48 protein-coding genes and 1 riboswitch (2 of these 49 cut by a window edge) are annotated in these 57261 nt (G+C 61.8%); of the genes, 26 read left to right on the top strand and 22 right to left on the bottom strand.

Annotated elements, in window-relative coordinates; genetic code table 11:
- On the bottom strand, positions 1-429 hold the start of the coding sequence (ahcY, locus tag PSAKL28_RS24400; RefSeq protein WP_038615348.1) for an adenosylhomocysteinase. The gene continues 981 nt to the left of window position 1, outside the view; only the first 429 of its 1410 coding nucleotides appear in the window; it begins with the start codon at positions 427-429; its stop codon lies off the left edge, out of view.
- Positions 430-450: 21 nt separating this feature from the next.
- Positions 451-555, bottom strand: a riboswitch (S-adenosyl-L-homocysteine riboswitch).
- 182 nt (positions 556-737) lie between these two features.
- On the opposite strand from ahcY, the gene PSAKL28_RS24395 reads away from it, so the two are divergent.
- Positions 738-1139 (top strand): acyl-CoA thioesterase, encoded by a 402-nt coding sequence (locus tag PSAKL28_RS24395; protein WP_038615346.1) that lies wholly within the window; start codon positions 738-740, stop codon positions 1137-1139.
- A 75-nt stretch (positions 1140-1214) separates the two neighbouring features.
- Here PSAKL28_RS24395 and PSAKL28_RS24390 read toward each other — a convergent pair whose 3' ends face one another.
- On the bottom strand, positions 1215-2450 hold the full coding sequence (locus PSAKL28_RS24390; RefSeq protein WP_038615344.1) for a cation:proton antiporter: 1236 nt from the start codon (positions 2448-2450) through the stop codon (positions 1215-1217).
- 223 nt (positions 2451-2673) lie between these two features.
- Between PSAKL28_RS24390 and PSAKL28_RS24385 the strand changes: the two genes are divergently transcribed.
- Together PSAKL28_RS24385 and PSAKL28_RS24380 are read left to right on the top strand one after the other, a co-directional pair.
- Positions 2674-3507 carry an EamA family transporter gene (locus tag PSAKL28_RS24385; RefSeq protein ID WP_038615342.1) on the top strand — a complete coding sequence of 278 codons (834 nt, stop codon included), beginning with the start codon at positions 2674-2676 and terminating at the stop codon, positions 3505-3507.
- Between the two features lie 25 nt (positions 3508-3532).
- Positions 3533-3919 carry an MAPEG family protein gene (locus tag PSAKL28_RS24380; protein ID WP_038615340.1) on the top strand — a complete coding sequence of 129 codons (387 nt, stop codon included), beginning with the start codon at positions 3533-3535 and terminating at the stop codon, positions 3917-3919.
- Between the two features lies 1 nt (position 3920).
- Here the strand turns inward: PSAKL28_RS24380 and mltA are convergent, their stop codons facing one another.
- On the bottom strand, positions 3921-5072 hold the full coding sequence (gene mltA, locus PSAKL28_RS24375) for a murein transglycosylase A (protein ID WP_038615338.1): 1152 nt from the start codon (positions 5070-5072) through the stop codon (positions 3921-3923).
- Positions 5073-5201: 129 nt separating this feature from the next.
- Here mltA and PSAKL28_RS24370 point away from each other — a divergent pair, with 129 nt between their 5' ends.
- Complete coding sequence (locus PSAKL28_RS24370) at positions 5202-5651, top strand: c-type cytochrome (protein ID WP_038615335.1); 450 nt, start codon at positions 5202-5204, stop codon at positions 5649-5651.
- Positions 5652-5725: 74 nt separating this feature from the next.
- Here the strand turns inward: PSAKL28_RS24370 and PSAKL28_RS24365 are convergent, their stop codons facing one another.
- From PSAKL28_RS24365 to PSAKL28_RS24350, 4 genes are all read right to left on the bottom strand, one after another.
- On the bottom strand, positions 5726-6112 hold the full coding sequence (locus PSAKL28_RS24365; protein ID WP_038615333.1) for a DUF1090 domain-containing protein: 387 nt from the start codon (positions 6110-6112) through the stop codon (positions 5726-5728).
- Positions 6113-6244: 132 nt separating this feature from the next.
- Positions 6245-7930 (bottom strand): NAD-dependent DNA ligase LigB, encoded by a 1686-nt coding sequence (gene ligB / locus PSAKL28_RS24360; protein WP_038615331.1) that lies wholly within the window; start codon positions 7928-7930, stop codon positions 6245-6247.
- A 141-nt stretch (positions 7931-8071) separates the two neighbouring features.
- Entirely contained in the window at positions 8072-9262 is a 1191-nt protein-coding gene (gene metK / locus PSAKL28_RS24355; RefSeq protein ID WP_038615329.1) for a methionine adenosyltransferase, read from the bottom strand.
- Between the two features lie 19 nt (positions 9263-9281).
- Entirely contained in the window at positions 9282-10277 is a 996-nt protein-coding gene (locus tag PSAKL28_RS24350; protein ID WP_038615327.1) for an ArsR/SmtB family transcription factor, read from the bottom strand.
- Positions 10278-10537: 260 nt separating this feature from the next.
- Here PSAKL28_RS24350 and tkt point away from each other — a divergent pair, with 260 nt between their 5' ends.
- The 9 genes from tkt (at position 10538) to PSAKL28_RS24305 (ending at position 19883) form a co-directional block, all read left to right on the top strand.
- Complete coding sequence (gene tkt / locus PSAKL28_RS24345; RefSeq protein WP_038615325.1) at positions 10538-12535, top strand: transketolase; 1998 nt, start codon at positions 10538-10540, stop codon at positions 12533-12535.
- 111 nt (positions 12536-12646) lie between these two features.
- Positions 12647-13714, top strand: a complete 1068-nt coding sequence (epd, locus tag PSAKL28_RS24340; RefSeq protein WP_038615323.1) for an erythrose-4-phosphate dehydrogenase — start codon at positions 12647-12649, stop codon at positions 13712-13714.
- A 12-nt stretch (positions 13715-13726) separates the two neighbouring features.
- Positions 13727-14890: a phosphoglycerate kinase gene (locus PSAKL28_RS24335; RefSeq protein WP_038615321.1), complete on the top strand. Its 1164-nt coding sequence runs from the start codon at positions 13727-13729 to the stop codon at positions 14888-14890.
- Complete coding sequence (locus PSAKL28_RS24330; protein ID WP_084589141.1) at positions 14890-15141, top strand: hypothetical protein; 252 nt, start codon at positions 14890-14892, stop codon at positions 15139-15141. The genes PSAKL28_RS24335 and PSAKL28_RS24330 overlap by 1 nt, the downstream gene beginning before the upstream one ends.
- Before the next feature lie 51 nt (positions 15142-15192).
- A complete protein-coding gene (locus PSAKL28_RS24325) occupies positions 15193-15525 on the top strand; it encodes an MliC family protein (RefSeq protein ID WP_038615317.1) in 333 nt (110 codons plus the stop codon).
- A gap of 102 nt (positions 15526-15627) precedes the next feature.
- Positions 15628-16692 (top strand): class II fructose-bisphosphate aldolase, encoded by a 1065-nt coding sequence (gene fba, locus PSAKL28_RS24320; RefSeq protein ID WP_038615315.1) that lies wholly within the window; start codon positions 15628-15630, stop codon positions 16690-16692.
- A 217-nt stretch (positions 16693-16909) separates the two neighbouring features.
- Positions 16910-19030, top strand: coding sequence for a putative bifunctional diguanylate cyclase/phosphodiesterase (locus tag PSAKL28_RS24315; protein ID WP_038615314.1), 2121 nt, complete (start codon positions 16910-16912; stop codon positions 19028-19030).
- Between the two features lie 38 nt (positions 19031-19068).
- Positions 19069-19569: a YgjP-like metallopeptidase domain-containing protein gene (locus PSAKL28_RS24310; protein WP_038615312.1), complete on the top strand. Its 501-nt coding sequence runs from the start codon at positions 19069-19071 to the stop codon at positions 19567-19569.
- A gap of 17 nt (positions 19570-19586) precedes the next feature.
- A complete protein-coding gene (locus PSAKL28_RS24305; RefSeq protein WP_038615310.1) occupies positions 19587-19883 on the top strand; it encodes a winged helix-turn-helix domain-containing protein in 297 nt (98 codons plus the stop codon).
- 68 nt (positions 19884-19951) lie between these two features.
- On the opposite strand, the gene PSAKL28_RS24300 is transcribed toward PSAKL28_RS24305, so the two are convergent.
- On the bottom strand, positions 19952-20404 hold the full coding sequence (locus tag PSAKL28_RS24300) for a GNAT family N-acetyltransferase (RefSeq protein WP_038615308.1): 453 nt from the start codon (positions 20402-20404) through the stop codon (positions 19952-19954).
- 240 nt (positions 20405-20644) lie between these two features.
- On the opposite strand from PSAKL28_RS24300, the gene PSAKL28_RS24295 reads away from it, so the two are divergent.
- Positions 20645-21382: a substrate-binding periplasmic protein gene (locus PSAKL28_RS24295; RefSeq protein ID WP_038615306.1), complete on the top strand. Its 738-nt coding sequence runs from the start codon at positions 20645-20647 to the stop codon at positions 21380-21382.
- Here the strand turns inward: PSAKL28_RS24295 and yccS are convergent, their stop codons facing one another.
- The 8 genes from yccS to putA form a co-directional block, all read right to left on the bottom strand.
- Positions 21383-23563 carry a YccS family putative transporter gene (gene yccS, locus PSAKL28_RS24290; protein ID WP_038615304.1) on the bottom strand — a complete coding sequence of 727 codons (2181 nt, stop codon included), beginning with the start codon at positions 23561-23563 and terminating at the stop codon, positions 21383-21385.
- Positions 23564-23681: 118 nt separating this feature from the next.
- On the bottom strand, positions 23682-24863 hold the full coding sequence (locus PSAKL28_RS24285; RefSeq protein WP_038615302.1) for a BaiN/RdsA family NAD(P)/FAD-dependent oxidoreductase: 1182 nt from the start codon (positions 24861-24863) through the stop codon (positions 23682-23684).
- A 107-nt stretch (positions 24864-24970) separates the two neighbouring features.
- Positions 24971-26308, bottom strand: coding sequence for an ATP-dependent RNA helicase DbpA (gene dbpA / locus PSAKL28_RS24280; protein WP_257011914.1), 1338 nt, complete (start codon positions 26306-26308; stop codon positions 24971-24973).
- A 105-nt stretch (positions 26309-26413) separates the two neighbouring features.
- The gene (gene mdtD / locus PSAKL28_RS24275; RefSeq protein ID WP_038615300.1) at positions 26414-27841 is read right to left on the bottom strand and encodes a multidrug transporter subunit MdtD; all 1428 of its coding nucleotides are present in this window, start codon (positions 27839-27841) and stop codon (positions 26414-26416) included.
- Between the two features lie 96 nt (positions 27842-27937).
- On the bottom strand, positions 27938-29269 hold the full coding sequence (locus tag PSAKL28_RS24270; protein ID WP_038615297.1) for a TldD/PmbA family protein: 1332 nt from the start codon (positions 29267-29269) through the stop codon (positions 27938-27940).
- Positions 29269-30711, bottom strand: coding sequence for a TldD/PmbA family protein (locus PSAKL28_RS24265; RefSeq protein WP_038615295.1), 1443 nt, complete (start codon positions 30709-30711; stop codon positions 29269-29271). Before PSAKL28_RS24265 ends, PSAKL28_RS24270 begins: the two co-directional genes overlap by 1 nt.
- Before the next feature lie 33 nt (positions 30712-30744).
- Positions 30745-32547 (bottom strand): acyl-CoA dehydrogenase, encoded by a 1803-nt coding sequence (locus PSAKL28_RS24260; protein WP_038615293.1) that lies wholly within the window; start codon positions 32545-32547, stop codon positions 30745-30747.
- Positions 32548-32745: 198 nt separating this feature from the next.
- Positions 32746-36699 (bottom strand): trifunctional transcriptional regulator/proline dehydrogenase/L-glutamate gamma-semialdehyde dehydrogenase, encoded by a 3954-nt coding sequence (putA, locus tag PSAKL28_RS24255; protein ID WP_038615291.1) that lies wholly within the window; start codon positions 36697-36699, stop codon positions 32746-32748.
- Positions 36700-37052: 353 nt separating this feature from the next.
- Here putA and putP point away from each other — a divergent pair, with 353 nt between their 5' ends.
- The 8 genes from putP (at position 37053) to PSAKL28_RS24215 (ending at position 46738) form a co-directional block, all read left to right on the top strand.
- Entirely contained in the window at positions 37053-38537 is a 1485-nt protein-coding gene (putP, locus tag PSAKL28_RS24250; RefSeq protein WP_038615289.1) for a sodium/proline symporter PutP, read from the top strand.
- Between the two features lie 192 nt (positions 38538-38729).
- Positions 38730-39566: a 23S rRNA (adenine(2030)-N(6))-methyltransferase RlmJ gene (locus PSAKL28_RS24245; protein WP_038615287.1), complete on the top strand. Its 837-nt coding sequence runs from the start codon at positions 38730-38732 to the stop codon at positions 39564-39566.
- Positions 39567-39728: 162 nt separating this feature from the next.
- The gene (locus PSAKL28_RS24240) at positions 39729-41486 is read left to right on the top strand and encodes a carbamoyltransferase family protein (RefSeq protein ID WP_038615285.1); all 1758 of its coding nucleotides are present in this window, start codon (positions 39729-39731) and stop codon (positions 41484-41486) included.
- Complete coding sequence (locus tag PSAKL28_RS24235; protein WP_038615283.1) at positions 41470-42600, top strand: glycosyltransferase; 1131 nt, start codon at positions 41470-41472, stop codon at positions 42598-42600. The genes PSAKL28_RS24240 and PSAKL28_RS24235 overlap by 17 nt, the downstream gene beginning before the upstream one ends.
- A complete protein-coding gene (locus PSAKL28_RS24230) occupies positions 42600-43496 on the top strand; it encodes an antimicrobial resistance protein Mig-14 (RefSeq protein ID WP_038615281.1) in 897 nt (298 codons plus the stop codon). Before PSAKL28_RS24235 ends, PSAKL28_RS24230 begins: the two co-directional genes overlap by 1 nt.
- Entirely contained in the window at positions 43493-44893 is a 1401-nt protein-coding gene (locus PSAKL28_RS24225) for a PIG-L deacetylase family protein (protein ID WP_038615279.1), read from the top strand. The genes PSAKL28_RS24230 and PSAKL28_RS24225 overlap by 4 nt, the downstream gene beginning before the upstream one ends.
- 48 nt (positions 44894-44941) lie before the next feature.
- Positions 44942-45898, top strand: coding sequence for a glycosyltransferase family protein (locus tag PSAKL28_RS24220; protein ID WP_038615277.1), 957 nt, complete (start codon positions 44942-44944; stop codon positions 45896-45898).
- Positions 45899-45964: 66 nt separating this feature from the next.
- On the top strand, positions 45965-46738 hold the full coding sequence (locus tag PSAKL28_RS24215; protein WP_038615274.1) for a glycosyltransferase family 2 protein: 774 nt from the start codon (positions 45965-45967) through the stop codon (positions 46736-46738).
- Between the two features lie 111 nt (positions 46739-46849).
- On the opposite strand, the gene PSAKL28_RS24210 is transcribed toward PSAKL28_RS24215, so the two are convergent.
- The gene (locus tag PSAKL28_RS24210) at positions 46850-47452 is read right to left on the bottom strand and encodes a BUD32 family EKC/KEOPS complex subunit (RefSeq protein ID WP_038615272.1); all 603 of its coding nucleotides are present in this window, start codon (positions 47450-47452) and stop codon (positions 46850-46852) included.
- A gap of 211 nt (positions 47453-47663) precedes the next feature.
- On the opposite strand from PSAKL28_RS24210, the gene msbA reads away from it, so the two are divergent.
- On the top strand, positions 47664-49478 hold the full coding sequence (gene msbA, locus PSAKL28_RS24205; protein WP_038615270.1) for a lipid A export permease/ATP-binding protein MsbA: 1815 nt from the start codon (positions 47664-47666) through the stop codon (positions 49476-49478).
- Between the two features lie 131 nt (positions 49479-49609).
- Entirely contained in the window at positions 49610-51031 is a 1422-nt protein-coding gene (gene hldE / locus PSAKL28_RS24200; RefSeq protein WP_038615267.1) for a bifunctional D-glycero-beta-D-manno-heptose-7-phosphate kinase/D-glycero-beta-D-manno-heptose 1-phosphate adenylyltransferase HldE, read from the top strand.
- Between the two features lie 86 nt (positions 51032-51117).
- On the opposite strand, the gene PSAKL28_RS24195 is transcribed toward hldE, so the two are convergent.
- The 4 genes from PSAKL28_RS24195 to PSAKL28_RS24180 are packed head-to-tail and all read right to left on the bottom strand — an operon-like array spanning position 51118 to position 54495.
- The gene (locus PSAKL28_RS24195; RefSeq protein WP_038615266.1) at positions 51118-52080 is read right to left on the bottom strand and encodes a hypothetical protein; all 963 of its coding nucleotides are present in this window, start codon (positions 52078-52080) and stop codon (positions 51118-51120) included.
- Between the two features lie 47 nt (positions 52081-52127).
- Positions 52128-52937 carry an aldo/keto reductase gene (locus PSAKL28_RS24190; RefSeq protein ID WP_038615265.1) on the bottom strand — a complete coding sequence of 270 codons (810 nt, stop codon included), beginning with the start codon at positions 52935-52937 and terminating at the stop codon, positions 52128-52130.
- Positions 52934-54109 carry an NAD(P)/FAD-dependent oxidoreductase gene (locus PSAKL28_RS24185; protein ID WP_038615264.1) on the bottom strand — a complete coding sequence of 392 codons (1176 nt, stop codon included), beginning with the start codon at positions 54107-54109 and terminating at the stop codon, positions 52934-52936. Before PSAKL28_RS24185 ends, PSAKL28_RS24190 begins: the two co-directional genes overlap by 4 nt.
- Positions 54110-54162: 53 nt before the next feature.
- On the bottom strand, positions 54163-54495 hold the full coding sequence (locus PSAKL28_RS24180) for a DMT family transporter (RefSeq protein WP_038615263.1): 333 nt from the start codon (positions 54493-54495) through the stop codon (positions 54163-54165).
- A gap of 87 nt (positions 54496-54582) precedes the next feature.
- Here PSAKL28_RS24180 and PSAKL28_RS24175 point away from each other — a divergent pair, with 87 nt between their 5' ends.
- Both PSAKL28_RS24175 and waaA read left to right on the top strand, forming a co-directional pair.
- Complete coding sequence (locus tag PSAKL28_RS24175) at positions 54583-55473, top strand: LysR family transcriptional regulator (protein WP_038615262.1); 891 nt, start codon at positions 54583-54585, stop codon at positions 55471-55473.
- A gap of 14 nt (positions 55474-55487) precedes the next feature.
- The gene (gene waaA / locus PSAKL28_RS24170; RefSeq protein ID WP_038615261.1) at positions 55488-56756 is read left to right on the top strand and encodes a lipid IV(A) 3-deoxy-D-manno-octulosonic acid transferase; all 1269 of its coding nucleotides are present in this window, start codon (positions 55488-55490) and stop codon (positions 56754-56756) included.
- Between the two features lie 75 nt (positions 56757-56831).
- Here waaA and PSAKL28_RS24165 read toward each other — a convergent pair whose 3' ends face one another.
- Positions 56832-57261 carry the 3' portion of a TolC family outer membrane protein gene (locus tag PSAKL28_RS24165; protein ID WP_038615260.1) on the bottom strand. Its footprint extends 1001 nt past the window's final position, so only the last 430 of its 1431 coding nucleotides appear in the window; the start codon falls outside the window, past its right edge; its stop codon occupies positions 56832-56834.

Here is a 57261-nt window from a genome sequence, read left to right as displayed (position 1 = left end):
CAGGTCACCGCCGTCGTCGAGGATCATGTTGGCATCCCATGGCGCGCCATCCTTGAGGATGGTTTGCTCCAGGCACCACTCGTACTCTTCTTCGGTTTCGCCTTTCCAGGCGAACACCGGGATACCGGCAGCGGCGATCGAGGCGGCGGCCTGGTCCTGGGTGGAGAAGATGTTGCAGGACGACCAGCGTACTTCGGCACCCAGGGCAACCAGGGTTTCGATCAGCACGGCAGTCTGGATGGTCATGTGAATGCAGCCGAGGATCTTGGCACCCTTGAGCGGTTGCTCTTGCAGGTACTTGCGGCGCAGGCCCATCAGTGCAGGCATTTCCGATTCGGCGATGATGGTTTCGCGACGGCCCCATGCAGCCAGGGAGATGTCAGCGACTTTGAAATCGGTAAAACCGGCAGGCGTGTTTACAGCGCTCATGAAGAGCCTCCATTCGTAGTGTGCGAATGGGCGCCGTTGTGCGTTTAGTGTCGGCAGGCAGGCCTGGCCAGACAACGCCCCATCCGAGCCTGACAGGTTGAACCTGCTGCAGCGCCCCTCGGACAGGTGGCGGGAACGGTATCAAGTGCAGATGACCGTTTTAAAGCGATGGCGATTATAGCCGCGCCTGCGCATCTGCCCAAGGTTTTCTGTCGATTAATCGAGACGATAGTCGATGTTAAATGGAGGAGGGGGGCCGCCTCTGCCATCATTACCCTCATCGAATGGCAAGACGCTCAGGAGTAGATATGAATTTTCACACCCGCAAATGGGTCAAGCCCGAAGATCTCAACCCTAACGGCACGCTGTTCGGCGGCAGCCTGCTGCGCTGGATTGATGAAGAAGCAGCGATCTATGCGATCGTCCAGTTGGGCAACCAGCGTGTGGTGACCAAGTACATCTCGGAGATCAACTTCGTCAGCGCCTCGCGCCAGGGCGACATCATTGAGCTGGGTATCACCGCCACCGAATTCGGCCGCACCTCGATCACCCTCAAGTGTGAAGTGCGCAACAAGATTACCCGCAAGAGCATCCTGACCGTTGACCGCATGGTCTTCGTCAACCTTGGTGAAGACGGCTTGCCGGCGGCGCATGGGCGGACTGAAATCAAGTATGTCCAGGATCAGTTCCCGGACTCTGCAGTCGAGTAAACGCATCGCGGGGCAAGCCCGCTACCACAGACTCAATGCAGACCGGTGGGAGCGGGCTTGCCCCGCGATAGGGCCTCAAGGTTGCTCGGTAACCCCGCGCACCACCCGCCCGATCGTCAACCCCTGCAACAGGATCGACGACAGCACCACGATGTAGGTGATGCTCAGCAACAGGTCGCGCTCGGTGCCCGGCGGCAGTGACAGCGCCAGGGCAACCGACACGCCACCGCGCAAGCCACCCCAGGTCAGTACCCGCACGGTGCCGCGCGGCACTGTGCGCCAGCGGCGCAGCATGAGGATCGCCGGGGCCACAGTCAGCAGGCGCGACAGCAGGATTGCCACGGCCAGCACGCCGGCCGCCGCCAGGTGCATCCAGGAGAACGGCAGCAGCAACAGCTCCAGGCCGATCAGGGCGAACAGCAGGGCGTTGAGCATGTCGTCGATCAGTTCCCAGAAGCCATCCATGTAGCGGCGGGTCATGTCGTTCATCGCCAGGTTGCGCCCCAGGTTGCCGATGATCAGCCCGGCCACCACCATCGCGATCGGTGCCGATACGTGCAACTCGTAGGCCATGGCCGAGCCACCGATGACCAGGGCCAGGGTCAGCATGACCTCGACCTGGTACTGCTCGATGCTTTTGATCATGCGGTAGGTCACGTAGCCGATCAGCCCGCCGAACAGTGCCCCGCCGATGGCTTCGCGGGCGAACAGGATGGCGGTGTCGGTCGCCGTCGGGGTTTCGCCCAGTTGGGCAATCCCCAGTAGCACGGTGAACACCACGACAGCGGTGCCGTCATTGAACAGCGATTCGCCGACAATCGTGGTTTTCAGCGGTTTCGAGGCATTGGCGGTCCGCAGGGCGCCGAGTACGGCGATGGGGTCGGTCGGCGAAATCAGCGCGCCGAACAGCAAGCAGTAGAGCAGGCTGACGTGCCAGCCGAACAGGGCAAAGATCCAATGGGCCAGGTAGCCAATGATCACAGTGGCGATCAGGACGCCGACAGTGGCCAGCAGGCCGATCGGCCAGCGGTAGCTGCGCAGGTCGGCGAGGTTGACGTGCAGGGCGCCGGCAAACAACAGGAACGACAGCATCCAGTGCATCAGCAAGTCGTTGAAGTCGATCTGGCTCATCAAGCCTTGCACACGTTCTTCCAGCCCCGGGTAGCCAATGACGCTCAGGCCTTGCAGCAACAGGGAGAAGAACAATGCGGTGACCATCACGCCGATGGTCGGCGGCAGGCCGATGAAGCGGTAGTTCAGATAAGTGAGGAGGGTCGTCAGACAGATAAACGCAGCAACAAGCTCAAGCATTCCAGGTCCTGTAATGGCTTTCGATTTGGCACCCGATCCCATCGGGCAGCCCTTGGATGGTCTGGCGATGGCTTGGGGACACAGTTTTTTGGCTGCATGCGTTGACCGCACAGTGCCGATTTCGTTTCCACGCTGCTCGAATGTGCGCGACGCGGCGCCGAGGGAAATGCTTAGATAGCGGCTGGCCATTGATGACCCGACCTGCACTGCCAAGGACCTTCGCGTGTTAGCCACTTCTCTGGTACTGGTTGCCGCACTGCTGCATGCAACCTGGAACACCCTGATCAAATTCAGCGGCGAGCGCTTGCTGGTCATCGCCAGCATGGACGCGGTGGCGTTGCTGTTTGCCCTGGTGATGGTTGCCTTCGTGCAGTTCCCGCCCGCCGAAGTCTGGCCGTGGTTGCTGGCTTCTGCACTATTCGAGCAGTTCTATCGTTTTCTGTTGATCCAGGCGTATCGGGTCGGCGACCTGGGGCTGGTCTATCCGTTGATGCGCGGCCTCTCACCCTTGGTCGTGCTGGCGCTGACACTGACCTTCGCCGGTGAGACCTTAAGCAGTCAGCAGATCATCGGCATTCTGTTGATCCCCTGTGGCATGGCCTGTCTGCTTTGGCAGGGCGGTGGCGGCGATCGTCTGCCCTGGTCGATGCTGCCGGTGGTGGCGCTCATCGGCCTGTGCATCGGTTGCTACACCTGGTTCGATGGCCAGGCGATCCGGCTCTGGTCGCAACCGTTGGACTATCTTGTCTGGTTGACGCTGCTCAGTGCCTGGCCGTTCCCGTTGCTGGCCAGTGTCGCCCGGCGCGCGCCCTTCATCCTGTTCTGGCGCCTGCAGTGGCGGCTCGGTTTGACGGTCGGTTTATGCGTGTTGCTCAGCTATGCCCTGGTGCTCTGGGCGATGCAGCTGGGGTCGGTAGCGGAAGCTGCGGCGTTGCGTGAAGTCAGCGTGATACTGGTGGTGCTGTTCGGCATGCGCTACCTCAAAGAACCTTTTGGCGGACCGAGGCTCTTAGCCTGTGCCCTGGTGCTGATCGGCATGCTGATCATGAAACTTTGATGTTCCAACCGACAAGGATTTAGCCATGACCGTTGCTTTCTGGTGTGTACTGATTGCGTTGATTCTGCCGATCCTGTGTACCAGCATCGCCAAGTTCGGCAGCGGTCGTTTCAATCTGCGGCAGAACCACGACCCGCGGGCGTTTCTCGACAAACTCGAAGGCTTGCCGCGGCGTGCCCATGCCGCCCAGTTGAACAGCTTTGAAGCGTTTCCGGCCTTTGCCGCAGCAGTGATCATCGCCGACGTCGTCGGCAATGCCGAGCAGGTGACCCAGGACGTTCTGGCGGTGCTGTTCATCACCAGCCGCCTGCTCTACATCATTTGCTACCTGGCCGACTGGGCCGCCTTGCGTTCGCTGGTCTGGTTCGTCGGCCTGGGTCTGATTGTCTCGTTCTTTGTGGTCTCGGCCTGACTCAGGGCACCTTGGGCACTTCGGGCAACGCCGTGCCCTTAGGCCACAGCAACCAGATCTGCCCCTGTTGCTTCATGTTGCCGGCGAGCTCGCCCGCTTCGGCACCGGTACCCCAGAACAGATCGGCGCGCACTTCGCCGGTGATCGCGCCGCCAGTGTCCTGAGCGGCAACCGGGCGTATCACTGGGGCACCGTCGGGACGGGTGGTGGAGAGCCACAGCAGACTACCCAGGGGAATCACCTTACGGTCGATGGCCACGCTATAGCCCGCTGTCAGCGGCACGTTGAGCGAACCGCGTGGACCTTCATTACTGTCCGGGCGGGTGCTGAAGAACACGTAACTGGGGTTGCTCGCCAGCAGTTCGGGAACCCGTGTCGGGTTGGCCTGGGCCCAGGCATGAATGCTGCCCATGGTGACCTCTTCTTTTTTCAGCTGCCCCTGTTCGACCAGCCAGCGACCCACTGGGCGATAGGGGTGGCCGTTCTGGTCGGCGTAGCCGACGCGCAGCTGGCGGCCGTTGTCGAGCTGGATCCGCCCGGAACCCTGGATCTGCAGGAATTGCAGGTCCATGGGGTCGGTGAGCCAGGCCAGCACGGGGGCCGGCACGCCTTGCTGATTGATCACTTCGGCGGTGTCGTAAGGCTTGAGGGTGCGGCCCTCAATGCGGCCGCGCAGGCGCTTGCCCTTGAGCTCCGGGTAGACGCTGTCCAGGGCCACCACGATCATGTCGTCCGGTACACCATAGACGGGGACATGCGCGCTGTCGGTCTGGGTCAGGCTACCGGGGTAGACCGGTTCGTAGTAACCGGTGATCAGGCCGTTGGCGTTATTTTCGCCCGAGCGCATGCTGTAGACGTCCAGCTGGGCCTGGAGAAAGTTGCGCACCTCGGTGCTGTCGCCAGGTACTTTGGCTGCTGCCGCGCAGGTATTGGCCCATATTGCGTCGCGCTTGAGGCGTTCGCAGGCGCTGCGCCAGGCTTCGAAGCCGGCCAGCAGATCACTGTCGCTGACCTGCGGCAGCTCTTTCCAGGTACTGCTGACGTAGGTGGCGAGCGCGTGAGGCTTGGGTTTTTCCGGACCGCCGCCGTTGCAGCCGGCGAGCAGCGCCAGTACCGAGAGTGACCATCCCAGATGGCGCAGGGAAAATTTCATGAACAGGGTTTCCTTGGCGGTTCGCCTGGGTTTCAGCTGTCCAGGCAACCCGTAGTTTTATTAAGGGTATTGGTCTTTGGCGATGAGGCGAGGATACTGGCCGCCTTTTTTCCGTGAGCCGACGTTACCATGATGCTCAAGCGCCTTTCTGTTGTAGTGCTGGTCTGCCTGACCCTGACCGCCTGTGGCGGTGTCGACCCCAACTCGCCGCTGGGCCAGCGCAAGACCATTTTCAAACAGATGCTCAAGACCAGTGAAGACCTGGGCGGCATGCTGCGTGGGCGGCTGGCCTTTGACGGGCAGAAGTTCGCCGACGGCGCGGTCAAGCTCGACAACTTGTCCCGCGAGCCGTGGAAGCATTTTCCGCAGGTTCGCGAGGACGATGAAACCAGCGCTCGTGCAGAGGTCTGGGAGAAACAGGCACGCTTCCAAGACCTGGCTCGCCAGCTGGAAGTGGCTACCGGTGAGTTGGTCGCTGTTACTCGCACCCAGCCGCTGAAGGCTACGGATCTGGCCGCGCCGACGGACAAGGTTGAAGCAGCATGCAAAGCTTGTCATACCGAATTTCGTAACCATTGAATACAGTATCGCGGGGCAAGCCCGCTCCTACCGGGCCGGTGGGAGCGGGCTTGCCCCGCGACTAGTCCAGCGACTTACTTATCGAGTTCGTCCAGCGCTTGCTGCAGTTCCTTTTTGGATTCAGCCAGCTTGTCTTTGCGCTTGTTGATCTTCTCAGCGTCGCCCTTCTTCATGGCCTTGTCCAGGTCCTTGGTGCGCTGTGTCACTTCGTGACGGGCGTCGAGCACTTTCTGTTCGCGCTCTTTCTTCAGGCCGGCATCGGCGCAGTGCTCGTTGACTTCACTCAGCGCTTTCTCAAGACCTGCTTTTTCGAAAGGGTTAATGGACTTGTCGATCTGCTGTTGAATATCCGCCTTCTTTGCAGCGCAACCCGTCAGGACTTGATCTGACTCGGCGGCCTGCAGCGAAGTCGCTGCAAGTCCGATAGCGGTCAGCAATACGAGTTGAGAGAAAAGTTTCATGGGAGCCTCCTTGGTCGGGGCAGGGCAGCAAAAAGTTGGGGGAATCCTGCCCTGATTTCCTGAATTAAGGAACCCTTGGTAGGTTTTTCAATTGCATTGGAGGAAAAATCCTACAGCTGCAGATGCTTGATTTTAGGGGGTGTTCTGGAATCCTTCGATGTCTTGAATCAACAGTTGCGCAGCCAGCGCCTGCACGTGCGGATGACTGAAGAAAGCCAGCAGTTGTTCGGCGCGCGTGGTGCCGATAGCGGATTCGCGAGACCACTGCTCGGCAGTCCTGGCCGCCAGTGAAGACCAGCCCGCGCTCAGGTCAGCGTCGCGTGGTGCGGGTATCCCCAAGGCGTACAGCCACTGCTGGAAGGGGCGGGAGCGAGCACTGTCGAAGCCTTGCAACAGCCGTTCGGCACTGGCTGCACTGAAACCGGGTAGCTGGCGCAGTTGGTCGTCGGTTACGGTCAGCCAGTCGGCCAGGCTGTTGACCAGGCCCGCCTGCACCAGGTTGCGCCAGGTCGCAACGCCCACTCGCGGTATATCCAGCCCCTGCTTGCCGCTTAGCCAGGCGAGTCGGGCGATGAACTGTTCTTCGCAACCGGGGCTGGCCTGCCAGCAGCTCAAGGCATGAAACTGCCCGATTGCCGGAGGCTCCACCGGCTGGCGATGAACGCTGCGATGCACCACCTGTTCCAGACGCGGGATGGTCAGCCCGGCCAGGCTGATCGCTACCTGGTCACCCGGGCGGATGTCCAGGGACTGCCAGCGTGGCAATGAGCCCAGGCTGACCTGGGTGATGCGCCGGTCATCGAGCATAACCGGCTTTAACTGCAGCACAGGCGTGACCTTGCCGGTGCGTCCGATCCGGAAACGCACCGCACGGACCTCGGCCAGTGCCTGGGCGAAGGGGTATTTCCAGGCGGCGATCCAATAGGGCGCGTTAGCCCGCCAGCGCTCGGCGGGTGGGCGGCTGTCCTGACGCAGGATTACGCCGTCGGTGGCGAAGGGCAGCGGCGAGCGGTACCAGTGCTGGCGCCAATGGGCCGCTTCGTCATGAGTGGTGATAGCAACGCTGTAGCGCTGGCTGTCGGCGAAACCCAACGCTGCCAGCCTGGTCAGGCGCTCGCTCTGGGTGCTCGGGCCTTCGGGCCAGTCCCAGACGAACAGACCGATTCCGCCACCCAGCTCGGTGTTCAACTGTTTGCGCGACATCAATCCGGCTACAGTGCCGCGAGCATTAAGCCCTCCAGCAGCCGATTGCACATGGTCGTCGAGGCGCCAGTACAGTTCGCCTTGCAAGGTGAGATCGAGTGGCTGGGAAAGTTGCCGGGTTATGCCATCGAGATAAGGAATATGCCGGCTCCAGTCATGCCCGTGAACACCATCTCCGCGGCTGAGCAGTTGCAGCAGCTGGCCCTGGCGAAACACCAGGGTGACAGCGACACCATCCACCTTGGGCTGAATCCAGATGTTCTGCTTGCCGTGTATCCATTGAGCGACTGCCTGATCGTCGGTCAGCTTGGCGACGCCAGTGTGCGCGACGGGATGGCTTATCGGCCCGCGGGCACTGGCGAGCGGATTGTCGGCGGTCTGCAGGTCGAAGCAACCTTGGAGATGTTTCAGGCGCTGCCGGCTCTGGTCGTAGATCTCGTCTGCCACCAGTGAGAGGCCCAGACGATGGTAGTGCTCATCCCACTTGACCAGGGTCTCACGCAACCGATCGGTCTCGCTGCGCGCCTGGTCGATTGGCCAGGCGGGGCATTCCTCGGCGCGGCTTGTGGATAAGTGCAGGGTAAGCAGGAGGTAAACGAGCAGTTTGAGCAACATGGCCAGCATCCTTGCTTGGCGATATGGAACCCCTAGCCTAGGCAATGGTTGCTCAGGGCGGCGTCGTCAGTTGTCAGTCGATATGTCATGAAAAAGCCCCAGCCGATCACTCGGCTGGGGCTTTTGCTTGCAGCCTCGGGCTTACAGACCAGCAGCAGCGCGCAGGGCGTCGACGCGGTCGGTGCGTTCCCAGGTAAAGGTGGTGAAGGTGTCGTCGCCGACAGTCTTCTGCTGCGGGATACGGCCGAAGTGACCGTAGGCGGCAGTTTCCTGGTACATCGGGTGCAGCAGGTCGAGCATGGTGGTGATCGCGTATGGACGCAGGTCGAAGCACTCACGCACCAGCTGGACGATCTTGTCGTCGGAGATCTTGCCGGTGCCGAAGGTGTTCAGCGAGATGGAGGTAGGCTGGGCTACGCCGATAGCGTAGGAAACCTGGATCTCGCAGCGCTCGGCCAGGCCTGCGGCGACGATGTTCTTGGCCACATAGCGACCGGCGTAAGCGGCGGAACGGTCAACCTTGGACGGGTCTTTGCCGGAGAACGCGCCGCCGCCGTGACGGGCCATGCCGCCGTAGCTGTCGACGATGATCTTGCGACCGGTCAGACCACAGTCACCTACCGGGCCGCCGATGATGAACTGGCCGGTCGGGTTGATGTGGAACTGGGTGTCTTTGTGCAGCAGTTCGGCAGGCAGGGTGTGCTTGACGATCAGCTCCATGACCGCTTCCTGCAGGTCTTTCTGCGAGACTTCAGGGTTGTGCTGGGTCGACAGGACCACGGCGTCGATGCCGACCACTTTGCCGCCTTCGTAACGGCAGGTGACCTGCGACTTGGCATCCGGACGCAGCCACGGCAGCAGGCCGGACTTGCGTGCTTCGGCCTGACGCTCGACCAGACGGTGCGAGAAGCAGATCGGTGCTGGCATCAGCACGTCGGTTTCGTTACTGGCATAACCGAACATCAGGCCCTGGTCGCCAGCGCCCTGATCTTCCGGCTTGCTGCGGTCAACGCCCTGGGCGATGTCTACCGATTGCTTGCCGATAATGTTCATCACGGCGCAGGTGGCGCCGTCGAAGCCGACGTCGGAGCTGTTGTAGCCGATGTCGACGATGACGTTACGGACGATCTCTTCCAGGTCGACCCAGGCCGAGGTGGTGACTTCACCTGCGATAATCGCTACACCGGTTTTCACCAGGGTTTCGCAGGCTACGCGTGCGTATTTGTCCTGGGTGATGATGGCGTCCAGCACGGCGTCCGAAATCTGGTCGGCGATTTTGTCCGGATGCCCTTCAGACACGGACTCGGAGGTGAAAAGGGAGTATTCGCTCATCTCGACGGGTTCCTAAAATTTACCGATGTTGAGTGTCGCCAGCCGGCCGCTGAAAATGGCGGACCTGGATCTGGAAACCATTACGTAAGCCCACATACAGGCTGTCCCCGGGAGCCAGTCCCGCAGCGCTGGCCCAACGGGCCAGGTCGTCCTGCTCAAAGCCCAGCCAGATATCGCCACAGGCCTCTCTGGCCCAGCTCTGATCGTGACTGCACAACTCTGTTACCAACAGGCTGCCGCCTGCTTTCACACGGTTGGCCAGCTGCCGCAGGGCTTCGGCCGGGGCGCTGAAATGGTGCAGGACCATGTTCAGCACTACGCAGTCGGCTTCCACATCCGTTGCACTGAGTGCATCGGCCAACTGCAGGTTCACATTAGCCAGGTCTTCGCGCTGACAGACCTGGCGTGCCAGCTCGAGCATGGTCGGGCTGTTGTCCAGTGCGGTGACCCGAACAAACCGTCGGGCCAGTTCGGGAAGAAATTCGCCATCGCCAGGGCCCACTTCAAGCGCGCAGGCGTCAGCGGCAAAGCTGAGTTTGTCGAGCAGCGCCAGGAGGCTTTCGCGGTACTGCGGCAGCCCGGCGATCAGGTCCTGCTGGGCACGGAACTTCTCTTCGACACGCAGGAAGAAGTCCTGGCTGGTGGCGGCCCGGCGTTGCTGGACCTGACCGATGCGCACCTGCACTTCATCCGCCAGGCTCAGGCCATCAACCTCTTCGAGCAGCGCCGCATGCAGCTTGCCACCCAGGCGCAGGCCATCGGGCAGGGCGCGACGATAGAAGATCGCATTGCCTTCGCGGCGGGTTGCCACCAGTCCGGCCTGGGCCAGCACCTTGAGGTGGTGGCTCATGCCCGACTGGCCGATGGCGAAGATCTGCGCCAGTTCCAGCACGCCGAAAGAGTCGCTGGCCAGTGCCCGTAATACGTTCAGACGCAGCGGGTCGCCGCTGGCTTTGCACAGGGCAGCCAGGTCTTCGCTTTGCTCGGGACGGATTGCGGGCACAGGTAGATTCATGGGACGGCAGTCTAGTCAGGCTATGGCAGCGTCGCAAGAGCAATATCAAAAAGTTTTGATATTGCACGATGAGCGGGGCAATTCGTCGCAGGACGACACGACCGATCCTGCTGTTTGCCCGGGTTAACGCCTGATTCTTCGCTCAATCACAGGAAAATCATGCTGCATCGACCATCCGTCATTGCCCCCGGGGGCGTGCCTGGGCGAAAATGGCCGCCTTTTTTCGTTTCGTAATTAATTCAAGCCCCAGGAGATAAGCGATGCCCAGCCGTCGTGAGCGTGCCAACGCCATTCGTGCCCTCAGCATGGATGCCGTGCAAAAGGCCAACAGCGGCCATCCAGGTGCCCCTATGGGCATGGCGGATATCGCCGAGGTTCTTTGGCGCGACTATCTGAAACACAGCCCGAGCAACCCGAACTTCGCTGACCGTGACCGCTTCGTGTTGTCCAACGGTCACGGCTCGATGCTGATCTATTCGCTGCTGCACCTGACCGGCTATGACGTCACCATCGACGACCTCAAGGCCTTCCGTCAGTTGCACAGCCGCACCCCGGGCCACCCGGAGTTCGGTTACACCCCAGGCGTCGAGACCACCACCGGTCCGCTCGGCCAGGGTCTGGCCAACGCTGTTGGTTTCGCCATTGCCGAAAAGGTCATGGGTGCTCAGTTCAACCGCCCGAGCCATAACATCGTCGACCACCATACCTATGTGTTCCTGGGTGACGGTTGCATGATGGAAGGCATTTCCCACGAAGTCGCTTCCCTGGCCGGTACCCTGGGCCTGGGCAAGCTGATCGCCTTCTACGATGACAACGGCATCTCCATCGACGGCGAAGTCGAAGGCTGGTTCACCGACGACACGCCGAAGCGTTTCGAAGCCTACAACTGGCAGGTGATCCGCAATGTCGACGGCCACGACGCCGACGAAATCCGCACCGCCATCGACACTGCACGCAAGAGCGCGCAGCCGACCCTGATCTGCTGCAAGACCATCATCGGTTTCGGTTCGCCGAACAAGCAGGGCAAGGAAGATTGCCACGGTGCTCCGCTGGGCAACGATGAAATCGCCCTGGCGCGCAAAGAACTGAACTGGAACCACGGTCCGTTCGAAATCCCGGCCGACATTTACGCCGAGTGGGACGCCAAGGAAGCCGGTAAAGCCGTTGAAGCCGAGTGGGACAAGCGCTTCGCCGCCTACGCCGCCGCCTTCCCGGAACTGGCCAGCGAACTCAAGCGTCGTCTGAGCGGTGAGCTGCCAGCAGACTTCTCCGAAAAGGCCACTGCCTACATCGCCGAAGTCGCGGCCAAAGGCGAAACCATCGCCAGCCGTAAAGCCAGCCAGAACACCCTGAATGCCTTCGGCCCACTGCTGCCGGAGTTCCTCGGCGGCTCGGCGGACCTGGCCGGTTCCAACCTGACCCTGTGGAAAGGTTGCAAGGGCGTCAGCGCTGAAGATGCCAGCGGCAACTACATGTACTACGGCGTGCGCGAATTCGGTATGACCGCCATCATGAACGGCATTGCCCTGCACGGCGGCCTGGTGCCTTACGGCGCGACCTTCCTGATGTTCATGGAATACGCCCGCAACGCCGTGCGCATGTCGGCGCTGATGAAGCAGCGTGTGATCCACGTCTACACCCACGACTCCATCGGTCTGGGCGAAGACGGCCCGACGCACCAGCCGATCGAGCAACTGACCAGCCTGCGCAGCACGCCGAACCTGGATACCTGGCGCCCAGCCGACGCCGTTGAATCGGCGGTGTCCTGGAAGCATGCGCTGGAGCGTAAGGACGGCCCTTCGGCGCTGATCTTCTCGCGTCAGAACCTGCAGCACCAAACCCGTGATGCTGGCCAGATCGCCGACATCAGCCGTGGTGGTTATGTATTGAAAGACTGCGCAGGCGAGCCTGAGCTGATTCTGATCGCCACCGGTTCCGAAGTCGGCCTGGCCGTTCAGGCGTTCGACAAGCTGACCGAGCAAGGCCGCAAAGTCCGCGTCGTTTCGATGCCGTGCACCAGCGTGTTCGATGCTCAGGACGCTGCCTACAAGCAGTCTGTACTGCCTCTGCAGGTCGGTGCACGTATCGCTATCGAAGCGGCCCATGCCGACTTCTGGTACAAGTACGTCGGCCTCGAAGGCCGTGTGATCGGTATGACCACCTATGGCGAGTCGGCCCCGGCGGCGGCTTTGTTCGAGGAGTTCGGCTTCACCCTGGAGAACATCCTGGGTACTGCTGAAGAGCTGCTGGAAGACTGATCCTGGCTGTGCTGGATTGATCGCGGGGCAAGCCCGCTCCTACAGGTATCTGATGTGGGAGCGGGCTTGCCCCGCGATTTGCAGATAACGCTTCTGTTCCGTGAGCATCCCATGCCCCAACCGCGTCCTTACAAAGTTGCACTCAACGGCTACGGCCGTATCGGTCGTTGCGTCTTGCGCGCACTCTTTGAACGGGGAGCGAAGGCGGGCTTCGAGATCGTCGCACTGAACGACCTGGCCGATCAGGCCAGTATCGAATACCTGACACGCTTCGACTCCACTCACGGGCGTTTTCCCGGTGAGGTGAAGGTCGATGGCGACTGTCTGCATATCAATGGCGACTGCGTAAAAGTCTTGCGCAGTGCCACCCCGGAAGGCATCGACTGGGCGGCGCTCGGCGTCGACCTGGTACTGGAGTGTTCCGGCGCCTACAACACCCGTGCCGACGCCCAGCGTTTCCTCGACGCCGGTGCACCGAGGGTGCTGTTCTCGCAACCGATGGCCAGCGAAGTGGACGTCGATGCAACGATTGTCTACGGCATCAACCAGGATTGCCTGGATGGCAGCGAGCGCCTGGTTTCCAACGCCTCCTGCACCACCAACTGCGGTGTGCCGCTGCTGCGCGTGCTCGACCAGGCCTTTGGCCTTGAGTACGTGTCGATCACCACGATTCACTCGGCGATGAACGATCAGCCGGTCATCGATGCCTATCACCACGAAGACCTGCGCCGTACCCGCTCGGCGTTCCAGTCGGTGATTCCGGTGTCCACCGGGCTGGCCCGCGGTATCGAGCGCCTGCTCCCGGAACTTGCCGGGCGAATTCAGGCCAAAGCCGTACGCGTGCCGACCGTCAACGTGTCGTGCCTGGACATCACCTTGCAGACCGCTCGCGACACCAGCGCGGCCGAGGTCAACCAGGTGTTGCGTGATGCGGCCCTGAGCGGACCGCTCAAGGGCTTGCTGGCCTACACTGAACTGCCGCACGCCAGTTGTGATTTCAACCATGACCCCCATTCGGCAATTGTCGATGCCAGTCAGACCCGCGTTTCCGGCCCCCGGCTGGTCAACCTGCTGGCCTGGTTCGACAACGAATGGGGGTTTGCCAACCGTATGCTCGACGTTGCCGATCATTTTCTGCACGTCGTCAATCAAACCCGCTCCACTTGTAAACAGCCCTGAAGGACTGCATTCATGACCGTGTTGAAGATGACCGACCTCGATCTGCAAGGTAAGCGCGTACTGATCCGCGAAGACCTCAACGTCCCTGTGAAGGACGGTGTGGTTGCCAGCGATGCGCGTATCCTGGCTTCGCTGCCGACCATCAAGCTGGCGCTGGAAAAAGGCGCGGCCGTGATGGTCTGCTCGCACCTGGGCCGCCCGACTGAAGGCGAGTTCTCGGCCGAGAACAGCCTCAAGCCGGTTGCCGACTACCTGAGCAAGGCCCTGGGCCGCGAAGTACCGCTGGTTGCCGAGTACCTCGACGGTGTCGAGATCAAGGCCGGCGACATCGTGCTGTTCGAGAACGTACGCTTCAACAAAGGCGAGAAGAAGAACGCCGACGAGCTGGCGCAGAAGTATGCTGCCCTGTGCGACGTGTTCGTGATGGACGCTTTCGGCACCGCTCACCGGGCCGAAGGCTCGACCCATGGCGTCGCCAAGTTCGCCAAAGTCGCTGCCGCAGGCCCGCTGCTGGCTGCCGAGCTGGACGCCCTGGGCAAGGCCCTGAAAGCCCCGGCCAAGCCAATGGCGGCCATCGTTGCCGGCTCCAAGGTGTCGACCAAGCTCGATGTCCTGAACAGCCTGAGCCAGATCTGCGACCTGCTGATCGTCGGTGGTGGTATTGCCAACACCTTCCTGGCCGCTGCTGGTCACCCCGTCGGCAAATCGCTGTACGAGCCGGACCTGATCGACACCGCCAAGGCCATCGCCGCCAAGGTCAACGTTCCGCTACCGGTGGACGTGGTGGTTGCCAAGGAGTTCGCTGAAAGCGCCGCCGCCACCGTCAAGCTGGTGGCTGATGTTGCCGAAGACGACATGATCCTCGACATCGGCCCGCAAACCGCGGCCAATTTCGCCGAGCTGCTGAAGTCGTCGAAAACCATCCTGTGGAACGGGCCGGTTGGTGTGTTCGAGTTCGACCAGTTCGGTAACGGCACCAAGGTGCTGGCCCAGGCGATCGCCGAAAGCGCTGCATTCTCCATCGCCGGTGGTGGCGATACCTTGGCGGCTATCGACAAATATGGCGTTGCCGAGCAAATCTCCTACATTTCTACCGGTGGCGGTGCATTCCTCGAGTTCGTCGAGGGCAAGGTCCTGCCAGCCGTGGAAGTACTGGAACAACGGGCCAAGGCCTGATCCGCTCAGCGCCTGGCAAAGGGAGCGACCTGATGGTCAAGCGATTGCCTGTGTTTGTCCTGGTCGGGATGCTCGGCGCTTGCTCGAGCACCCCGGGGCCTTCGGCCGATAAGCCCGGTGCGCCGAAAGGCGGCTGCTATCAGTCTGAATGGCAGGCGGAAACCGTCCCGGTGATCAACAAGCGGCTCGGCCCGGATGGCCTGGAAAAGTATGACGACGAACATCAGCGCCGGGCTCAGGGTTGCCCTTGATCGGTTGATGGCAACCTACCGGCCAGTTTGTGGTCTGCTAGAGGATATTGGATGAAAGGTGTCGTGGCCTTGATGGCCCTGGCAGTACTGGGCGGATGCGCAAGCTTCACGTCTTCACCGGCGTCGGCGCCGTCAGACAACTGGACGCGCTGGGTGTGTGACAGCCAGGCCGAAGTGCTCTGGCGCTTTGCCGACAGCAGTCAGCAAAGCCTGGACGTCCGTCTGGGTGGCGGTGATCAGGTTTACCGGCTCAACGCCGAACCGGGCGCCTCGGGCTCGTTGTACAGCGATGGCGTGCTGGCGTTTCACAGCAAAGGTGACGAAGGCCTGGTGTACTGGGTCGCCACCAACGATTTGATAGGGCGGGGCTGCAAGGCGCCGTGACTGGCCGGGCCGCGTGATGGCGGCCCACACTACTTGAATAGCAACCGCCACTGCGGCAGGCTTGCACGATTAAAACGACGCTTGTCGGGAGAGAGATACACAATGGCACTCATTAGCATGCGCCAGATGCTGGACCACGCCGCCGAGTTCGGTTACGGCGTACCAGCTTTCAACGTCAACAACCTCGAGCAGATGCGCGCCATCATGGAAGCCGCCGACAAGACCGACTCCCCGGTGATTGTCCAGGCTTCGGCCGGTGCTCGCAAATACGCTGGCGCGCCGTTCCTGCGCCACCTGATCCTGGCGGCCATCGAAGAATTCCCGCACATCCCGGTGTGCATGCACCAGGACCACGGTACCAGCCCTGACGTCTGCCAGCGTTCGATCCAGCTGGGCTTCAGCTCGGTGATGATGGACGGCTCGCTGGGCGAAGACGGCAAGACCCCGACCGACTACGAGTACAACGTCCGTGTCACCCAGCAGACCGTGGCCATGGCTCACGCCTGTGGCGTTTCCGTAGAAGGTGAGCTCGGCTGCCTGGGCTCGCTGGAAACCGGTATGGCCGGTGAAGAAGACGGTATCGGCGCTGAAGGCGTACTGGACCACAGCCAGATGCTGACTGACCCGGAAGAAGCCGCGGACTTCGTCAAGAAGACCCAGGTCGATGCCCTGGCGATCGCCATCGGCACCAGCCACGGTGCCTACAAGTTCACCAAGCCACCTACCGGTGATGTCCTGGCGATCGACCGTATCAAGGAAATCCACAAGCGCATTCCTAACACCCACCTGGTGATGCACGGTTCTTCCTCGGTTCCGCAAGATTGGCTGGCGATCATCAACCAGTACGGCGGCGACATCAAAGAAACCTACGGCGTGCCGGTTGAAGAAATCGTCGAAGGCATCAAGCACGGCGTGCGCAAGGTCAACATCGACACCGACCTGCGTCTGGCCTCCACCGGTGCCATGCGCCGCCTGATGGCGCAGAACCCGAGCGAGTTCGACCCGCGCAAGTTCTTCGGTGCCACCGTAACGGCCATGCGCGATGTGTGCATCGCCCGTTATGAAGCCTTCGGTACTGCCGGCCATGCTTCCAAGATCAAGCCGATCTCCCTGGAAGGCATGTTCCAGCGTTACCTCAAGGGTGAGCTGTCCGCCAAGGTCAACTAAGACCCGGGCTAGGAAAAACCCGCAGCGATGCGGGTTTTTTTATGCCCCTCGCGCCAAGTACAGGGTGGTATTGGCCTGAGTAGACAGACCGTTAGTCGGCTTACGGAACTTTCCACGGATGATGGCAATCTGATGACTTCAGATTTATGGCAGCCAGGTCTAGAGTTAGTTTCGGGTTTCGACCGAAATTCGATGTCAGTTTCACAAGAGAAGCAGCATGGATTGCGCGCAACCTCACACAAACGATGGCGGCTCGGTTTTGCTGGTCGTCGATGATTACCCTGAAAATCTGATCAGCATGCGTGCCCTGCTGGCCCGTCAGGACTGGCAAGTGCTCACAGCAAGCTCCGGAACGGAAGCCCTGAGCGCGTTGCTTGAGCACGAGGTCGACCTGGTGCTGCTGGATGTGCAGATGCCGGGCATGGATGGCTTCGAAGTCGCCCGCCTGATGCGCGGCAGCCAGCGTACGCGGCTTACCCCGATCATTTTCCTGACCGCCAATGAGCAGTCCCAGGCGGCTGTGCTCAAGGGTTATGCCAGTGGCGCGGTGGACTATCTGTTCAAGCCCTTCGACCCGCAGATCCTCAAGCCCAAGGTCCAGGCCTTGTTGGAGCAACAGCGCAACCGGCGTTCGCTGCAGCGCCTGAGCCATGACCTGGAGGCCGAGCGGGCATTCAACGCATCGGTGCTGGAAAACGCCGCCGAGGGCATCCTGGTGGTGGCCGAAGACGGCCTGATCCGCTTTGCCAACCCGGCCATTTCCAGTTTGCTGGATGCATCGTTCGAACATCTGCAGGGCAAGGGGGTGCTGGATTTCGTGCAGTCACCCGGGTCGGTTGTGTGGCGTGAGTCGGCGTTTTACCAAGCTTATCTGGCGCGGGACACCCTGCGTACTCACGATGCTGTCCTGCGTACGGCCGGGGGACATCCGATCCCGGTGGCCCTGTCGTGTGCGCCGTTACCCAGCGAGCAGCGGGCGTTGGTGATTACGGTGCTGGATATGTCGGTGGTGCGCAATCTGCATCAGCAACTCGAGTACCAGGCAATCACCGATCCGTTGACCGGTCTGCTCAATCGACGTGGTTTCTATCAGGCGGCTGAAAGTGCGTTGCTGCGCAACGAGCGCGCAGACCGGCCCCAGGCCTTGTTGTTCCTGGACCTGGACGGGTTCAAACGCATCAATGACTCACTGGGGCACGAAGCCGGTGACCGGGTGCTCAACTGGGTCGCCGAGCAGCTCAAGGATTGCCTGGGCTCCTGCGCGATTCTTGCGCGCATGGGTGGCGACGAATTCACCGCGCTGCTCGACGCCCTGGATTGCCCCGAACAAGCTGCGCGTTTTGCCGAAAAACTGATTGAGCGCATGTCGATCTACCAGGAAATCGACGGGCTGGAAGTAACGCTTGGGGTCAGCATCGGGATCGCCACTTATCCCGAGTGCGGGTCCAGTCTGGACGGGCTACTGCGGGCCGCGGATGCTGCGATGTATGCAGCCAAGCAGTCGGGCCGCCAGCAATATCGGTATTACGATCAGGACCTGAACGGTCGCGCACGATCACGGCTGATGCTTGAAGACAGTGTGCGCAGCGCAATCGAGCACAAGGAATTCAGCCTCGTCTATCAGCCCCAGGTGGCCTTGGCCGATGGCCGGTTGCGGGGCTTCGAGGCGCTGTTGCGTTGGCGTCATCCCAGTGTTGGGGACGTACCGCCGGGCCTGTTCATCCCGCTGCTGGAGGAGGCCCGGCTGATTACGCGTCTGGCCAGCTGGATCTACCAGAACGGGGCGGCTCAACGCCGGGCCTGGTACGAACGCTACGATGCCGGGGTGGTGCTGAGCATCAGCCTGAGCCAGGTGCAGTTCAGCATGCCCAACCTGGTGGAAGAGCTGGCGCGGGTGATCTTCAGCCAGGAACTTCAGCCTGCCCAGCTGGAAGTGGAAATTGCCGAAACCACTTTGCGCTACAACCTCGACGATGCCATGAAACAGCTGCACCGCTTGCATACACTGGGTGTGCGTATCGCCCTGGACGATTTTGGCGCCGGTGATTGTTCGCTGCGTATGGTGCGTGATCTGCCCATCGACACGCTCAAGCTCGATCGGCATCTGGTCGCGCGGCTACCGGGCTCGACAGCGGATGCCGCGCTGGCCAGCTGTGTGATCGAACTGTGCCGGGCGTATGGCATCAGTGTCATTGCTGAAGGCGTCGAAACGCCTGAACAAGTGCACTGGCTTCGCGCCAATGGCTGTGAGTACGTGCAAGGGTTTTTACTGGCGCACCCGATGACCGCAGCGCACGCCAGCGAGTTTCCACGCTTTTTTGACTGGCATCCGGTGTAGTTGGGTACACTGCGTTTTTACCCGTCTGCTTTGCGACCATGACTGCGCTCAAGTACCTGCAAGCCTATCCGTCTACCCTGCAAGATCAGGTCCGCCAGTTGATTGCCAGCAATCGCCTGGGCGATTACCTGCAGCAGCGTTACCCGCAGCGTCATGATGTGCAGAGTGACAAGGCGCTGTACAGCTATGTCCAGGGGCTCAAGCAGGAGTACCTGCGCAATGCGCCGAACCTGGACAAAGTGTTGTTCGATAACCGCCTTGACCTTACCCACCGCGCATTGGGCCTGCATACGGCGGTGTCGCGGGTGCAGGGCGGCAAGCTGAAGGCGAAGAAAGAAATCCGCATTGCCTCGTTGTTCAGGGAGGCGGCGCCGCAGTTTTTGAAAATGATTGTCGTGCATGAGCTGGCCCATTTGAAAGAAAGCGAGCACAACAAAGCCTTCTACCAGCTCTGCGAACACATGCAGCCGGGCTACCATCAACTGGAGTTCGACCTGCGTGTTTACCTGACTTACCGCGAGCTGCCTGGCAGCGCGTGAGCCCCAAGGATTTGCCAATGGACGTGAGCAAGACCAAGACCAGTTTCTACCGCCGGCTGTATGTTGCCTGGTTGATCGACAGCCAGACCGCCGCCAGTGTGCCGGCGCTGATGGAGGCGACCGGCATGCCGCGGCGCACGGCTCAGGACACCATCGCGGCCTTGGCCGACCTGGATATTGTCTGTGAGTTCGAGCAGCAGGCGGGAGCGCGTAATCATGCCGGGCATTACCGGATTCACGACTGGGGGGCGATCGACAAGCAGTGGATCATCCAGCATTTGCGCAGTATTCGTGAGGTGCTTGGGTATCCTTGAGGGCCTCATCGCGGGGCAAGCCCGCTCCCACAGAGTTGCTGTGGGAGCGGGCTTGCCCCGCGATGCTTTTAGCCGCGCCGCATGCCGATATGTGGAATATCGTCCTCAAGATACTCCTCGCCCACCACCACAAAGCCATAGCGCTTGTAGTAGTCCTGCAGGTGCGCCTGTGCCGACAGGTACACCGGCACGCCGGGCCAGTGCTTCTCAGCCTGCTCAAGGGCCTTTTCCATCAGTTCATGGCCCAATCCCTTACCGCGCGCCGACGCTGCGCTGACTACCCGGCCAATCACCACATCGCCACCCTGGGACTCCGGATCGAGCAGTCGCAAGTAGGCATGCAGCTCGTCGTCCTGCCAGGCCATCAGGTGGTGAGTATCGCCCTCCAGGTCTCGGCCATCGACTTCCTGATAGGCGCACTTTTGTTCAACGACGAAGACTTCGGTGCGCAGCCGCAGAATGGCATAGAGTTGTTCCTTGCCAAGGTCGCTGTGATGTTTACAGATCCAGTCGATGGACATAGGTGGTTCTCGAACAGTTGATTGGCTTGATCATCGCAGATGCTACCGGCAAGGACGAGGGCGAAATTGCCATAAGTCAACACAGGGTGTGACCACACTCAAAATGAAGGCCATTTGATATCATTGTCTCTGCCTTAAGGCTTCATCTTTGTGTAACCTGCGCCAACGTGCTGACAGCGGTACCTCTCAAGCAGTCGATATCAACGACGCGTAATGGCGCGTCTACTAAAGGATTTGAGCATGGCTGCACCGCTTCGAGCCTTGGCTTTGCTTGGAATGCTGTTGCTGTTCAACACCGCGCAGGCTGAAAAGCTGCGTCTGGTTGCCGACAGTTGGCCGCCCTTTACTGACGCTGGTATGCCAGGTGGCGGCCTGGCCACAGTGATTGTCACCACCGCCTTGCACCGTGCCGGTTACACCAGCGAATTCGAGCAGGTGCCTTGGGCGCGGGCGCTGCTGGGGGTGGAGGAAGGGCGCTACGACGTGTTGATCAACGCCTGGTTCAATGAGAGCCGTACCCGGATCGGGACGTTTTCCAGCGCTTACCTGACCAATCGCATCCGCTTGCTCAAGCGCAAGGGCGATTCGCTCAAGTTCAAGTCCCTGAACGATCTGTACCCTTATCCTGTGGCGGTTGTCAGGGACTATGCCTATTCGCCCGCGTTTGACGCCGATGCACAGCTGCAAAAGATTCCGGTACGCAATTTTTCGGTCGCCGTGCGCATGCTTGCCGCCGGCAGGGTGGGACTAACCCTGGAGGACGAATACGTCGCCCGTTACTTCCTGCAGCGCGAATCGCGTTCGGTACGTGACAGTGTCGAGTTCATCGACAAGCCGCTCAGCGAAAACACCCTGCATATCCTGGTGAGCCTGAAGGCTCCCGAGCATCAGCAGATCGTTGCCGGTTTCAACCGGGCCATCGGTGAGATGAAGGCCGATGGCAGCTACCAGCGGTTGCTCAAACACTACGGATTCTGATCAGGCTGGCGCATCTTTGATCAGGTGTGCAGCCAGGGTGCGCAGCGGGCCCAGTTGACGACAGATCAACGCCAGTTGGGTCTGCACCAGACGCTGGTTTTCTTCCAGCTCTTCGGGCATCTGCTCAAGTTCGATGGCCAACGCTTCTTCAGCATCGCTGTGGATAGCCACCGGCAACTTGCTGGCCAGACCTTCGGCAATCTCATCCAGGCTGTTGGCCAGGCTGGCCCCGGCACCATCGATCAACTGCTCGTGAACATCGGCCGGCAGTGTGGTTTCACGATGCGCGCCCAAACCTGACAGGTAACTGAGCAAGGTGTGCGAGAGCACCAGAAAGCGAAAGCCGACATCCGCCTCCTTACGAAAATGCCCAGGCTCCATGAGCATGTTGGCCAGGGTGGTCGACAGCGCCGCGTCGGCATTGTGGGCATTGCGCCGGGCCAGGCGGTAGGCCAGGTCGTCGCGCTTGCCTTGGGCATACTGCTGCATGATCTGGCGCAGGTAGGTGCTGTTGCAGCTCAGGGTGTTGGCCAGCACTTTGTTCAGCCGTCGGCCCTGCCAGTCGGGGAGGAACAGGAACACCGCGAGAATCGCGATCAGGCTGCCGACCAGGGTATCGAACAGACGTGGCAGGAACAGCCCGTAGCCATCGCCGACCTGGTTGAAGCAGAACAGCACCATCAGGGTGATTGCCGCAGTGGCCAGGGTATAGCGAGTGGTGCGGTTGACGAAGAACACCACCCCGGCGGCAACGGCGAACAGCGACTGGATGATCGGGCTCGGAAACAGGTCGAACAGCGCCCAGCCCACCGTCAGGCCGATGCCGGTACCGATGATCCGCTGCACCAGCTTGCGCCGCGTCGCACCGTAGTTGGGCTGGCAGACGAACAGGGTGGTGAGGATGATCCAGTATCCCTGGGTCGGGTGGATCAGGTGGACCATGCCGTAACCGATCGACAGTGCCAGCGGCAGGCGCAGGGCATGGCGGAACAACAGTGAAGTCGGGGTCAGTTGCTGACGCAGGCGGTTCCAGACATCCGCCAGGTTGCGCGGTGAACGGTCGAGCAGGCTACTGTCGCTGGCATCGGCGAGGTTGTCGGGGTTGCTTGCATCACTGAGCAGACGGTCGAGGGTTGCCAGGTTGGCGGCCAGGGCCCGCAGCGAGCGCAGCAGCCCGCGCCAGGCCGGGTTGCTCTGCATGCGCAGGTGTTCCAGGGAGGCATTCAGGTCGTCCAGGGCCTGGGTAAAACCGCTGTCATAGATGAACGGCTGGCGCAGCTGGATCGACTCGGACAACTGCTGGCAGGCCACGCCTTGCTGGCGTAGCAGGCGCTGGCAGCGAAACAGCACGTCGCTGTGGAAGAAGGCTTCGGTCAGGGCGTTGTAGGGGTAATGCGACGAGCTGGCGCGCTCGTGGATATCCTGAGCGAGAAAGTACAGCTTCAGGTAACGGCTGACCTTGGAGCCCGGCCGGCCATTGCCGACTCGGTGCAGGATGATTTCCTTGGCCGCATTGAGCGCGGCCACCACGCGGCCATTCTGCTGCGCCAGTTCCAGGCGCCGGGCTTCCACATCCAGCTGACGGATCGGTTCGAACAGGGTGGCCTTGAGTTTCAGGTAGCGGCCCAGTTCGCGGAACAGGCGCGCCAGGCTTTGCTGCACCGGCTGGTTGGAGAACAGTGCCTGCCAGAGCACCGAGAGCAGCCCGTACCAGGCGGCGCCCGCTACCAGCAGCAGCGGTTCGTGCCAGAAGTCGCTGACCTCACCGCCGCGTTGGTCCACGCCGATCATGGTGTAGACCGAGAGAATCAGCGTGGCCGAGGCGATGGCGCCGTAGCGTTCGCCGAGGGCGCCCAGCATGGTCAGGGCAAAACTGGCCAGGGCCAGGGCGCAGACAAAAATCAGCGGGTAGGGGAACAGCAACTCCACCGACAGTGCGGCAACGGTAAAACACACCAGGGTGACCGCGAGGGCGTTCAGGCGCCCTTGCCAGCTGTCGTCGGTCTCGGCCAGGGCGCTGGCGATGATGCCCAGGAACAGCGGGATCAGCAGGCTCATCTCGTCCTGATACCAGCACAGCAACATGCTGCCGGTCAGGGCGATGAGTACGCGGATGGCATAGCTGAATTTGTCCAGAGCCCAGAGACGGCGCAATGATTGGCTGAACGAGGAGGATGACATGTCGGGTAGGCAGGCCTTGGGCGATGATCGAAATTGAGCTGATCAGACAGCAAGCGTGTTACGGCTGTCACCTGACCAGCAAAATTTGTTCCTTGATGCGCTGATTCTACCGCGAAGGTTAGACGAACTGCGCGGCCGCGTACGCCGATGCCCAGGCCCACTGGAAGTTGAAGCCACCCAGGTGGCCGCTGACGTCGAGCACTTCGCCGATGAAGTACAGCCCTGGGCTTTTCAGCGACTCCATGGTCTTGGACGACACTTCGCGGGTATCGACGCCGCCCAGGGTCACCTCGGCGGTGCGGTAGCCTTCGGTGCCCGCCGGTACCACCTGCCAGGCGCCGAGCTTGTCGCTGACCTGCGCCAGTTCCGCCGGGGTGTACTGTTTCATCGGCTTGGAAACGAACCAGTGCTCGCTGAGCAGGTTGGCCATTTTCTTGGTGAAGACCTCGCCGAGCAGGGTTTTCAGTTCGCTGTTGGGGCGTTCGGCTTGTTGCTGTTGCAGCCAGGTCAAGGCGTCGTGGTCTGGCAGCAGGTTGATCTCGACCGTGTCGCCGGCTTCCCAGAACGAAGAAATCTGCAGGATCGCCGGCCCGCTCAGGCCGCGGTGGGTGAACAACAGATTCTCCCGGAAACTGGTGCCGTTGCAGCTGGCGATACAGTCCACGGAGCTACCGGACAGCTCGGTGCAGATGCCCTTGAGCACCGGCTCGGTAATGGTGAACGGCACCAGCGCGGCGCGCGTCGACAGCAGGCTGTGGCCGAACTGGCGGGCAACCTGATAGCCAAAGCCGGTCGCGCCCAGGGTCGGGATCGACAGACCGCCGGTGGCGATCACCAGCGACTGGCACTGGAATTGTCCGGCGCTGGTTTCCAGCAGGTAACCGCCGTCGACCTTCTCGATCTGATCGATGCGGGTGTCCATGCGCAGCTCGGCGCCGGCGTTATCGCACTCGCGCAGGAGCATGTCGAGGATGTCGCTGGATTTGTTATCGCAGAACAGCTGGCCGAGTTTTTTCTCGTGATAGGGCACAGCGTGTTTGCTGACCATCTCGATGAAATCCCACTGGGTGTAGCGGGCCAGGGCCGACTTGCAGAAGTGCGGGTTCTGCGAGAGGAAGTTGGCAGGCTCGGTGTACATGTTGGTGAAGTTACAGCGGCCACCTCCGGACATCAGGATCTTTTTGCCCGGTTTGTTGGCGTGGTCGAGCAACAGTACCCGGCGGCCGCGACCGGCGGCAGTCAGGGCACACATCAGGCCGGCGGCGCCAGCGCCAATGATGATCACTTCGGTGGAACGCACTGCAAATCCCCTGCAACGGTGGTGAGACTATCGCGGGGCAAGCCCGCTCCCACAGTCGGTGGGAGCGGGCTTGCCCCGCGATCAGGCCAGTAAATTCAACAAACAGCTCAGACGATGCGCACCCGTAGCGACCGGCCCTTGATTTTGCCATTGTTCAGACGCTGCAGCGCTTGTTTGGCGACCGCGCGTTCCACCGCAACAAAGGCCTGGAAGTCGAAAATGGCGATCTTGCCCACCTGGGTGCCCGGCAACCCGGCGTCGCCGGTCAAGGCGCCGAGGATATCGCCCGGGCGCAGTTTGTCTTTGCGCCCGGCAGCAATGCACAGGGTACTCATGGTCGGTAGCAGCGGAGCGCCGTTCTGAGCCTTGAGGCTGTCCAGCTGTTCCCAGCGCAGCGCGGCTTTCTGAATGTCTTCGATGGCCTGGGCACGGTGGCCTTCGGCCGGGGCGACCAGGCTGATGGCCAGACCTTTCTCGCCGGCACGGCCGGTACGGCCAACGCGGTGCACATGAATCTCGGCATCGCGAGCCAGTTCGACGTTGATGACCATGTCCAGGGCATCGATGTCCAGACCACGGGCGGCGACGTCGGTTGCCACCAGCACCGACAGGCTGCGGTTGGCGAACAGGGTCAGGACCTGGTCACGGTCGCGCTGCTCGAGGTCGCCATGCAGCGCTTGAGCGGAAATGCCCTTGGCCTGCAGGTGCTCGACCAGCTCCTGGCATTGCTGCTTGGTGAAGCAGAACGCTACGCACGATTGCGGGCGGAAGTGGCCGAGCACCTTGGTGACCGCCTCCATGCGCTGCTCTGGAGTGATTTCGTAGAAATGCTGTTCGATCTGGCTGTCGGCGTGCAGGGTTTCGACCTTGACGGTCTGCGGGTCACGCATGAAGGTCGAGGCCAGCTGCTTGATGCCCGACGGATAGGTCGCCGAGAACAGCAGGGTCTGACGGCGCTTCGGGGTTTGTCCGATGATGTCGGCGATGGCGTCGTAGAAGCCCATGTCGAGCATACGGTCGGCTTCATCGAGAATCAGCGTGTTGAGACCGTCGAGCACCAGGGTGCCTTTGCTCAGGTGCTGCTGAATGCGGCCCGGGGTGCCGACGATGATATGCGCGCCGTGTTCCAGCGAAGCAATCTGCGGGCCCAGGGACACACCGCCGCACAGGGTCAGGATCTTGATGTTGTCTTCGGCGCGGGCCAGACGGCGCAGCTCTTTGGCCACCTGGTCAGCCAGCTCGCGGGTCGGGCACAGGACCAGGGCCTGGCAACCGAAGTAGCGCGGGTTGATCGGGTTGAGCAGGCCGATGCCGAATGCAGCGGTCTTGCCACTGCCGGTCTTGGCCTGGGCGATCAGGTCCATGCCCTTGAGGATTACCGGCAGGCTCTGGGCCTGGATCGGGGTCATCTGGGCGTAGCCGAGGGCGTCCAGGTTGGCCAGCATGGCGGCGGACAGCGGCAAGGTGGCGAAGGCGGTGGCAATGGTGGTCACGAGGCGGGCCTGCAAAACAAAATGTCGCGCAGTGTACCAGCCTCGACGCCATTAGCCCTAAGGCTCGATCTCCGGTTCCGGACGAGGGGCACGCCTTCCGTCCGTCCTCGACAGCTGCATGAAGATCGCGGCGGCCAGCATGGCCATCAGACCGATCGTCAGGAAGGTCAGCTGAAACGCGCCCAGCGTGCTCTCGATGCCTTCGGCACTGCCCGACGCCGTGAAGCCGCCGAGCAGTGCGCCGGCACACGCCACGCCAAGGCTCAGGGACAGCTGCGCCACCACCGACAGCAGGCTGTTGCCACTGCTGGCGCTGGCGTCGTCGAGGTCGATCAGGGTCACCGTGTTCATCGCCGTGAACTGCATGGAGTTCACCGCGCCGAGCAGACCCAGCTGGAACAGCAGCAGGGCATAGGGCGTTTGCTCGTCCACCAGCCCCAGACTGGCCAGCAACAGGCCGAGCAACAGGGTGTTGCCGGTGAGGATGGTGCGGTAGCCGAAGCGTTCGATCAGTGGCCGGGCGATGGATTTGGCCAGCATCGCTGCCGCCGCCAGGGGAATCATGCTCATACCGGCCTGTGCCGGCGAGTAACCCAGGGCTACCTGCAACAGCAACGGCACCAGAAACGGCAGGGCGCCACTGCCCAGACGGGCGAACAGGTTGCCGAGGATGCCGACGGAGAAGGTCCGGGTGCGAAACAGCCTGGGCGAAAACAGCGGATTGTCGACGCTGCCTGCGCGCAGCCAGTAAGCCGCTAGGCACGCCATACCGGCGAACAGCAACAACATCACCCGCAGGTGTGGCAGGTGCAGTTCGCCCAGGCCTTCCATGGCAATGGTGATCAGCACCATGGCCGCACCGAACAGCACAAAGCCGACGCCGTCGAAGCGCGTGCGCTCGCTGCCACGCAGGTCGGGGATGAAGCGCCAGACGGCGTAACAGCCGATGACACCGACCGGCAGGTTGAGCAGGAAGATCCAGTGCCAGCTGAGGATTTCCACCAGCCAGCCGCCCATGGTCGGGCCCAGCAGCGGACCGAGCAGACCGGGGATGGTGATGAAGCTCATGATCCGCACCAGCTCCGAACGCGGGTAGGCGCGCAGCACCACCAGCCTTCCGACCGGCAGCATCAAGGCGCCGCCCAGGCCCTGGACCACCCGCGCCGCTACCAGCATGCTCAGGCTTTCGGCCAGGGCGCAGAGCAGCGAGCCGAAACTGAACAGCAAAATGGCGCCGAAGAAGATCCGTTTGGTGCCGAAGCGGTCGGCGATCCAGCCCGAGGCAGGGATCAGCAGGGCTACGGTGAGCATGTAGGCGATGATCACCGACTGCATGCGCAGCGGGTCTTCGGCCAAGTCGCGGGCCATGGCCGGCAGGGCGGTGTTGAGGATGGTGCCGTCCAGCGACTGCATGAAGAAGGCGATGGCTACGACCCAGGGGATCCAGCGGGCGGTGACAGGGTCCAGCGGGGCGCGGTTGGGCATGGCTTTTTGTCTAATCCTTCAGGGGGCTATCGCGGGGCAAGCCCGCTCCCACAGTCTCAACCCCGGTGGGAGCGGGCTTGCCCCGCGATAGGCTAATCACAATGTCAACGTCAGGCGTTTAACCAAAGCCCCCGGCAAATGGCTCGAACTGGTCTGCCTTTGGCCGTAAGTACTGGTCGACAGAATCAACTCCCGCTCTGCGGTCAGAGCCTCCAGTTGTGAACCCAACAAACTGTAGACGCTGTCATCAAAGCGCATGGTGCTGACCGGTGCCTGGATCTGTCCGTCCTCGACCCAGAACGTGGCGAAGCGGGTCAGGCCGGTCATGCGCGCGGCCGGCAGGTCGGAGAAGTTCAGGTACCAGAGGTTGCTGATGTACAGGCCAGTGCCCAGGCGACTGAGGATGTCGCGCTGTTCGAGGTCGCCAGCGGCCATGCTCAGGGCGCAAGGTGACTCATGCCCGTCGGCACCGTTGGCCGCCAACTCGAACTCGGCGGCGCTGCGGGCGCAGATCAGGCGGTCGAGCCCCTGGCCTTGCTCGATCAGGCGCAAATCGCTGCGCGGCGTGCCCTCGTCGGAAAACGCCGGGCTCAACGAGCCGCTGACCTGCTCGGCAATGCTGACCAGCGGATTCAGGCGCGCATCACCGGCGTACAGGCGTTGCAACGGACTGTTCTTGGTCGCCAGCGACTGCGCGGAAAACCCGCCCCAGCAGAGCATGCCCATGATTTCATCGATTGCCGCCGGAGCCAGGTAGGCGCGGTACTCGCCGGGTGCCAGGGTCTTGAGCGGGCGGCCGAGGTATTCCAGCTGTTCGCGTGCCTGGCGCAGGCGCAGGGCAAAGGCGTCGCTGTTCCACTGCTGCCCGGCATAGTTGGCTTTGACCGCCTGGCCGTTGCTGTGGAACAAGCTCCAGTCAAAGTTGAAGCTGTTGGCCTGGTGCCAGCCAAACGCGCCGAACGAACTGGCAAAGCCTCGGCAAATCGGGCCTGCGGCATAGATGCCAACCAGGTCCAGTTCGCCGGCGCCGAGCTCGATTTGTGCCAGCACCTGTTCTATCTCAGGCAGCGTCTGATCTTGCACGCTGTGGCTTTGCCAGTCGCTGTCGTTGAGCTGCAGGTAAGGGTCGGCTTCAAGCAATGGCAAGGTCTGACGCAGTTGCCCGATAGCCTCGGCCAGGCGCTGCTGATCGACGTCGGCGTCGTTGCCGAGGGTGAACTGCAGCTCAGCCTGGCGCCCGTCCTTGACCAGCTTGAGGACGCAGCTGGCCTGCTGCACCTCGCCGGCCTGGCGCACTTTGGCGTGGTTGAAGCGAATGAACTGCGAGTGTTCGGCACTGTAGCTGAGGGTGAAGTGTTCGGGCGCGCGTACCTGCTTTTGCAGGCTGGCGACCAGGCTCTGGAAGCTTTGCAGTGGGGTGGCAGCCATCAGGCGTCTCCTCCGAATACGTCGATCTGGCTGAATACGCAGGCAGGTGAGGCGTGCCCGACCCGCACCACCTGGTTCGGCTCGCCCTTGCCGCAGTTCGGCGTCCCGAGAACCTGCAAGGTGCTGGCGTCGCCAACCGCGCTGAGGTTGCCCCAGAACTGCGCGGAAATCCCTCGGTAGTTGGGATTCTTGACCACGCCCTTGAGCTCGCCGTTTTCGATCAACTGGCCCCACTCACAGCCGAACTGGAATTTGTTGCGTGCATCATCGATGGACCAGGAGCGGTTGGTGCGCATCAGGATGCCGTGTTCGATATTGACGATCAGCTGCTCGAGGCTCTGGTCGCCTGGCTCGATATTGAGGTTGGCCATGCGATCGATAGGCGCCCGGTTCCAGCCACAGGCGCGGCTGTTGGCAACGCCGTCCAGGCCCGAGCGGAACTGCGACAAGGCCCCGCCCAGCGGACGCAGGAGCAAGCCGTCGCGGATCAGGAACTGCTTGCTGGCAGCACTGCCGTCGTCGTCATGGCTGTAGCTGGCCAGTTCTTCGCCGATGGTCGGGTCGAAGGTCACGTTGAGCAGTTTCGAGCCGTATTGCAGAGTGCCGAAGTCACTGGCTTTGACGAAGCTGGTACCGGCGTAGTTGCGCTCGTCGCCAAGGATGCGGTCCATTTCCAGCGGGTGACCGATGGACTCATGGATCTGCAGCATCATCTGGTCCGGCATCAACAGCAGATCGCGCACGCCGCTCGGGGTATTGGGCGCCAGCAGCAGTTGCAGCGCCTGGTCGGCGACCTTGACGCCAGCGCCAACCAGGCCGCAGCGTTCGATGACATCCAGGCCGCCCTGCTGGCCGAAGTTCTCCCGGCCCAGGGTGCGGCTCTGGCTGTCCTGACCATCGAAGGCGGTGACTGCGAAGCCTGGATAGATAAAGCGTTGAGCCTGGCGCAGTTCGGCACCGGCGGTGTTCAAGTAAATCTGTTCGACGTTGCTGATGCCAAGGCTGGCCTGCCAGTTCACCAGGCGGCTGTCGGCGGGCACACTGTTCGACTCACCGGCGAGCAGGTCATAGCAGTCGGCCAGGGATGGCAAGGGCTGTTCGAGGTTTGGCGAGCGATAGTCGCTGCGCTGCGTGGCTACCGGTTGCTCGCTGAGGTCAAGCAGGGCACGTGCGCCAATCTGCGCGGCGAGTCGCTCGGCCTGTTCCAGGGCGCGTTGCAGGCCGGACTGGGACAGGTCGGCAGTGGCGGCGTAGGCTTCCACGCCCTTGAGCCGGACCGTCAGCATGGCCCCTTCATCGCGGAAGAAGAACGGCGGCTCGGCAACGTTTTTGCGCACTGACAGTTGCTGCTGGGACTGCTGCACATAGCGCAGGGAAAAAAACTCGGCACCGCTGCGCAGGGCGGCAAAGCGCTGGCGCAGCAATGCAGTCATCTCGAACATGCAAGAAACCTCCGTGTGTACGGTGGTTCCCCCTCAGAACCACTCGTCGCGCATGCTCAGGCAGGTATCGTCGCGGGCCTCGAGCAATGCCAGCTCATTATGGCAGCCCGGCACTTCCCAGGTCAGGAAATAACGCGCGGCCTGCAATTTGCCCTGATAGAAGTCTTGGTCGGCCGGATTGCCTTGAGCCAGTCCTTGTTCGGCGCGGATCGCCTGCTCCAGCCAGCGCCAGCCGATCACGCAGTGACCAAAGGCTTTGAGGTACAGCGCGGAGTTGGCCAGGGCGCTGTTGACATGACCTTGAGCCAGGTCGCCGAGCAGGCCCAGCGTTACGCTCTGCAGGCGAACCTGCAATTGCTCCAGCGGCGTGCGCAGGTGATCCAGGCTGGCGAATGCGCGCGCCTGCTCGCAGGTCCCGGCAATCAGGCGCACCAGTTGCTTGAGCCCGGCGCCACCGTTCTGCGCCAGCTTGCGGCCGAGCAGGTCGAGCGACTGGATGCCGTGGGTGCCTTCGTGAATCGGGTTCAGACGGTTGTCGCGGTAATACTGTTCGACCGGGTATTCGCGGATATAACCGTGGCCACCGAGGATCTGGATCGCCAGTTCATTGGCCTTGAGGCAGAACTCCGAGGGCCAGGATTTGACGATCGGGGTCAGCAAATCGAGCAATTCATGTGCGTGTTGACGCTGCGCCTCGGTTTCGCCGCTCTGGGTTTCATCGAACAGCCGCGCCGCGTACAGACCCAGGTCGAAGGCGCCTTCGACGTAGGCTTTCTGGGTCAGCAGCATGCGCTTTACATCGCTATGGCCGATGATCGGTACGGCAGCGGTGGTCGGGTCCTTGTTATCGACCAGACGTCCTTGCGGCCGCTGGCGCGCGTACTCGAGCGAGTACAGGTAGCCCGCGTAACCGAGCATTACCGCGCCCATGCCGACCCCGATGCGGGCTTCGTTCATCATCTGGAACATGCAGGCCAGCCCCTGGTGCGGCTTGCCCACCAGGTAGCCGACACAGTGTCCGTTGTCGCCGAAATTCAGCGCTGTCGAGGTGGTGCCGCGCCAGCCCATCTTGTGGAACAACCCGGCCAGCAGTACGTCGTTGCGTGGCCCCAGACTGCCATCGGCATTGACCAGGAACTTGGGCACGATGAACAGCGAAATGCCCTTCACCCCGGGCGGCGCGTCCGGCAGTTTGGCCAGCACCATGTGCACGATGTTTTCCGACAACGGGTGGTCGCCGCCAGAGATGAATATCTTGTTGCCGCGCAGCCGATAGCTGCCGTCGCTGGCGGGTTCTGCGCGGGTGCGGATATCGGCCAGGGATGAACCTGCGTGAGGTTCGGTCAGGGCCATGGTGCCGAAGAAGCGGCCTTCGATCATCGGTTGCAGGAACAGGCGTTTCTGCTCATCGCTGCCGAAGCTTTCGATCAGGTTGGCGGCGCCCATGGTCAGGAACGGATACGCCGTGGTCCCGGCGTTGGCCGCCTGGAAATGGGCAAAACAGGCTTGCGAAAGCAGCGTCGGCAACTGCATGCCGCCGGCCTCGAAGTCGCGGGTGGCGTTGAGGAAACCGGCTTCGAGGAAGGCATCGATCGCGGGTTTGACCTCGGGGATCAGCAGCGCTTCGCCATTCTCGTAACGCGGCTCGTGTTCGTCGCCCTTGCGGTTGTGTGGCGCGAAGTACTTCTCGGCAATGGTCCGCGCCGTGTTCAACGCGGCATCGAAGGTTTCGCGGTTGTGTTCGGCAAAACGTGGGCGTTGGGTGAGGGCCTCGGCGTCGAGCACTTCGTAGAGTTCGAAGGCCAGGTTGCGGGCGCTGAGCAGGGTCTCGGACATGTCGGCATTCCTGTCTGGGGATGCGCCGAGTCTAGGCAGGGGGGCAGGCACTGCACAGTGAAATAGATTTGGGTGATAGGAGGGTAGAACCAGCTTCGGAAGAAACCACAGCCTGAAAGCATCGCGGGGCAAGCCCGCTCCCACCGGCTTATCACAAACCGGTGGGAGCGGGCTTGCCCCGCGATTGAGTGATGCCTATCAGCCGATAGTCATCAAGCTCGCGTTACCACCTGCAGCAGCAGTGTTAACACTCAACGCCCGCTCGATCACCAGACGCTCCAGGGCAATCGAGGTTTCGCCCGACGACAGGCCATGGACGCCGACGATGGCACCGGCACGCTTGGCCACTTGCTCGCAGACTGCGCGCAACTGGTCGGAATGGCCGTGGTGCAGGACGGCATCGAACACCACCTCATCCTTGGTCCAGTCGCCCACCAGCTTGATGCGTGCCTGTACGTCTTTCGGCAGACGGTTGCGCAGGGTCTTGGTCAGTTCGCCTTCCGGCCACACCGCCGAGCTGCCCACGGCCAGAACCGCAGCCAGCTGGGTCAGCAGGTCGGCCTCGACTTCAGCCAGGCACAGCACATGCTCACGCGGCAGGATGGTGTAGCTGTTGCGCTCACCGGTCGGGCCGGCCAGCAGGCGGCTGATACCGCTTTGCGATTGCTTGGCGAACTGTTCGCAGAGGCTACCCAGCTCGTTCAGCTGGTTGCTTGCCGCCCAGGCTTTAAGCGCTTGCAGTGGCTTGCTCAACTCGTCGCGCAGACGGGTGTCCGGGGCGTTGCCGGCGTCGGTGCGCTGGAACGATTGCTCGATGGCATCGGCCGGACGGGTCGACAGCAGGCGGTACAGGTACAGCGGGCCACCGGCTTTCGGACCGGTGCCGGACAGGCCTTCACCACCGAACGGCTGAACGCCGACCACGGCACCGACGATGTTGCGGTTGACGTAGACGTTACCGGCGTTGACGGTGTCGATGACCTTGGCGATGGTTTCGTCGATCCGGGTGTGAACACCCAGGGTCAGGCCGTAACCGGAAGCGTTGATCTGCTCGATCAGCTGGTCGAGGTTCTTGCGGTTGTAGCGCACCACGTGCAGAACCGGGCCGAAGATCTCGCGTTGCAGCTCGTCGAAGCTTTCCAGCTCGATCAGGGTCGGCATGACGAAGGTGCCACGTTTGATCTCTTCGCCATTGGCGATGGCAACCTGGTACACCGAGCGGCCTTTGTCGCGCATGCCCTGGATGTGTTTCTCGATACCGGCCTTGGCTTCTGCGTCGATCACCGGGCCAATGTCCACGTTCAGGCGCTCAGGGTTACCCAGGCGGCTTTCGGCCATGGCGCCCTTGAGCATCTCGATCACGCGGTCGGCCGAGTCTTCCTGCAGGCACAGCACGCGCAGTGCCGAGCAGCGCTGACCGGCGCTGTCGAAAGCCGAGGAAACGACGTCGATGACGACTTGTTCGGTGAGTGCTGAGGAGTCGACGATCATCGCGTTCTGGCCACCGGTTTCGGCGATCAGCGGAATCGGACGGCCCTGGGCATCCAGGCGGCCGGCGATGTTGCGTTGCAGCAGGCGGGCGACTTCGGTGGAGCCGGTGAACATCACGCCTTTGACCCGATCGTCACCGACCAGGCGCGCACCGACGGTTTCACCGCGACCTGGCAGCAACTGCACCACGCCTTCAGGGATACCGGCTTCGAGCAGCAGGCGCACGGCCTGGGCGGCGACCAGCGGGGTTTGTTCGGCAGGCTTGGCGAGTACCGGGTTACCGGCTGCCAGGGCTGCGGCGACCTGGCCGCTGAAGATTGCCAGCGGGAAGTTCCACGGGCTGATGCAGACCACTGGGCCCAACGGGCGGTGGGCATCGTTGCTGAAGTCGTTACGGGCCTGCACGGCGTAGTAGCGCAGGAAGTCGACCGCTTCACGGACTTCGGCGATGGCGTTGGCGAAGGTCTTGCCGGCTTCACGGGCAAGCAGGCCCATCAGCGGCTGGATCTCGGCTTCCATCAGGTCGGCGGCGCGCTCGAGGATCGCAGCACGCTCGGCGGGCGGCGTGGCTTGCCAGATCGGTGCGGCGTTGAGGGCGCACTGGATGGCATTGTCGACGTCGGCAACCGTGGCTTCCTGGACATGACCGACCACGTCACGGTGATCGGACGGGTTCAGCACCGGCGCAGCGGCTTCGTTGCTGGAGGCGCAGCCAAGCATCGGTGCGGCTTTCCAGTCGTTGTGTGCGGTGGCCAGCAGGGCGCAGGACAGCGACGCCAGGCGATGCTCGTTGGCCATGTCGATACCGGCGGAGTTGGCTCGCTCGGCACCGTACAGGTCACGCGGCAATGGAATGCGTGGATGCGGCAGGCCGGTGTTGCCTTCCTGGGTCGCCATCTGCTCGATGGTGGCAACCGGGTCGGCAACCAGTTCCTGGATCGAGATCGACTGGTCGGCAATACGGTTGACGAACGAGGTGTTGGCGCCGTTTTCCAGCAGGCGGCGAACCAGGTAGGCCAGCAGGGTTTCGTGGGTACCGACCGGCGCGTACACGCGGCACGGACGGTTCAGCTTGCCATCGGCAACCTTGCCGACAACCTGTTCGTACAGCGGTTCACCCATGCCGTGTAGGCACTGGAACTCGTACTGACCCGGGTAGTAGTTCTGACCGGCGATATGGTAGATGGCCGACAGGGTGTGGGCGTTGTGCGTAGCGAACTGTGGGTAGATGACTTCCGGTACCGACAGCAGCTTGCGTGCGCAGGCAATGTAGGAGACGTCGGTGTACACCTTGCGGGTGTAGACCGGGTAGCCTTCCAGGCCTTCAACCTGGGCGCGCTTGATCTCGCTGTCCCAGTAGGCGCCCTTCACCAGACGGATCATCAGGCGGTGACGGCTGCGGCGGGCCAGGTCGATGACATAGTCGATCACGTACGGGCAGCGCTTCTGGTAAGCCTGGATCACGAAGCCGATACCGTTCCAGCCGGTCAGCTGTGGTTCGAAGCACAGGCGCTCGAGCAGGTCCAGCGACAGCTCCAGGCGGTCGGCTTCCTCGGCGTCGATGTTCAGGCCGATGTCGTATTGCTTGGCCAGCAGGGTCAGCGACAGCAGACGCGGGTACAGCTCGTCCATCACACGCTCGTACTGGGCGCGGCTGTAGCGTGGGTGCAGGGCCGAGAGCTTGATCGAGATGCCCGGACCTTCGTAGATGCCACGGCCGTGCGAGGCTTTACCGATCGAGTGGATCGCCTGCTCGTAGGAGGCCAGGTATTTCTGTGCGTCGTGCTCGGTCAGTGCGGCTTCGCCGAGCATGTCGTAGGAGTAGCGGAAGCCCTTGGCTTCGAACTTGCTGGCGTTGGCCAGGGCTTCGGCGATGGTTTCGCCGGTGACGAACTGCTCGCCCATCAGGCGCATGGCCATGTCGACGCCCTTGCGGATCATCGGCTCGCCGCTCTTGCCGATGATGCGGCTGAGCGAGGAAGTGAGGCCGGATTCGTTGTGGGTCGAGACCAGTTTGCCGGTCAGCAGCAGGCCCCAGGTGGCGGCGTTGACGAACAGCGACGGGCTGTTGCCCAGGTGCGGCTGCCAGTTGCCGGTGCTGATCTTGTCGCGGATCAGGGCATCACGGGTGCCTTTGTCCGGGATACGCAGCAGGGCTTCGGCCAGGCACATCAGGGCCACGCCTTCCTGCGACGACAGGGAAAATTCCTGCAGCAGGCCCTGGACGATACCGGCACGGCCGCCAGCGCTCTTCTGGTTACGCAGTTTTTCGGCGATGCCGGCGGCCAGCTTGTTGGTAGCCTCGGCCATGGCCGCAGGCAGGCGAGCCTGCTCCAGCAGCATTGGCACCACTTCCGGCTCAGGACGGCGATAGGCGGCAGTGATGGCCGAACGCAGTACTGATTGTGGGAGGATGCTTTCGGCAAATTCGAGGAAACACTGGTGGCTGTGATCGCCCAGGATTTCACCGGCTTCATCGCCATTGATGATCGACTGACCGTTGAGTTCGGTCAGGGTGGCACCACCCTCGAGCTTCTCCAGGTAATTGAAGATCGCTTGCTTGATCAACCAGTGCGGTGTGCGGTCAATGGACTGCGCAGCTGCTTTGAGTCGCTCACGGGTTGGGTCGTCAAGTTTGACCCCAAGGGTGGTCGTCGCCATTTCTTATCCTCATTATTGCCACAGGGCTGTGGCTTAAGCTGGCGCCAAGATTAGCTGTGCGCGATTTCGGGTGCAACCTAGTGCAACCCAAAATGTGTAGGAAAAAAGTGCAGCTCGTCCGGTGGGTAAAACCCCACAGTAAAAATGGCTGTTTATGGTGCATTTTCTTCTGTAAACGCGGCTTCTTGCTCCGAAAGGGAGCAAAAAGGTGCTGTTACGCAAAAAAACCGACGAGGTGCAACTTGTTTGCAAAAACAGGTTGCACCTACTTTGCGTTGTTGCATAGCATTCGCGGCCTGGGTGCAACCTCTCTGAGGCTGTCACTACATAAAAACAAACGCCAGGGCGCAACAATGAGTTTTAGCAATCCAATCACGATCACTTTTGTGATCTACATCGCAGCAATGGTGATGATCGGCTTCATGGCCTATCGCTCCACCAATAACCTCTCCGACTACATCCTCGGTGGCCGCAGCCTCGGTAGCGTGGTAACCGCGCTTTCGGCTGGCGCCTCGGACATGAGCGGCTGGTTGCTGATGGGCCTGCCGGGTGCCATCTATATGTCGGGTCTGTCGGAGGCCTGGATTGCCATCGGCCTGACCGTCGGTGCCTACCTGAACTGGTTGTTCGTTGCTGGCCGTCTGCGCGTGCAGACCGAGCACAATGGTGATGCGCTGACCCTGCCGGACTATTTCGCCAGCCGTTTCGAAGACCACAGCGGCCTGCTGCGGATCATCTCTGCCATCGTTATCCTGGTGTTCTTCACCATCTACTGCGCTTCCGGCATCGTTGCTGGCGCTCGTCTGTTCGAGAGCACCTTCGGCATGTCCTATGAAACCGCGCTGTGGGCTGGTGCTGCTGCCACTATCGCCTACACCTTCGTCGGTGGCTTCCTGGCGGTGAGCTGGACCGATACTGTCCAGGCGACGCTGATGATCTTCGCCCTGATCCTGACCCCGGTGATCGTGCTGATCGCTACCGGCGGTGTCGATACCACCTTCCTGGCCATCGAAGCCCAGGGTGCTGGCAACTTCGACATGTTCAAGGGGGCAACCTTCATCGGCATCATCTCGCTGATGGGCTGGGGCCTGGGCTACTTTGGCCAGCCGCACATCCTGGCGCGCTTCATGGCTGCCGACTCGGTCAAGTCCATCGCCAATGCCCGCCGCATCTCCATGACCTGGATGATCCTGTGCCTGGCCGGTACCTGTGCCGTTGGCTTCTTCGGTATCGCCTACTTCTCGGCGCATCCTGATGTTGCCGGTCCGGTTACCGAGAACCACGAGCGTGTGTTCATCGAGCTGGCCAAGATCCTGTTCAACCCGTGGATCGCCGGTGTGCTGCTGTCGGCCATCCTGGCTGCCGTCATGAGTACCCTGAGCTGCCAGCTGCTGGTGTGCTCCAGCGCCCTGACCGAAGACTTCTACAAAACCTTCCTGCGCAAGAATGCATCGCAGGTCGAGCTGGTCTGGGTCGGTCGTCTGATGGTGCTGGCCGTTGCGCTGATCGCCATCGCCCTGGCTGCCAACCCTGAGAACCGCGTTCTGGGCCTGGTGGCCTACGCCTGGGCCGGCTTCGGTGCCGCCTTCGGTCCTGTGGTGCTGATCTCGGTACTGTGGAAAGGCATGACCCGCAATGGTGCGCTGGCTGGCATCATCGTCGGTGCCGTGACCGTGATCCTGTGGAAGAAATTCGACACCATGGGTCTGTACGAAATCATTCCGGGCTTCATTCTGGCCAGCCTGGCAATCTTCGTATTCAGCAAGCTCGGTAGCCCGAGCAAGGCGATGGTCTCGCGTTTCGAAACTGCAGATGCGGCGTACCACGCCGGCAAGTAATCGCGGTTAGATTGCTGTCTGACAACGGCCCGGCCTCGCAAGAGTCCGGGCCGTTGTTGTTTATAGCGCAGGCTTTGGTGGGAGCGGGCTTGCCCCGCGATGCTATGTCACTGACTGTCTGCAATCGCGGGGCAAGCCCGCTCCCACAGTTCAGCATGACAAGGTAAACTGCACGGTCTTGCAGGAGTTGCCATGAACTATCGTCACGCCTTTCACGCCGGCAACCACGCCGACGTCTTCAAACACCTCGTGTTGACCCGCCTTATTGCGCTGATGTCGCGCAAGGAGCAGCCGTTCGCCTACCTCGACACCCACGCTGGCCTCGGTCTGTATGACTTGCAGGGCGACCAGGCGACGCGTACCGGCGAGTGGATCGAAGGTGTCGGCCGGCTTTGGGGGCGTGATGACCTGCCAGAGGTTACCGCTGACTATCTGCGTATCCTGCGCAAGATGAACCCCGACGGCGAGCTGCGCTATTACCCGGGCTCGCCCGAGCTTGCCCGGCGCCTGGCGCGTCAGCAGGACCGCGTGTTGCTCAACGAGAAGCACCCCGAAGACGGGCGCATGCTCAAGGACAACATGAAGAAGGATCCGCGCGTCGCCGTGCACCTGGGTGAGGGCTGGCATGTGCCGCGGGCGTTGCTGCCGGTGCAGGAAAAGCGCGCAGTGATGCTGATCGATCCGCCCTTCGAGCAGGCTGACGAGCTCAAGCGCTGCACAGTTGCCTTGAAAGAGGCAATCAGTCGCATGCGCCAGACCGTCGCGGCGATCTGGTACCCGATCAAGGATCAGCGCCAGCTGGTGCGCTTCTATCAGGACCTGACCAGCACTGGCGCGCCAAAGTTGCTGCGCGTTGAGCTGTACGTGCATCCGCAGGACAGTCCGCAGGGCCTCAATGGTTCGGGCCTGGCCATCGCCAACCCGCCATGGGGGCTTGAGGAGGAGTTGCGTGAGCTGCTGCCGTGGTTGTCCCAGGTGCTGGCGCAGACCCAGGGTAGCTGGCGCATGGACTGGCTGATCGCCGAGTAGGTGTTGGTGTGGGAGCGGGCTTGCCCCGCGATGCGATGTGACTGACAGCTCGCAATCGCGGGGCAAGCCCGCTCCTACAGTTTGCGTTATAATCCCGCTCTTTCGTTGCCGCTCGCCCCAAGGGGCCAGGGCGCATATTTACAGATTGAAGAGGCTAGACCCTTGGCATTGACGATTCTTGGCCTGTCCGGCGCCCTTAGCCATGATCCTTCCGCGGCCCTGTACATCGACGGCAAGCTGATTGCCGCCGCTGAAGAAGAGCGCTTCGTGCGCGACAAACATGCAAAGAACCGCATGCCCTACGAATCGGCGAAGTTCTGCCTGGAGCAGGCTGGCATCAAGCCTTCCGACGTTGACGTGGTGGCCATCCCGTTCGCCCCGATCAGCCTGTTCGGCAAAGCCCGCTGGCACTACGCCAAGCGCTACTGGTACGCCCCGGATCGTGCTCTTGACGCGATTCTGATGGGCAACCGTCGTTACAAGCGCTACCGCAAGAAGATCGTCTGGTGCCTGGAACAACTGGGCTTCGACCCGAAAAAGGTCAAGATCGAACCGGTCGAGCACCACCTCGCGCACGCTTCCAGCGCCTACCACTGCTCGGGTTTCAAGGAAAAAACCGCGATCCTCGGCATTGACGGCAAGGGCGAGTACGCCACGACCTTCTTCGGTTATGGCGAAAACGGCAAGATCCACAAGATCAAGGAATTCTTCGACCCGGATTCGTTGGGCGGCCTGTACGGCGCGATCACCGAGTTCCTCGGCTTCGAGATGCTCGACGGCGAGTTCAAGGTCATGGGCATGGCCCCTTATGGCGACGCCAGCAAATATGACTTCTCGCGTCTGGCCAGCTTCGAGAACGGCGAGCTGGTGATCAACACCGACTACGCAAACGTTATCGGCCTGCGCCGCTACAAAGAGAAGGGCAAAGGTTTCTATTTCTCGCCGAAGCTGATCGAGTGGCTGGGTCCCAAGCGCGAAGGCGACATCGCCGACGAGCCGTACATCCACTACGCCGCCAGCATGCAGGCGCTGTTCGAGAAAATCGCCCTGCAGATGATCGACCACTACCTGGGCGACATCCTCAAGGAAACCGGCAAGCTGGCTTTCGCTGGCGGTTGCGCACTGAACGTCAAACTCAACCAGAAGATCATTGCCCGTCCTGACCTCAAGGAACTGTTCGTCCAGCCGGCTTCCGGCGACGCCGGTACCGCGGTCGGTGCGGCTGCATACGTTTCCCACGCCCGCGGTGTGCCGGTCGAGAAGATGGAGCACGTCTACCTCGGCCCTGCGTACTCCAACGAGGACGTGATCGCCGCCTGTGCCCGTCACCCGAGCAAGCCGAAATGGCGCAAGCTCGAGAACATGCCGGAGCAGATCGCCAAGATCATGGTCGACGGCAACCCGGTGGCCTGGTTCCAGGGCCGCATGGAGTTTGGTCCGCGCGCGCTGGGCGGTCGTTCGATCATCGGTTGCCCGAGCGTTGCCGGCGTCGCCGACCGCATCAACCACCAGATCAAGTTCCGCGAGCGCTGGAGGCCTTTCTGCCCGTCGATGCTCGACACCGTCGCCCCGCAGATGATCAAGATCGATCACCCGGCGCCCTTCATGACCTTCACCTTCGAAGTCGCCGAAGAGTGGAAGACCCGCGTGCCGGAAGTCGTCCACGAAGACGGCACCTCGCGGGCCCAGGTGCTCAAGCGCGAGTACAACCCGCGCTATTACGACATGATGAAGGCGCTGGAAGACCTGACCGGCAACGGCGTGTCGCTCAATACCTCGCTCAACCGTCGTGGCGAGCCAATGATCTGCTCGCCGACCGACGCTCTGAACATGTTCTTCGGCTCGGATCTGCAGTACCTGATCATGGAAGACATTCTGGTAGTCAAGGACGGCGCGAACAGTTATGACGTCCAGGGCTGAAAAACGCGTCCTGCAGTTCTGCCACGGCTATGACGGTCCGTTCCTGGACTGTGCGCGGCAGTACGCCAGCCTGTTCAGCGGCAGCGGCTACAAGGTCACCACGGTGTTCCTTACCGGTGCTGCCGACCCTCAGGTGGCCGTCGGCTGCGCTTCTGATGAAGTGATCTTCCTGGAGTTCAGCTCCAAGGCTATCCGTGGCCTGAAGTTGGGGGCGATCCGCGCATTGCGGCGGATCGTCGCCACGCGCAATTTCAGCTTCTGCATTGCTCACCGCTTCAAGCCGATCTATATCGCCTTGCTCGGTAGCCGCCTGCCGGTGATTGGTGTGCACCATGCCTTTGGTGACTACCAGCGCGGCAGTCGTCAGCTGTTTGCCAACCTGTTCCGTCAGCGCCTGAGCCTGCTCGGCGTCTCCGACGCGGTGCGCGATGACATGCGCAAATGCTTGCCGAAGTGGCCGGCCGAGCGCATCCAGACGCTTTACAACCGTATCGACATCGAGGTGCTGCAGGCGGCGCTGGTGCCTGCAGCCGATGCCCGCCAAGCGTTGGGGCTGGATTCGCAGGCCTGGATTGTCGGTAATGTCGGTCGCCTGCATCCGGACAAGGACCAGGCCACCCTGTTGCGTGGCTTTGCCCTCGCGCTGCCGCGTCTGCCGGCGGGTGCTCGCCTGGCTATTTTGGGTGAGGGGCGGCTGGAGCAGTCGCTGAAAACACTGGCCGCCGAGCTGGGAATTGCCGGGCAGGTGGACTTTCTCGGCCAGGTGCCCAATGCGCGATGCTATTTCAAGGCGTTCGATGCTTTTGCCCTGAGCTCCGACCACGAACCGTTCGGTATGGTCCTGCTTGAAGCCATGGTCGCCGGAGTGCCGGTGCTCGCCACTGCCTGCGGCGGCGCCCTGGAAGTGGTCGAGGGTGTCGGCATCCTGTTTCCACTGGCCGATGCCGAGCGTCTGGCTCAAGGCTTGCAACATCTGGCCGTACTGGATGAAGCGCAGCGCCAGGAGTGTGCCGAGCGCATGCTTGCGCGCCTGCGTGAGCGTTTTTCCGATAGCGCTGTGCGCGATACCTTCTGGCAGTTGCCAGCTGTGCGTGCGCTGACGGCGGAGGTTTGATGCTCAATCATATTCAAGGCTGGCGCGAGCGCGGCTGGCGTGTGATCGATGCGCCTGCCTACGCCCAGGCCTGGCAGCGTTTTGGTGGTAGCGTCGCGACCCACCCGCTGGTGGTCGAGCAGTTGGCCGAGCTGGCGCAGATTCCGGTGCGCTACCTGGGGTGGGAGCACAATGGTGAGCTCAAGGCCGCGATTCCGACCTGGGGCCGTTACCTGGCATTGTCCAAGGACGTGCTCAAGCGTCAGGGCAAGAAGGGTCTGTATGACCTGGGCAATGCCGAGCTGATCCTGCCGGCGGCTGCCGATGCCCAGGCACCGCTGCGTCATGCCGGACGTTATTTGTCCGAGCTCAACCAGGGGCGCTTCGCCAACCTCAAGCTGCAAACTGAATCGCTGGCGATGGCGCGCACGCCTGAAGACCTGTCGAAGAAGTTTCGCTATAACCAGCGTCGCGAGTTGCGCTTGCTGGAAGAGGCGGGTGGTCAGGTGCGTGCTGTTTCTGAGTTTTCCAGCAGTGAACTGGCAGCGATCTACTGCGATCTGTTTCTGCGCCGCTGGGAATTCCCGGCCACTGGCGCCGAGCGCATGGCTGAGGTCATAGAGCGCCTGCGTGAGCTGCTGATCGGTTCGGTGCTGTTTCTCGACGATGCGCCTATCGCCATCCAGCTGGTCTACCGGGTCGAAGCGCCTGAATGGATCAGCGTCGAGTACATCAATGGTGGCGTTGACCCGCAAACCAAGGCTTTCAGTCCTGGAAGCGTGTTGAGTTTCCTCAATACCCAGGCCGCCTGGGAAGATGCCCGGGCACGCAACAAGCCGCTGCGTTTCTCCTTTGGCCGCGCTGATCGCGAGTACAAGGATCGCTGGTGCAACCCCGTTCCGGTGTTTCAGGTGTGAGCCGCAAGCAGCAGTTGCTCAAGCGGCACCGGCGCAACAAGCGGCTGGGGTTGCTGGCTGGCCTGGTGGTGTTGCTGGGCCTGGGTATTTTCGTCCAGTGGTGGTTGCCGCTATTGCTGCTGCCACTGTTGTGGGCTGCCCATGAAGCCTGGTTTGCCGATCACCTGTTTTATTCGCCTGCCGAGGACTACCAGTATCAGTTTCCGCAGGATTGCCTGGCGCACCCGGTCGAACTGGTCGACGGTGTTGTACGGCTTCAGGCGCCTTTGCAGCTTGCTGGTGATGAAACGCTGGTCCTGGCGCTGCGCCTGAAAAGCAGCTGGTTGGGTCGTTTCCTGGACCCGGCAGTGGTGTTGAACGGTGAAGATTGCCAGGCTTTCGAGCGTGGCGTCGCGGGCCTGCGCTACCTGAACCTGACCGGGCTTGGCGAGTCGCTTGCTGCCGGGCGGCTGCGCTTGCGTGGACGCTATTGCCGTCTATCTGGCGAAGGGCAGCTGTGGGTTGTGACAGGCAACGATCTGCGCCAGAAGCGCGTCATGGTCATCGCGCCCCATGCCGATGATGCCGAGTTGGCCGCTTTCGGCCTCTACAGCCAGGCGCAAGAAGCCTGGGTCGTGACCCTGACTGCTGGCGAGATCGAGGCTGAGCATTACCAGCGCATGGGTATGGCCAAGTCTGAGTCCGCCCGCTTGAAGGGCCGACTGCGCGCCTGGGACAGTATTGCCGTACCGCGCTGGGCAGGTGTTCCCGAATCGAACTGTGTGCAGTTGGGTTATTTTTGTCTGCAGCTGCCAGCCATGCAGGCAGCGCCGGATCAGGCAATCGCTTCGCGTGAGGCGGAGCTTGACGATACCCGCCTGTTCAGGCGCTTCAATGCGATAACCTTGCCGGGTGACGAGGACGGTGCGCCGACCTGGAACAACCTATTGGCCGACTTGCGCGCGTTGTTGCTCAAGGCTCGCCCGCAGGTGCTGGTGATGCCGCATCCGACCCTTGACCCGCATCCTGACCACATCTGCGCCCAGGCTGCTGTGCTCGAAGCCCTGCAGGGGCTTGAATGGCAGCCGGAAACCGTGCTGGGGTACGCCAACCACCTGCATGACAATGATCGCTGGCCCATGGGCGATAGCGGTGCCGGGGTGGCTTTGCCGCCGCAACTGGAAGGCGGGCAGATCTGGGCGCCCTACAGTCTGCCCCTGGATCTGGCAACTCAGCGCGACAAGGCCATGGCGCTGGGCATGATGCACGACCTGCAGCCGCCGGCACCGTTCAAGCGCCGCATTCGTCGCCTGCTCCAGCGCTGGCTGGCGGGGCGACGCGCTTCGCCTTACGGCGAGAACGAATTTTTCCGCAAGGCCGTGCGCCGACATGAATTGTTCTGGCGCCGTGATCTCTGATCCTGGCCCATGACTGTTAGCGGCTGAACAAAGACCGCAAGGAAGACAATGAAAGTTCTATTTCTGGTGCAGAAAGAACAACGGGCAATCCTGGACCGTCTCTACGACGGTGTCGCCGCCCATTGCGAATGCGATCTGCGCTGGCTCAGCAGTGCCGATCAGCGCAACCTGCGCAGCTATTTCCGTCGTGAAGTCGACGTCGAGAAGTATGACCGGATTGTGTTTTTTCTGCGTTTCAAGCAAGAAATTCGTCAGGTCGGCTTCATTCGTACGGTGCCCAACCTGGTCATCCTCGAACATGACGCCTATCAGAACTACATCCCGTGCAAGTACACCGGAAAGTTCAGCGCCCACTACCGTCAGTTGCCTTGGGCACGGGTGATCAGCTCCGGTTATATGGTCAGCGAGCGCTTGCGCCAGGAGGGGTTCGACGCCGAATTCGTGCCCAAGGGCTACGACCAGCAGTTGCTGGCTGACCAGGGGCGCGAGCGGGATATCGAGCTGGCCTTTGTCGGCAGTACCAACAGTGTCGCCTACAGCGGGCGCAAGGCGTTGCTCGATGAGCTAGCTCAGGTCGAAAACCTGCTGGTCACCCGGACCAAGTCCGGTGAAGAGTACTGTGACACGCTCAACCGCATTCGTTTCTTCGTCAGTGCCGATGTCGGCATGGGCGAATACATGATCAAGAATTTCGAGGCGATGGCCTGTGGCTGCGTGCTGCTGGCTTTTGATCAAGGGGAGGCGGAGAATCGCGCCCTGGGTCTTGAAGACATGCACAACGTGGTTTTGTACAACAGCATTGCCCAGCTGCAGGAAAAGCTCAAAGTGTTACGTGCCGACCCGGCATTGGTCGAGCGCATCGGCAGCAACGGTCGTGACCTTGCTGTGTCGCAGTTCAGCTTCGCTCAAGTGGGCCGAAGCATCGTAGAAAAAATGCAGCCACCTCTGCGTTCCCGTCCAGCCCTGACCGGTTGGCAGCGCTTGCGTTTGAGACTGGGCATATGAGCCGGCTGTCCCGTACACGGGACGTGGTCTCGAACAACCGAATACAGAAGATGGGGAGGGAATCCGGTGCGATTCAGTGATGACAGTGATGTAACCCTGGTGGTTACCAGTTGCGGGCGTTTCGACCTGCTCAAGCTTACACTCGAGAGTTTCGATCGTTTCAATACTGCACCGATTCGCGAAGTGTTCATCACCGAAGACTCGGGCGATGACGCTGTTCATCAGGCGGTGCCGGAACACTGGAAGCCGCACTGCAAGGTGTTCGTCAATCGGCCTAAACTGGGGCAGCTGCCGTCTATCGACCTTGCCTACAGTCACGTAAAAACCCCGTACATCTTTCACTGTGAGGATGACTGGGAGTTCTACCGGCCAGGTTTTGTCGAGGATTCGAAGAGCATTCTCGAGGTCAGCCCGCATTTGCTTCAAGTCTGGTTGCGCAGCTATGCCCATGACTTGAAGGTGCACAGTCCTTACATCCATCTGGGCGAGCGTCAGGTCATTGCCGGTGTGCCGTGTTACCCGCTGCTCTCGGACAAGCCTGAGTGGCAGAGTTTTTCGTTGAATCCAGGATTGCGCCGGCTCAGCGACTATCAGCGTTGCGCGCCATTTGCCGGCTACTCTGGTGAGAAGGCGCTGTCAAAACGCTACGCCGAGTTGAATCTCACCGCGGTGACCCTTGAGGGGGACGCGGTACTGCATACCGGCTTCGATGCGCATGTCAGTCTGCCCGGTGAGCGTCGGCGTAAAGCGCGGCGCCGTAAGCGTGATCGCGTCAAATTGATGGTGATACTGGTGGTTGGCGTGGTTCTGGGCGTGGGCGTGGGTTTTTTCGCACATTGACCCGGGCTGTTTGCCCATGAACCGGCGCGAAACAAGGGGGTGATCCCCCTTGGGCCTCGCCAACAGCATGTGGGCAGGCGGCGCACCCATGCACCTCCACGCCCCTGGTGGTCAGTTCAGCAAGGCGCGTTCCAGTTCGGCGAGAGGGAATTGACTCTCAAGGCGCTCGCGGGCGATGTAGCGGGCGAAGTGCTGCACGTTGCGCCGGACCATGCGGTTGGACAGCGGTGCGCGCATGAAGCGCATATCGGCCACGTCGATCAGGCCCATCTCCTGTTCTGGTGTCACGACAATGTTGCCAAGGTGCAGGGAGCGGAAGTAGATGCCCGACTTGTGCAGCTTGCGCACCAGCGCCACGAGCTCCGGTAGACGCTCTTGCCAGCTGAAGCCTGCTTTGCGAGACAGTTGGCTAAGGGTCTCTCCCGGCAACGGGTGGTACAGCACCGCCGTCATTCCGGGGGCATCCAGCTTGTAGTACTTCAAAACCTTCAGCGTCGGAATTCCCTTTTTCTCCAATTGCGTCGCATTGTCGATAAAACGCTGGGAGTAAGGTCGCAGCAAGGCAGATGAAATTAATCGTTTACGCCTGAAGAGTTTAAGGATGTTGCCGTCATTAAGCAGGTACACTTTGGCGCCGTAACTATCAGCCTCCAGCACCTGGGCGCCAAGGATGAGTTGGTTGAGGTCGACCTGGTGTAGCCGGGAACATTGCATGGATAGTGGCCTTGCCAACGGGCGAACAAAAGGACCGGCAATAATGCCGAAAATTTTGCAGATGTACCATGCCGGTGTTGTTGAAACGATGAGGATGCGCTGGATGTACACAGGGACAGAGCCTAGGCTTCGTTCAGGTTTGCTCTGGGTGCATGCCCATCGACCGGGCTGTGATAAAATTTCCGGTTCAATCTGAACAGCGAGCTCGACAATGGCCGAAACACCGCTAAAGGCGGAGCAACAGAGCAGCTCCAGCCTGAAAATCTATTTCCGGCTACTGAGCTATGTGAAGCCGTACATCGGTATCTTCACGCTGAGTATTCTCGGTTTCATCATCTTTGCCTCGACCCAGCCAATGCTGGCCGGGATTCTCAAGTACTTCGTCGACGGTCTGAGCAACCCGCAGGCAGTGTTGTTCCCCAATGTCCCTTACCTGCAAGACTTGCAGCTACTGCAGGCCGTGCCGTTGCTGATCGTGCTGATCGCCGCCTGGCAGGGCCTGGGCTCGTTCCTGGGTAACTACTTCCTGGCCAAGGTTTCACTGGGGCTGGTGCATGATCTGCGGGTCGAATTGTTCAACAAGTTGCTGGTGCTGCCCAACCGTTACTTCGACACCCACAACTCCGGTCACCTGATTTCGCGCATCACCTTCAACGTAACCATGGTTACCGGTGCTGCCACCGATGCTATCAAGGTGGTGATCCGTGAAGGCCTGACGGTGGTGTTCCTGTTCGTTTATCTGCTGTGGATGAACTGGAAACTGACCCTGGTGATGCTGGCAATCCTGCCAATCATCGCGGTAATGGTCGGTAGCGCCAGCAAGAAATTCCGCAAGCAGAGCAAAAAGATCCAGGTGGCAATGGGTGATGTAACCCACGTTGCCTCGGAAACCATCCAGGGCTACCGCGTGGTGCGCAGCTTCGGCGGTGAAAGCTACGAGCAGCAGCGTTTCGCCAATGCCAGCCAAAGCAACACCGACAAGCAGCTGCGCATGACCAAGACCGGGGCGGTGTACACCCCGATGTTGCAATTGGTGATCTACTCCGCCATGGCCGCACTGATGTTCCTGGTGTTGTTCCTGCGTGGCGAGGCTACGGCCGGCGATCTGGTTGCCTACATCACCGCTGCAGGCTTGCTGCCCAAGCCGATCCGCCAGCTGTCGGAAGTCAGCTCGACGATCCAGAAAGGCCTGGCCGGTGCCGAAAGCATCTTCGAACAGCTGGATGAAGAACCGGAAGTCGATACTGGAACGGTGGAGCTGGAGCGGGTAGAGGGTCGCCTCGTTGTGCGCAACCTGAACTTCACCTATCCCGGTACTGAGCGCCAGGTGTTGTCTGACATTTCCTTTACCGCTGAACCGGGGCAGATGATTGCACTGGTGGGGCGCTCGGGGAGTGGCAAGTCGACACTGGCCTCGCTGATTCCGCGGTTCTATCACCACACTGAGGGGCAGATTCTCCTCGATGGCGTAGAGATCGAGGACTACCGTTTGCGCAACCTGCGCCGCCATGTGGCGCAAGTGACCCAGCATGTCACCCTGTTCAACGACACCGTGGCCAACAACATTGCCTACGGCGATTTGGCGGGCGCGCCGCGTGCGGATATCGAAGCGGCTGCCGCCGATGCCTATGCCAAGGAGTTTGTCGATCAGTTGCCCAAGGGCTTCGACACCCAGGTCGGCGAGAACGGTGTGCTGCTCTCCGGTGGCCAGCGCCAGCGCCTGGCCATTGCCCGGGCCCTGCTCAAGAACGCGCCGCTGCTGATCCTCGATGAGGCCACCTCAGCACTGGACACCGAGTCCGAGCGGCATATCCAGGCAGCGCTCGATCATGTGATGAAAGGCCGTACCACACTGGTGATCGCTCACCGTCTGTCGACCATTGAAAAGGCCGACATGATCCTGGTCATGGATCAGGGCAAGCTGGTCGAGCGCGGCACGCATGCCGAGCTGCTGGCCGCCAACGGCTACTACGCCAGGCTGCATGCCATGGGCCTGGACGAGCCGGCCAAGGCCGATATCACCTGAGCCTGACGCCGGAGCCTGTCCTGGGCTCCGGCCGTTTTCCTGCAACAGCTTGTCGGTAAGGCGGTAATCAAGCCTTCGCCTAGCCTGTGCTAATATCCTGCCCCTGTTAATTTTGTATATATGGGTTACCCATGAAGTTGTCCATGCCGCGTTTCGATCAAGCCCCGGTACTGGTGGTGGGCGATGTCATGCTCGACCGCTACTGGCATGGTGGTACCTCACGGATTTCGCCTGAAGCACCGGTACCGGTGGTCAAGGTTGATCAGATCGAGGACCGTCCTGGTGGTGCGGCTAACGTGGCCTTGAACATCGCTGCCCTGGGCGCACCGGCATCACTGATCGGGGTTACTGGCCAGGACGAAGCCGCCGAGAGCCTGTCCAACAGTCTGAAGGCTGCAGGCGTGCACTCGATTTTCCAGCGTATTGCGCACCAGCCGACCATCGTCAAGCTGCGGGTCATGAGCCGCCACCAGCAACTGCTGCGGATCGATTTTGAAGAACCTTTTGCCACCGACCCGCTGTCGTTGGGGGCTGAAGTCGACACCCTGCTCGACGGGGTCAAAGTACTGGTGTTGTCTGATTACGGCAAAGGCGCCCTGAAGAATCATCAGAGCTTGATCCAGGCTGCACGGGCCAAAGGGATCCCGGTCTTGGCCGACCCCAAGGGCAAGGATTTTTCGATCTACCGCGGTGCCAGCCTGATCACCCCGAACCTCAGCGAGTTCGAGACTATCGTCGGCCGCTGCGCCGATGAAGCGGAGCTGGTGGCCAAGGGCGCTCAGCTGATGAGCGAACTGGAGCTGGGCGCCTTGCTGGTGACCCGTGGTGAGCATGGCATGACCCTGCTGCGTCCCGATCATCCGGCCCTGCACTTGCCGGCTCGTGCCCGTGAAGTCTTCGACGTTACCGGTGCCGGTGATACGGTGATTTCTACCCTGGCCGCCGCCATCGCCGCAGGCGAAGAGCTGCCCCATGCTGTGGGCTTGGCCAACCTGGCCGCCAGCATCGTGGTCGGAAAGCTCGGTACCGCAGCGATCAGCGCACCGGAGCTGCGCCGTGCCATCCAGCGCGAAGAAGGCTCTGAGCGCGGTGTGGTGAGTCTCGACCAGTTACTGCTGGCCATTGATGATGCCCGTGCTCATAACGAAAAGATTGTTTTCACCAACGGTTGCTTCGATATCCTTCATGCAGGCCACGTGACTTACCTGGAGCAAGCGCGGGCCCAAGGTGATCGTCTGATCGTTGCGGTAAACGACGATGCTTCGGTGAGCCGGCTGAAAGGTCCGGGCCGTCCGATCAATAGCGTAGATCGCCGCATGGCGGTGCTCGCCGGTCTGGGAGCAGTGGACTGGGTCATCAGCTTCCCTGAAGGCACGCCGGAAAACCTGCTCAGCCAGGTCAAGCCGGATGTGCTGGTCAAGGGTGGGGACTACGGTATTGAGCAGGTCGTCGGTGCCGATATCGTCAAGGCCTATGGCGGCACGGTGAAGGTGCTGGGTCTGGTCGAAAACAGCTCGACCACCGCTATCGTCGAGAAAATTCGCAAGAACTGATTCAAGCATCGCGGGGCCAGCCCGCTCCCACAGGAGGGTGATGTACCCTGTGGGAGCGGGCTTGCCCCGCGATTGCAATTTGTCAGCTACTTACGCAATCCGCCTCGCGCCATCTGCAACAACTCCCGTGCCTTGCCCGTCAGGCGCTGCAGCCCGGTGTCCGGTTTCGGCGCCGCCAGCCCCTGCTGACTCACCCAATCCTTCCAGCGAATCCGTTCATCCCTGACCAGCCAGCCTTCCTGACGGGCAAAGCTTTCGGCCAGATACAGACCGCGAGTGCTCGCCGGCACCAGGCGGTCCTTTTTCAGCGTGTACAGCTCGGCGCGAGGGTGTCCGTCCTCCAGGGGCATCAGGTACAGGTCGGGGCGGGTGCGGTTGAGGCGGGCCACCAGTTGGTTTCCTTCCAGTCGTTCATCGACATGAAACAGGCTCAAGGATTTGGCTTCACGCGGGACCTGCAGACGCAGGTCATAGATCAGCTGCAACGAGGCGGTCGGCAGGTGCACGTAGGCCCGTGGCCGCTCCAGCAGTTGCAGGTTGGCGCAACGCACCGGCCGTGCCGCACCGGATTGCGGGGTCAGCACGAAAGGCAGCGCTTCACGGTAATGCAGGGCATCGGCATAAGGCGCTGGCAGCCAGGTATCGTTGAAGCGCCCGCCAAGCCAGCCTTCCGGCGTTTCCAGCAGGCATTCTTCAGCTACCTCCTGGATGGCGGTATGCAGCGGCAGGTTAAGTTCCTGGGCGGGCACATAGCCGGAAATCAGTTTCAGTACCACATCCCCACGGTCCTGACGGCGCTGGCGGACCAGCACCCAGTAATCGCGGTTCTGCCAGTGCAGCGTCAGGCGCACCGAGACGCCCAGATTGGCCAGCTCTACGGCGAAGCGCTGGCTGTCGGCCAGGTGAATCTGTTTGCGCCGTTGCTGGGTCTGGGCGAAGTTCAGCGGCATGCCGATGCTCTGGTAGCACAAGCCCTCGGGGCTGGCTTCGACGTGCAGGGGCAGGGTTTTGAAGTTGCTCGGGTTCTTGCGGATCAGCGTTCGCGGCATGTCGGCTCCTTCTTGCGTTGGGGTCGGCCGCGACGGCGGCGTGGGCGTCAGCGATTCAATACGGCGGCAACAGTTGCCACGTTGTGGGCCAGATGTACCGGGTTGATGGTGCCGACAATGGCACTGCTCACACCCGGGTGGCCAAACAGCAACTCGAAACTGGCACGCACCGGGTCTACCCCCGGGCTCAGGCACACATGGCCGCTGGCCAGGGCCTTTTTCACCAGGATGGCTTTGCCATGCTCGGCGGCATAGTCGAGCACCGGGCGTTCGGCCTGTTCGTTCAGATTGTAGGTGACCATGGCGCAATCGCCGCGCTCCAGTGCTTTCAAACCACCTTCCACGGTCTTGCCGGACAGACCGAAGCCGCCGATCTTGCCTTCCTGCTTCAGCGCTTCGAGGGTCTGATAGACCTCCTCGTGCTCGAGAATATGCAGGTCGTTGCCGTCCGAATGCACCAGTACCAGGTCGATGTGTTCGGTTTCCAGGCGCTTGAGGCTGCGTTCGATGGAAAAGCGCGTGTGCGCGGCACTGAAGTCGAAACGCGACTGGCCTTCTTCGAACTCTTCACCGACCTTGCTGACGATCACCCAGTGATCGCGTTGGCCGCGCAGCAGCGGGCCGAGGCGCTCTTCGCTGCGGCCGTAGGCGGGGGCGGTATCGATCAGGTTGATGCCCAGGTCGCGGGCCTGGGCCAGCAGCTGGCGGGCCTGGTCGTCGTCGGGGATGGTGAAGCCGTTGGGGTATTTGACCCCTTGATCACGCCCCAGCTTGACCGTACCCAGGCCCAGCGGCGAGACGCGCAGACCGGTGCTGCCCAAGGGGCGGTGCAGATCGTGGAGAGTCGGCAGGCTCATGGCAGCAGCTGCTCCCAGACCGGCAGGGCCATCGGTGGCCGTGGCAGTTCGGGAAGGGTGGTGTGAGCCCCCGGCTTGATCCCGTCGCGTTCAAGGCTGGCCAGCACCCGATCACTGAAATCCGGAGCCAGGGCCAGTTTGGTCGGCCAGCCAACCAGCAGGCGCTGCTGTTCGGCGAGGAAGGCGTTGTCCGGGCGCACCAGACCGGACTGTGCCGGCTCGGCGCGATCGATGCGCACGGTAGCCCAGCGCACCTGGCTCAGGTCGATCCATGGCAGCAGGTTGCTGACTTCCTTCTTCGCCGCGGCAATCTGCGCTTCGGGCTCGCGGGCAACGCCGTCGGCCTCGGCCAGGTCGCCACCCATGTACCAGACCCACTGGCCGTCGGCGGCCGGGTGGCTGGTGACGGTGATACGCGGTTTGGGTCCGCCGCCCAGGCAATGGGCGTACAGAGGTTTGAGGCTGGCGCCCTTGGCCATGACCATGTGCAGCGGGCGACGCTGCATGGCAGGCTGGCTCAGACCGAGGGTTTCAAGCAGGGCGGCATTGCCGGCCCCGGCGCTGAGTACGATGCGCTGAGCACGGATCTCGCGGCCGTCGACGCGCAGCCCGGCCAGTTCGCCAGCTTCTTGCAGGGGTTCGATCTGCTCGCCAGCCAGCAGGCTGTCACCGGCCAGTTCGGCGAGCTTGTTCAGCAGGCTTGGCACGTCAATGACCAGTTCGGCCAGGCGATAGACCTTGCCCTTGAAGGCGCGGTCTTGCAGGGCAGGTGGCAGTTGCTCGCCTTTGACCTGATCGACACGGCCACGCACCGCCTTGCTGGCGAAGAAGCTGGTCAGGTTGCCGGCGATCGTGCCGGGGGACCACAGGTAATGGGCGTCGGACAACAGGCGCACGCCGGAAAGGTCCAGTTCGCCGTTGCCGGCCAGTGCTTCGCTCCAGCGTCGCGGCATGTCGGCAATGGCTTCGGAGGCGCCGGTCAGTGCGCCATGCAGGGCATACTTGGCGCCGCCATGAATGATTCCCTGCGATTTGAGGGTCTGCTCGCCACCGAGGCTGGCGCGTTCCACCACGACCGTCGAGTAACCCAGGCGGCGCAGACGGGCATTGAGCCAGAGGCCTGCGACCCCTGCGCCGACGATCAGTACGTCGGTGGAAATAACGGATGGCATGCATGCACCTCACAAGCTTGGACAGAAGCCCAGTATACAGCCTGTGAGGCGGATCAATGCCCGGCGGTTTTCGAGAACACCTGGATCACCACCACACCGCCGACAATCATGGCCATGCCGAGCATCGCCGGGACGTCCAGTTTCTGCCCGTAGATCACCAGCGCGGCGACGCTGATCAAGACAATCCCCAGCCCCGACCAGATGGCATAAGCGATACCGACCGGAATGCTGCGCACCACCAGGGTCAGCATCCAGAACGCAACGGCGTAGCCACAAATCATCAGCAGCAACGGCAGCGGGGTGCTCAGGCCCTTGACGGCCTTCATCGAGGCGGTGGCGATGACTTCGGCGCAGATGGCGATAGCCAGGTAGGTGTAGGCATTCATGTCGGTGTTCCTCTGTTCTGGCTGGGCATTTTAGAGCAAGCCTGGATGGGGTAAAGTCATTACCTATCTTTTCTGGAGATAGGTTGCATGGCTGAACAGTGGAATCTGGAGCAACTGCGGCTTTTTGTCGGCGTTGCCGAGCAACGCTCGTTTTCGGCGGTGGCCCGCACCCAGCGCAAGGCGCAGTCGGCGGTGAGCACTGCCATTGCCCTGCTCGAGGCGGACCTGGGCGTCACCCTGTTCGAGCGTAGCAGTGGCCGTCAGCCGCGCTTGACCGAGGCCGGCGCGGCGCTGCTGGAGGATGCGCGTGAGTTGTTGCGTCAGTGCGAGCGCCTGGACGGTCGGGCGCTGGCGCTGATGCGCGGCCAGGAGGCGCAGTTGCGGGTCGCCCAGGATGAAGCCATGCCTTATCAACCGGTCATCGACAGTCTCGACGAGCTGGCCCAGCAGTTCCCCATGCTGGAAGTGCAACTGGCCAGCGGCGCCCAGGGTGACGTGGCGCGCAAGCTGGTCGAGCGCCGTGCTGACCTGGGCTTGCTGTTTCGTCATGAGCGCATGCCGTCAGCGTTGGAGCGCCGCGCCTTGGGGAATGTAGAGATGGTCACCGTCTGCGCCGTCAATCATCCCTTGGCGCGACTGGGGCAGGTCAATCGCCAACAGCTGGCACGCCATCGCCAGTTGTTGATTGCCCCGCAGGAAAGCGGTTATCCCGGCGGCGAGCCAATCAGCCCGCAGATCTGGCGGGCCGACAGCTTCTACGCCATGGCCGAGTTGCTGATGCGCGGCCTGGGCTGGGCCTGGCTGCCCCGGCACGTGGTGCAGTACCCGACTTACCATGCGCAGATGGTCGAGCTGCGTAGCGAATGGACACCGCCGGCATTGGTGGTAGAGCTGGTGTGGCGGCGTGACGAGCCACTGGGGCCTGCGGCACAGTGGTTGGCCGAGCGCTTCGCAGTGCACTTGCGAGCGATTGGCTAGTACACTTCGGCGCCATGAACAGAACACTCTATACCCTGCTGTTTCACCTGGGCCTGCCGCTGGTTGCGCTGCGCCTGTTCCTGCGTTCGCGCAAGGCGCCAGCCTACGCCAAGCGTATCGGCGAACGCTTCGCCATGAACCTGCCCGCCATGCGCAAGGGCGGTATCTGGGTGCATGCGGTGTCGGTGGGCGAAAGTATCGCCGCAGCGCCGATGATCCGCGCCCTGTTGCAGGCTTATCCACAGCTGCCGATCACGATTACCTGCATGACGCCGACCGGCTCCGAGCGGGTGCGGGCGATGTTTGCCGATGAGCCGCGCATTCAGCATTGCTACCTGCCCTATGACCTGCCGTGGGCGGCCGGGCGCTTTCTCGATCATGTCCAGCCGAAGCTGGCGGTGATCATGGAAACCGAGTTGTGGCCCAACCATATCCATCAGTGCGCCAAGCGCGGTATTGCCGTAGCGCTGGCCAATGCGCGCTTGTCCGAGCGGTCGGCGCGTGGCTATGCACGCTTTGCCGGCCTGACCCGGCCGATGCTGGCCGAAATGAGCCTGATCGCGGTGCAGACCGAGGCCGAAGCTGAGCGCTTTCGCCAGTTGGGCGCGCGGGCTGAATGTGTGCAGGTCACCGGTTCGATCAAGTTCGACCTGCGTATCGATGAGCAGCTGTTGCCGCGCGCTCGGGCTTTGCGTGAGCAGTGGCAGGCCGCTCAGCGCCCGGTGTGGATTGCCGCCAGCACCCATGAGGGCGAGGACGAAGTGATTCTCGCCGCGCACCGCCAGTTGCTGGAGCACCATGCCGATGCCTTGCTGATCCTGGTGCCACGGCATCCGGAGCGCTTCAACAGCGTATTTGAGTTGTGCGCGGCACAGTTCCCGACTGTCCGCCGTTCCAGTGCTGCCGCGGTGGCCGCGGATACGGCAGTGCTGCTCGGCGACACCATGGGCGAACTGCTGTTTCTTTATGCCCTGGCGGATATCGCTTTTGTCGGCGGCAGCCTGGTGCCCAATGGCGGGCATAACCTGCTGGAGCCAGCAGCTCTGTCATTGCCGGTGATTAGCGGCCCGCACCTGTTCAACTTCCTGGAGATCGCGGCGATGCTGCGCAACGCTGGCGCTTTGCAGGAGGTGGATGATGCCCAGGGGCTGGCGGCTGAGATCCGGCGACTGATCGAGTTGCCGCAGGATGCGCGGCGTATGGGCGAGGCGGGGCGGGCGGTGATGAAGGCCAACCAGGGCGCGTTGCAGCGCTTGCTGGATGGCTTGGGGCGGTTGCTCTGAAGCTTTCGCGGGGCAAGCCCGCTCCCACCGAGCAGTGTTGAATCCGGTGGGAGCGGGCTTGCCCCGCGATGCTGTTTAAGGCCGGGCGTCGAAGTTAGCCTTGGCCAATGCCGCCAGATCAGGTGGCAGGAAGTCTTTGTCCGGGTTGTAGTCCGGCTTCAGATAGCGGCTCAGGTCGGTCAGGTCCTGCGGGCTCAAGGTGCCCGCCGCCTGCTTCAGGCGCAGGTTGTCGAGGATGTAGTCGTAGCGGGTGTTGTTGTAGTCACGCACCGAGGTGTACAGCTGGCGCTGGGCATCGAGCACGTCGACGATGTTGCGGGTACCGACCTGGTAACCGATCTCGGTGGCTTCCAGAGCGCTCTGGTTGGAGATGATCGACTGCTTGCGTGCCTGCACCTGCTCCACGTCGGTATTGACCGCACGGTGCAGGTTGCGGGTGTTTTCCACCACCTGGCGACGCAGGCTTTCACGCTGCTGTTCGCTCTGGCTCAGGCGCTGATAGGCC

It is taken from the genome of Pseudomonas alkylphenolica, assembly GCF_000746525.1.
Lineage (GTDB): Bacteria > Pseudomonadota > Gammaproteobacteria > Pseudomonadales > Pseudomonadaceae > Aquipseudomonas > Aquipseudomonas alkylphenolica.
This window is presented reverse-complemented; position numbering and strand designations above follow the sequence as displayed.

Bases quoted from the DNA above. Each gene is read 5' to 3' on its own strand.
- PSAKL28_RS24395 (WP_038615346.1), top strand. From the start codon at position 738: ATGAATTTTCACACCCGCAAATGGGTCAAGCCCGAAGATCTCAACCCT.
- PSAKL28_RS24390 (WP_038615344.1), bottom strand. From the start codon at position 2,450: ATGCTTGAGCTTGTTGCTGCGTTTATCTGTCTGACGACCCTCCTCACT.
- PSAKL28_RS24380 (WP_038615340.1), top strand. From the start codon at position 3,533: ATGACCGTTGCTTTCTGGTGTGTACTGATTGCGTTGATTCTGCCGATC.
- mltA (WP_038615338.1), bottom strand. From the start codon at position 5,072: ATGAAATTTTCCCTGCGCCATCTGGGATGGTCACTCTCGGTACTGGCG.
- PSAKL28_RS24370 (WP_038615335.1), top strand. From the start codon at position 5,202: ATGATGCTCAAGCGCCTTTCTGTTGTAGTGCTGGTCTGCCTGACCCTG.
- PSAKL28_RS24365 (WP_038615333.1), bottom strand. From the start codon at position 6,112: ATGAAACTTTTCTCTCAACTCGTATTGCTGACCGCTATCGGACTTGCA.
- ligB (WP_038615331.1), bottom strand. From the start codon at position 7,930: ATGTTGCTCAAACTGCTCGTTTACCTCCTGCTTACCCTGCACTTATCC.
- metK (WP_038615329.1), bottom strand. From the start codon at position 9,262: ATGAGCGAATACTCCCTTTTCACCTCCGAGTCCGTGTCTGAAGGGCAT.
- PSAKL28_RS24350 (WP_038615327.1), bottom strand. From the start codon at position 10,277: ATGAATCTACCTGTGCCCGCAATCCGTCCCGAGCAAAGCGAAGACCTG.
- tkt (WP_038615325.1), top strand. From the start codon at position 10,538: ATGCCCAGCCGTCGTGAGCGTGCCAACGCCATTCGTGCCCTCAGCATG.
- epd (WP_038615323.1), top strand. From the start codon at position 12,647: ATGCCCCAACCGCGTCCTTACAAAGTTGCACTCAACGGCTACGGCCGT.
- PSAKL28_RS24335 (WP_038615321.1), top strand. From the start codon at position 13,727: ATGACCGTGTTGAAGATGACCGACCTCGATCTGCAAGGTAAGCGCGTA.
- PSAKL28_RS24325 (WP_038615317.1), top strand. From the start codon at position 15,193: ATGAAAGGTGTCGTGGCCTTGATGGCCCTGGCAGTACTGGGCGGATGC.
- fba (WP_038615315.1), top strand. From the start codon at position 15,628: ATGGCACTCATTAGCATGCGCCAGATGCTGGACCACGCCGCCGAGTTC.
- PSAKL28_RS24315 (WP_038615314.1), top strand. From the start codon at position 16,910: ATGGATTGCGCGCAACCTCACACAAACGATGGCGGCTCGGTTTTGCTG.
- PSAKL28_RS24310 (WP_038615312.1), top strand. From the start codon at position 19,069: ATGACTGCGCTCAAGTACCTGCAAGCCTATCCGTCTACCCTGCAAGAT.
- PSAKL28_RS24305 (WP_038615310.1), top strand. From the start codon at position 19,587: ATGGACGTGAGCAAGACCAAGACCAGTTTCTACCGCCGGCTGTATGTT.
- PSAKL28_RS24300 (WP_038615308.1), bottom strand. From the start codon at position 20,404: ATGTCCATCGACTGGATCTGTAAACATCACAGCGACCTTGGCAAGGAA.
- PSAKL28_RS24295 (WP_038615306.1), top strand. From the start codon at position 20,645: ATGGCTGCACCGCTTCGAGCCTTGGCTTTGCTTGGAATGCTGTTGCTG.
- yccS (WP_038615304.1), bottom strand. From the start codon at position 23,563: ATGTCATCCTCCTCGTTCAGCCAATCATTGCGCCGTCTCTGGGCTCTG.
- dbpA (WP_257011914.1), bottom strand. From the start codon at position 26,308: ATGCTGGCCAACCTGGACGCCCTCGGCTACGCCCAGATGACCCCGATC.
- mdtD (WP_038615300.1), bottom strand. From the start codon at position 27,841: ATGCCCAACCGCGCCCCGCTGGACCCTGTCACCGCCCGCTGGATCCCC.
- PSAKL28_RS24270 (WP_038615297.1), bottom strand. From the start codon at position 29,269: ATGGCTGCCACCCCACTGCAAAGCTTCCAGAGCCTGGTCGCCAGCCTG.
- PSAKL28_RS24265 (WP_038615295.1), bottom strand. From the start codon at position 30,711: ATGTTCGAGATGACTGCATTGCTGCGCCAGCGCTTTGCCGCCCTGCGC.
- PSAKL28_RS24260 (WP_038615293.1), bottom strand. From the start codon at position 32,547: ATGTCCGAGACCCTGCTCAGCGCCCGCAACCTGGCCTTCGAACTCTAC.
- putA (WP_038615291.1), bottom strand. From the start codon at position 36,699: ATGGCGACGACCACCCTTGGGGTCAAACTTGACGACCCAACCCGTGAG.
- putP (WP_038615289.1), top strand. From the start codon at position 37,053: ATGAGTTTTAGCAATCCAATCACGATCACTTTTGTGATCTACATCGCA.
- PSAKL28_RS24245 (WP_038615287.1), top strand. From the start codon at position 38,730: ATGAACTATCGTCACGCCTTTCACGCCGGCAACCACGCCGACGTCTTC.
- PSAKL28_RS24235 (WP_038615283.1), top strand. From the start codon at position 41,470: ATGACGTCCAGGGCTGAAAAACGCGTCCTGCAGTTCTGCCACGGCTAT.
- PSAKL28_RS24230 (WP_038615281.1), top strand. From the start codon at position 42,600: ATGCTCAATCATATTCAAGGCTGGCGCGAGCGCGGCTGGCGTGTGATC.
- PSAKL28_RS24220 (WP_038615277.1), top strand. From the start codon at position 44,942: ATGAAAGTTCTATTTCTGGTGCAGAAAGAACAACGGGCAATCCTGGAC.
- PSAKL28_RS24210 (WP_038615272.1), bottom strand. From the start codon at position 47,452: ATGCAATGTTCCCGGCTACACCAGGTCGACCTCAACCAACTCATCCTT.
- msbA (WP_038615270.1), top strand. From the start codon at position 47,664: ATGGCCGAAACACCGCTAAAGGCGGAGCAACAGAGCAGCTCCAGCCTG.
- hldE (WP_038615267.1), top strand. From the start codon at position 49,610: ATGAAGTTGTCCATGCCGCGTTTCGATCAAGCCCCGGTACTGGTGGTG.
- PSAKL28_RS24195 (WP_038615266.1), bottom strand. From the start codon at position 52,080: ATGCCGCGAACGCTGATCCGCAAGAACCCGAGCAACTTCAAAACCCTG.
- PSAKL28_RS24190 (WP_038615265.1), bottom strand. From the start codon at position 52,937: ATGAGCCTGCCGACTCTCCACGATCTGCACCGCCCCTTGGGCAGCACC.
- PSAKL28_RS24185 (WP_038615264.1), bottom strand. From the start codon at position 54,109: ATGCCATCCGTTATTTCCACCGACGTACTGATCGTCGGCGCAGGGGTC.
- PSAKL28_RS24180 (WP_038615263.1), bottom strand. From the start codon at position 54,495: ATGAATGCCTACACCTACCTGGCTATCGCCATCTGCGCCGAAGTCATC.
- PSAKL28_RS24175 (WP_038615262.1), top strand. From the start codon at position 54,583: ATGGCTGAACAGTGGAATCTGGAGCAACTGCGGCTTTTTGTCGGCGTT.
- waaA (WP_038615261.1), top strand. From the start codon at position 55,488: ATGAACAGAACACTCTATACCCTGCTGTTTCACCTGGGCCTGCCGCTG.